We start from the raw sequence: 53958 nt of genomic DNA on the forward strand, positions 1-53958 counted from the left end.
GCGGGACATTGCTCAGCGGCACCGGGGCGAGGAGGGCACCACCCAGCAGCAGGACGACGGCGCCGACCACGCGCTTCGTCGCCTCGAAGGGCGTGGTCCAGCGCGGGCGGATGAATCGCTCCAGCCAGCGCAGCGCCGGCACGATCCGGCGGACCGTTCGGGCCAGCCGCCGTGCCTCGAAGCGTCGGGCAGCGATGCGGCGGGGGAACACCGGGCCGGGGCGCGCCAGGATCATCTGTGCCGCGGGGACCATGAGCAGCACGCCGGCGACCGCGGACACCCCGGGGAGCAGGCCGAGGAGCGCCAGGAGGAGCAGGACAAGGCCGAAGGAACGGTCGCCCAGCCTCGCCATCAGCCAGTCCAGCGTCACCTGCGCGGTCGGCGCCTCGCCGAGCAGCTCGTCCAGCACGGCGGAAGTGGGCCTGCGCGCCAGCATCTCGGGTCGGAGCATACATGCCCGCGGCCGCAACGGACCAACCTCTCCCCATCGGGTCGCAGACATGCGCGCTCCGGTCCACGACACGCGCGCCTTAATTCCGCGCCTGCCGTCCGCGCGCTGCGGCGGTCCGATGGCGTCACCATATCCCGAAGATCGTCGTCGGGGGTGGCAGGGATGGATCGAGACCAGAAAGACGACCCGCGGCTCAGCCGGCTGCCCAGGGAGCCCATCGACCGGGTCACCGGGCCGCTGGCACGGTTCCTGCGCATCGAGACCGCCGGCGGCCTGGTCCTCCTCCTGGCTGTCGCCGCGGCGCTGGCGCTCTCCAACTCGCCCTTGGCCGACGGCTTCCTCACCGCCTGGGAGACGCCCATCGGCGTCCAGCTCGGCCCACTGGCGCTCGTCCACCCGACGAGGGACTGGATCAACGACGGCCTGATGGCGCTGTTCTTCTTCGTCGTCTCGCTGGAGCTCAAGCGCGAGCTGGTCCTGGGCGAGCTCAGGAACCCGCGCGTCGCCGCGCTGTCCGTCGCAGCCGCGCTGGGCGGCATGCTGGCGCCCGCTGCGCTCTACCTTGCGCTGCAGCTGGGCCAGCCTGGCGAGCGTGGCTGGGGCACGGTGATGGCGACGGACACCGCCTTCGTCATCGGCTGCTTGGCGCTCCTGGGGCGACGCGCCCCGCAAGGGCTGCGCGTCTTCCTGCTCTCGCTCGCGGTGGTGGATGACCTCGGCGCCATCCTGGTTGTCGCGATCGGCTACAGCGGCGCGCTTGACTGGGCCGCGCTCGCGGTCGGCAGTGTCGGCCTTGCCGTGGTCCGCGGCATGGCGCTGCTCGGCGTGCGGAGCGTCCCGGTCTACGTGCTCGCTGGCGTCCTGGTCTGGCTCGCCATCGACGCGTCGGGGATTCACCCCACCGTCACCGGCTTGGCGCTCGGGCTGCTGACGCCGACCCGCGGCTGGGTGAGCGACCGGCGCCTGCGCGCCATCCTGGGACGGGTCCTCGCCCGTCCGCCGGGCGGCGACCGCTGGAGCGGCGACGCCGAGGGCCGCCGGGCGCTGCGTTCGGCCGGGAGGGCGGCACGGGAGGCGCTGTCCCCGGTCGAGCGGTTCGAGGCCGCGCTGCACCCCTGGGTCGCCTTCGGTGTCATGCCGCTGTTCGCCCTGGCCAACGCCGGGGTGCCGCTCTCCCTCGACGCGCTCACGGACCCCGTCGCCCTGGCCGTGGTGGCGGGCTTCGTGCTCGGCAAGCCGGCCGGCGTCGTGGGCTTCGCCTGGCTGGCGGTGCGCTCGGGCTTAGCGGCGCGACCGGCAGAGCTCGGCTGGGGCGCACTGGCCGGGGGCGGCATGCTCGCCGGCATCGGCTTCACCATGGCGCTGTTCATCGCCGGCCTGGCGTTCCAGGGCGCGCTGCTCGACGCCGCCAAGCTGGGCATCCTGGGCGCGTCCGTCCTCTCGGCGGCGGGCGGCCTCGCGCTGCTGGCCTGGCTGGCCCGCGGCGGCGGCGATCGTCTCGCCGTCGCAGACGGCCTGTGAGGGCATCGGACGGCCGGGGCCAGGCAGGATGGCCGCGGACAGGGGCAGATTCCGCTTGCGAAGGGGTGAAGGAAGCAGGTGGGGTGCCCGGGCGTTGGCTCCGGCATGGTCAGCCGATCCGATGACAACACCCTGGTGGAGGGGTGCATGACCCTGAGGCTCGTGTCTTCCGGCGACGGCCCGGCGTTGGCGCTCCGCGACCACCTCCTGCCGCTCGTCCGCGAACGCGGCATCCTAGAGGTCCAGAGCGGCGCAGTCAGGCTGGTCGCGCTGCGGACGGCAGCCTGGACCGTCGAGCACTGGACCCCGTTCAACGACCTGTCGCCGGGCGAGGCGTCGTCCCCGGGCTACCGGCATGCCCTCGAGCATCAGCGCACGAGGCCGGACCTGCCCTACGGGCTCGACGTGTGGCACACCGGCGCGAAGGTGCTGAGCGTCCTCTGGGCTGACGACGGGGCCTTCGAGGTGGTCCACTTCGCCCGCGGCCCCTGGGAGGCCGAGGCACTGGCGCTGTAACGGTGCCGCCGCTTCGTCGCCGCGAAAGGCCGCCGGACGGATGCAGGTCCGGCCGGGGTGCCTACCATCGTCCTTCCGTCCTTCCCGCCCTTCGGGCGGCGTGGTGCCTCCCCGAAGCGGCGCAGCCGCGCGCGGTGGCTCTCCGGCCCGGAGCCCTGGCGATCCCGTCGTCGCCGACGGCCTCCGACGGCGGGGACATGGGCTGACCCAGAGCGGGGCCGTTCCGCTGGCGCCGGTCGCGCCGCCTTCGCGCCGCGGGCCCGCCTTTCCTGCTCAGCACCATCCCGCCGATGTGCCGTGCGCGACCCGGACCAGGGTCTTCGTCTCGCCGAAGAGCGGGATCCCCACATAGATCCGCGCCACGATCAGGTCGGCGGATCGGAGTTCCGCCGAGACCCGGTACGTCTTCCCGTCGTCCGGGTTATAGAACCAGCCGCCTCCCCAGCGGTCGGGGCCGGCGGGGCGCAGGCCCCAGAGAACGGTCAGGCCGCACAGCGGGCGCTGCCGCAGCGCCGGGTCGGGGTTGTTCCTGTCGCGATTCAGCCGCCCCTGAGGATCGCGCGGCGTTAGCAGCCAGAGGATCCGGCCGCACAATTGACCGGTGCAGTCGAAGATCTGCACGGCCGCCTTCCCGTCGATGAGCCACACACCGGCGGGAACGGCTGCCGAGGCCCTGGTGCATGGGACCGCCAGGACCATGAGGATCGCGAGCAGCAAGGCAGCGCGGTGCAGCCCTTGCGGTAGGCCCGGACAGGGAGTCCGTGTCCGGCTTCGGCGGGGCTGAGCGGGAACGGAGCACGGCGGCACGGATGCCTCCTCGATGCCCCCGCCCGGCGCGGAGGACGCCGGAGAGCACGGAATGGTGCTTCCTCGCATACTGTTATTCCTGGGCCCGAATCACGATCTCATGTGGACAGGCACTTTACCCGCGACCGCTCGGACCGTTGCGTACCGCGAGCATGCGCCGGGCCGCGATCAACGCGGCCGAATGTGCCGTTTGGAAAGACAGCCGTCATGAACGCGAAGCTCAACGACGAGATCGCCGACCGCACCGCCGAGGAGCGGAGCGAGAACGAGGGCATGCCGGAGCATGCCGCCAAGGCCCGCGACCCGGTGCGATGGGCCGCGGATCGTCACGCGAGGGCGAGTCAGCTCAGGTCGGAACGCCCCTCTGGCCACATCGGTATATCCGGCATCGCCTTGATGTCGTGTGCCGCGCTGGCCGCGCTCGCGTCCGCCCGCGGTGCGGTCCGTTGGATGCGGCACAAGGGCAGCGCCCTGAGGCTTCCCCGCTGAGCGGCCCGAACGAGGCCACTGGCGCTGGCCGCGTATCCACCATGCCCCAGGGACGGCCGGCGCCGCCGTGCGCCCCGATCACAGGAGAAAGCCATGGCCAAGGGTCAGAAGCGGAGCAGCCGGGAGGCGAAGAAGCCCAAGCAGCCGAAGGCGAAGGTCATCGCCGCCGTGTCCCCCTTCGCGACCGCGCGGGCGCAGGCCGCCGCGCCCGCGCCTGCGAAGAAGCGCTAGCGGCGGAACGCAGTTCGGCGGGAGAGGCCGTTATGGGCGAGGACAGGATCAGGCCGAACATGGACGAGACGCCCGCACGGCCCGGAACGCAGGGCACGCCAGCGCAGCGGGCGGGCAACGCCACTGCCACACATGGGGTCGCGGCCCAGCCGCCGGCGGCCCAAACCGAACCCGGCCGCGGGCGGATGCAGGCCCAGGCCGGTGCCGTCGCACCACGGATCGAGGTCCGCCTCCCGCCGGAGGCCGACGGGTCGGACGAGGCGATCGCCGAACGGGCGCTGCAGGCCCTCTTCTCGGCCGCCCCGCTGCGACGCGAGCGCATCCTGATGAGGATCGCGCGGGGGCGGATCACGCTGAGCGGCTCGGTCGGCACCGACGCGGAGCGCTCCGCCGCCGAGCGGCTGGCCGCCGGCATCGAGGGCGTGGTGGAGGTCACCAACCTGGTCGCGGTGGAGCGGCATGGGCGGACCACCGAGGCCACCCAAAGCGTCGCCGAGGCCTATGGCGGCGATGCGGAGAGCGGCGACGTCGCTGGCCGGATCGAGGCGCTGTTCGTGCGCGAGGCCGGGCTGGGAGCGACCGAAGTCGTGATCAGCGCGGTCGGCGGCAAGGTCGTCCTGAGCGGGCGCGTATCCAGCTGGCGCGAGCGCGACCTGGCCGAGCGCATCGCCTGGGCGGCCCCCGGCGTCACCGAGGTGCTGGACCGCATCACGGTGGGGTCGTGACGCCGGCTCGGCAGGGCGCTCGGGGGGAGCAGTCAGGTGGAGAGTGAACGCCGCAGCACGCGGCCAAGGAGGCCAGAATGCAACCGAACCCCATGCGTCCGAACCCCGCCGGATTTCCCGGCTATGTGTCCGAGCGCCGCTTTGGCCTGATGATGCTGGCCTGCGCGCTGGCGCTCGCCGTCATGCTGGCGGTCGTCTACGGCACCGTGGGCTTTGCCCCGGTCTGGGCCGTCCACGCCGTTCCTGCGTCGCCGTAGGCGGTAGTCCCTCAGCAGTCTGCCGGTGGTTGGCCCCGAACCCGGCGCTGTGGGACGGCGGACGGCACGGTGGACGGCCGAATGGCCGGTCCGCCGCAACTGGTGGCGGTGGCGCGTGATGTCGGCGGGCGCCTCCGCCTGGAACCCACGCCGAGGAGGACGCATCCGATGAATGCCGACCAGCCGAGCGATGCCGGTGGTGCCCGGGGCGGCGGGCGGCCTGCCCAGCCCGCGGCGGCCGAGGGTTCCCGGCCTCTCTTCTCCCTGTCCCTCGACGCGATGTACGCGGCGCGGGATGAGCGGGAGCGGCGCAGTGAGGCGGCGGCGGTGGAGGCCGCGCGGCGGGAGGACGAGCATCGGGCCGGCAACCGCGGCCGCTTCGAGGCCCGCGGCCTGACCGACGCCGACCGCGTGGACATGATCTCGAAGGTCAAGGCGGCGTTCGAGGGCGGTCAGGGGGAGGTGATGCTGGTGTCGTTCCCCTCCGACTACTGCACGGACGGCGGGCGCCGGATCAACAACCGCCTTCCCGGTTGGCAGGACACGCTGCCGGCCGGCGCGCGGGTGTTCCTCGAGTTCTGGCACGACGCCCTGCGACCGGGCGGCTTCGGGCTCGGTGCCCGGATCCTGAACTTCCCGGGCGGCGTGCTCGGCGAGGTCGGCCTCTTCGTCACCTGGCCCGAAGGCAGGGGCTGATGCCGGGGGTCGCCGGCACCGACGCCAACCGTCCCCCTGCGGAGCAGACCCGTGCCGATCGGCACGAGTTGAGAACGGTCGCCCTCCGTTTCCAGGAGGCCGCACCCCGGACCGCCGCGCTGCAGCTCGCCACCACCTTCCTGCCCTTGCTGGCGCTGCTCGCGGCGACGCAGGCCGGCCTCGCCTTGGGCTGGTGGTGGGCGCTGACGCTGGGCCTGCCGGCGGCAGGGTTGACGGTGCGCGTCTTCGCTCTGCAGCATGATTGCGGGCACGGCTCCTTGTTCCGCACGCCGCGCGCCAACGACCTTGTTGGGCGGCTCTGCTCGCTGTTCACTTTCACGCCCTACGGGCACTGGCGGCGGCAGCACGCCGGGCACCACGCGGTCTGGAACGACCTCGACCGCCGCGACCGCGGCACCGACATCTACTCGACCTGCGAGACTGTTGCTGAGTACCGGGCCATGGGTCGCGCGCGGCGCCGTGCCTACCGCATCCTGCGTCATCCGCTGCTTATGCTTCTGGTATTCCCGCCCCTGGTGTTCCTCGTGCTCTACCGCGTCCCGTATGACGCGCCGGTCGGCTGGGGCCGGGAGCACCGCAGCGTGCACCTGACGAACCTTTCGTTGCTCGCCTTTTACGGCGGCTTCTCGGCGCTGCTCGGCATCGGGCCGGTGACAGCCGGCGTCCTCGCCGTGATGGTGCCGGCCAGCATCGCCGGCGTCTGGCTCTTCTCGGTGCAGCACCGCTTTGACGGGGTACATTGGGCGCGCCACGCGGCCTGGGATCGAGTGACCGCGTCACTCGCGGGCAGCTCCTACCTGCAATTGCCGGCGGTTTTGCGGTGGTTGACGGCAAGCCTCGGCTTCCATCACGTGCACCACTTCGCGCCGCGCATCCCGAATTACCTGCTGGAGGCCTGCCACGACGCGCACCCCGCCTTCGCTACTGCGCGGGTGGTCACGCTGCGTGAGGCTTTCTCGGCGCCCGGCCACCTGCTGTGGGACGAGGAGGCCGGCCGCATGGTGACCTTCAAACAGGCCGAGGAGGCGCCGCCCAATAAGGGGCTTGATGGTCTTCGCGGCGGACCAGGCTTGCCCAGCCGAAGCGCAGCCTCGGCGGCGGCCCCTCACGCTGGCCGGTTCCGACGACGCCTGGTTCTGGGCGAGACCCGCTCCGCCCTGCCGGACATACCGCCGGCTCTGAGGGAGACCAGCGCGACCGATAGGAACAGCGCGACATGAAATCGGGGGGTGATGGCTCACGGTGGGGCCAGGGTCCTTGCCCTGATGCAGTCCGGATCGGGGGAACACTGTGACGATCACAATATACCATGACCCGAACTGCGCCACGTCACGCGACGTCCTGGCGCTCATTCGCAACAGTGGCGAGGAGCCGGAGACTATCGAGTACCTGAAGGCGCCGCCCTCGCGCGAGACGCTCGTAGGCTTGCTCCGGCGCATGGACATCCCCGTGCGCGACCTGCTGCGCCAGGAAGTGCCGTCATACGAGGAGTTCGGTCTCGATGACGCCAAGTGGGCTGACGACGCGCTGATCGACCTGATGCTGCGGCACCCCGTTCTGATGGATCGCCCGATCGTGGTCAGCCCGCTTGGCGTGCGGCTGTGCCGGCCATCGGAGACGGTCCTGAACATCCTGCCCGCTCCACAGGAGGGCGCCTTCCGCAAGGAAAATGGCGCGCCTGTTATCGATGACCAGGGAAGACGCGTTGATCGGACCGCTTTGGATTGAGCGCATCCCGGACAGGGCCAGTCGCGGCGGCATGTGCACTGCCTCGGGGGCAGCGAGGATCACCCCGTCCGTGCGGGCCGCTGGGGAAACGCACCTTCATACCGGGCCGCGATGAGGTGCCGTGCCGGCGGCATCCCCAGGGCCTTGAGCAGGCATGACCGCGAGATCAAGCCGGCACGAGGCAGTGCTGGAAGCGGAGAACGCACGCCTGCGGGCTGAGCTTGCCGCCGCTGAGAGCCGTGCCGCAAAGAACGCCGAGGTGCGAACATACGAGCTCGCCGACGCGCGCACTGATCTCGCCAGTTCCGAGGCGCTGAACGCGGAGCTTCGCCGGGCTAACGCCGAACTGGCGGGGAGCGAGCGGCATCGGGACCTGCTACTGGCCGAACTGAACCACCGCGCAAAGAATATCCTTGCCACCGTGCAGGGGCTTGCCGCGCAGACGTTAAAGGGAGTCGGTGGTAATCCTCGGCGCTTCGCCCAGCACTTCGGAGCGCGGCTGCGAACCTTGGCGCGGGCGCAAGACATGTTGGCGGCGCGCGGGTGGGAGCCGGCCAGCATCGAGGACACCGCGCGGAATGCGCTGGCGCCGTGGCTGGGGACCGGCCGGGCCGTTCAGCTCAACATCTCGAGCAGTTGCCTCGGCGTGACGGTATCGCCGCGGCAGGCGCAGGCCCTGGTACTCGCCTTTCACGAGCTGGCCACCAACGCCACCAAGTACGGTGCGCTCTCCGTTTCCGAGGGGCGGGTCGAGATCCGGTGCGAGGCGGGAGCGGACGGAGCTATGGCGATCCATTGGGCAGAGGCGGAGGGCCCGCCGGTGGTAGGGCCGCCGGACCGGCGGGGCTTTGGCACCCGGCTGCTGGAGCGCGGCCTGGCAATGGACCTCGGACCCGGCAGCAGCGTCGAGCTGCACTTCGAGCCAGCCGGTTTCCAGGCGGCAATCCACTTCATCCCCGCGCAGGGACCGCACTGGCCGACCAACCGCCATCGGAGTGCCTAACGATTCGCGCGCCGGCTGCCGGTCCAGAGAATGTTAGCGCCCGGTTTCTCTCGCCACACCATTCCTGCCTGGAAACTCGCTCTCCGGCTGGGCAGGGACCACGCGGAACCGCAGGTTTCGCCAGGGTTGGCGCGTGAACCTTGGGAGTGCCGGAAGCGGAGCGGGCCGGAATTCTCTCTCCGGACGGGCGATTCTCTCCAAACCTGGGGACTTGGCCGATTTAGTCCCGAGGTTTGGATCCAGGAAAATGGCCGGTTTCCGAGCGGCAGGTCCCGCGGTGGTTGGAAACCCGAATGCCCGACCGCTTGCCTCTAGCCGAGAACTGCGAAGCGCTCTCCATTTCGAAATCCGATCCTGGTCCATAATGGACTGACGCCGCTTAGGGCCGGACCTCCGCCGTAACCCATGGAAGGGGTCTAAGCCTCGCACCCATCGGGCAGGTGGAGGATCGCGCGTCCGTTTAGCATAGACCGCTGTCCTTCCTGTTGCGCAACGCCCATTGTGGATTTATAAACGGCGCCAGATTCTCGTTGTTAACCACAGGATTTCATGGGCATCAGGACGATTCACTTCACGCAGGAGCAGGCCCGAGACGTTGTCGGCGTGTCGGCCGAGAAGCTGCGTCATTGGCGGAAGACCATCCCGTACCTCCGGCGAAAAGCGGGGAAATCGGCAAGGTTCACCTTCTCCGATCTCGTCGGCCTAGCCGTCACGCTCGAAATTGTCGATCGGCTGGGAGTCGGCATTGCCAGCATCCAGAAAGGCGTGGACGAACTCTTCGAGCTACTCGGCCAAACCGACCTCACCCGCCTCCGCCAACTAGTTGCCGTCGTCTCGCCGGATAGTGTCCGCCTCTGCTCGGCCACTGAACTTCCTTGGTCCGACCCGGGTGAGCCCATGATTGCAGTACCGTGTCGACCCCTGGTGGACAGAGTGAGTGGTCATGTCCTGCCGATCACGCCAAAGCCGCAATCAGCACTGCCGTTCCCGCCACAGGCGTTGCGAGCCCGGTCGAAATGAGCCAGAGCCCTCTAAATCGCGTTCTTGAGGCGACCGGCTACATCCAGGATGGCGCTCCCGCCCACGGGGTGCAGTTGGGCGATGATGCGCGGCGGGCTAGGCGTGGACGATGCTTTGTGCCCGATGCCCTCTGGCGCGGCGCCTCCGCGCTCACCGTTTATTTCAAGTATTGGGAAGCTCAGCCCGCCGAAGCAGCGGTCGAGGAATGGCGCCGCGAGATCTGGAATGAGGGGTTTGCCCCGCTGCTCTGGGTGATCTCCCCGCAGCGGATCGAACTCTATAATGGCTTCGGCCGCCCAGTATCGCGCGACGATGCAGGACGACACCTGCTGCGGACCTTCACAACGATCGAGCGTGAGCTCCAGGAACTGGACCAGCTCGCGGGCCGCCTAGCGATGGAGACCGGACAATTCTGGCTTCGACCGGAAGCCGTAAACCGCAAGACGAGCGTCGACGAGCAGCTCCTATCCGACTTGGCTGTGCTCGAACGTGATCTCGTGCGCGCCGATCTCAATCGCGCAACCGCTCAGGGCCTGATTGGCCGTTCGATCTTCACTCAGTACCTGATCGACCGGAAGATCGTTGGGCCTGACCGGCTCACCGCCGAATGCGGCGTGAGCAGCCTACCCTCAGCACTCCGCGACCCGGTGGCGAGCGGCCGACTGTTCACTTGGCTCGCCAATGTCTTCAATGGCGACATGTTCCCGGAGTCGGCTGCGACCGCAAACCTCTCGGAGCGGCACCTGTCGCGTGTGGCCGATTTCCTCGAGGCGATCGACCCCGAAACTCGGCAGCTGACATTCTTTCCCTACCAGTTCGACGTAATCCCCGTCGAACTCATCAGCTCTATTTACGAGCAATTCGCACACTCAAAAACCGGTGCTGCGTCAGCAGACGGCGATGCTGCCGATGAGGACGCAGGTCTGGCTGATGAGGCGGTCGCTGCCCACGCCATAACGCCCGCCGAGGCCAAGCGCCGAGGGGTTCACTACACGCGGCTTCCGGTTGTGTCGCTGATCCTCGACGAGATCATGGACGGGATCACGGGTGCCGAGACAGTCCTCGATCTTACCTGCGGCTCGGGAGTTTTTCTCGTTGAGGCGTTTCGACGGCTTGTCGCCCGCAAGGGCGGCGACGCGCCTGCCCGCGAACTAATTCGGTCAACCCTCTATAACCAGGTTTACGGCGTTGACATTAGCGACGCTGCCGTCCGGGTCGCCGCTTTCAGCCTGTACCTTGCGGCGCTCGAGCTCGACCCCGATCCGCAACCGCCCGAGGGGCTCAAGTTTGAGCGCCTGATCGGGCGAACGCTCCTTGTCGGCGACGCCCACGACGTCGAGACTACACCGGAAGGCACAGCGCTACTCGATGAGGAGGGCGAGCGGCGGCGGTTCGATATCGTTGTTGGCAATCCGCCATGGACCTTTCGAGGCAAGCAGGGGACGCAGGAGCGCCGTCATCGCTCCCGACCTGATGCGCCTCGCCAGCCGCGGGGCGAAGGTCTGGACTTCGTGCTTCGAGCAACCGAGTTCGGACACGACGGCACGCGATACGGCCTCGTGCTGAGTGCAATGCCTTTTTTTGCAGGCAGCAAGACAGGTGCCGCTGCCGCTCGCTACATTGTACAGCGACTCTCTCCCGCGACGCTCGTCAACCTCGCCTCGCACACCAAGTGGCTGTTTCCTACAGCCAAGATGCCGGCCGTAGTGCTCCTAGCACGCCACCGCCCCCAGAGCCCCGACCAGCTAACCGTTGTTAATGTCCCCTGGTCGCCTTCGGCCGAGAAATCTTACACCTTCGAAATCGCTCCGAGCGACATCACCGTCCTGTCTTTGGCAGATTGGGCGCGCGACCCAGAGCGCCTGAAGACGGCGGCGTTCGGGCGTGGGCGCGACATGCTGCTACTTGACGATCTACGGTCGCGCTTCGATGACCTTAACAGCTGGCTGACCTCCATCGGCTCGGGATGGCGCGACGGGCTGATTCTTGGCAAGTCGAAGCAGTGGACGCGGGACGCCTCACATCTCGAAGGCCTCGAGGTCCTCGGCACGAAGGATCTAACTCCATTCCAGGTTCCCTCAGGGCTGACGATCTTCAAACATGCAAAAGCACAATGGCCCCGCGCACGAGAAACCTACGGGAAACCGATTCTCCTCATTAAGGAATTCCTAAAAGCCGGACCGCGACCTGTCGCGGCTGTTGCCGACCGCGATCTCGTCTACACGGATGCGTACTTCGGAGCCTCAGTCGGGGAGGCACACCGCGAGAGCGCCCACCTAATCGCAGCAGTGCTCAATTCGGCGCTGGCATCCTGGTTCTTCTTGATGACCGCCTCCGAGTTCGGCGTGTGGAAGCGCCGGCTGCTGACTAATGATGTCGGGCTCCTGCCGTTGCCCGACCCCGCCGCCGCCGGCCGGACAAAGGCCGGCCAGCGGATTCTCACCCTTGAGGCCGGGTTCCGCACCCGTGCCGTCGACCAGGAAGGCTGGGCCGAACTCGACCGCGCCGTGTTCGACCTTTACGGCCTTGATGCCTCCGACCGCTTGGTGGTTGCAGATGGGCTCACCCGCGCGAGCTGGCAGTGGGCCGAGGGCCGCGAGTACGCAACTCAGTCCGCTCAACTGAAGCAGGATCTGTGGCCATACGCCGAGGCATTTATAAGCGGTGTCGACGCTTGGCTGCAGGCAACGAAAAAGCGGCGGATGCGCGCGGAAATCCTCGACGTCGCCGACGGTGCGCCGCTGCGCGTGATCAGGTTCCTTCTCGAAGCACGGCAGGGTCCGCCAACGGTCGAGGTCATCCCGGTCGAAGGCGAGCTGACCGACGTACTCGACCGGATCGGGCGGCGCCTCGACGTGCGCCTTGGCTCCGCCCTCGTCGGCGGGCGCGAACTACGCGTGCACGGGCCCAACGAGATCGTCGTTATTAAACCTGCTGCCCGGCGGTTTTGGATGCCAGCCGCGGCGCTGGAAGACGCTGATGCCGTCGTGGCCGAGAGCTTCGCCGGGGCGGCCGCGTGAGGATACCTTTCGGTCAGTCGGCCGCAATCGGCCGCACCTTTATCAACCTCAATACCGAGCTGACCGTAGCGATCCTTCGAACGGTTGAGGCTGGTTGGGAGCTCGCCGCTAAACGCGAGGTCGTGCATCCGGGGGCGGACGAAGTCGCGATAACCGAGACGCTGCGCGACGCGATGCGCGAAGCCCTTGCCCTGCGACGCTTGCCCTGGCGCAAGACGATGATCGTGGCTCCAGGCTCGGAGTCGCGTTCACGGCCAGGCATGACAGCGCCAGACGGTCGGACCGACATCCCGCTTTACCTCACACGGATCTTCGCCCGATCGGGCGAGCACGACCCGCATGTGATCATCGAATGCAAGCGCGTTGCCGCCGGTGACACAGATCTCGCTCGGGAGTATGTCGTCGAGGGTATCGACCGTTTTCGGAACGGAAAATACTGCGAAAATCACGCCCGCGGCTTCATGGTGGGCTATGTTCTGTCAGGCTCTCCCGCAGCTGTGGTAAATGGCATCAACAGTTATCTAACCGGCCGGAAGCGTCTGGCGGAGCTCCTCTCACTGGCTGGCGCTCCGGAGTTGGCGGGCTGGATGAGCGAGCACGACCGGGTCACGCCTAACGTTCCCATCCTGCTGCACCATTCCATGCTGGTGGTCTAAGCAGCAACGGAACACGAAGGCGCCACCGACCTCGATGCTCAAGAGTAGGCAATGGCGAACTCAACGCCTGTGTGGTGGCCGACAGGCGCGGGCAGATGATGGCCGTCGCCCAGTCAGGTCTATGAACTGCCCATGGCGCCGAGCCTGCTCAACCACCTGTCCGACCTGTCGGGCTAAGTGATCGGCAACCGCTGTTTCGCCTCCAACATCTCACGCGCCCAGGTCCGGGACATGGGTGCACCCGGCCGTCTTGCCCAAAAACAGGGGTGCACCAGCTGTGCGATCATATGATCAATGAGACGGGGTTGGCTTACGGTTCGATTGCAGCGCGCTGTTCGCTCCAGCTGCTTGGCAAGTGCTCTATCAACGCCGGTAGCATCAAATCGATTGGCTGCCGTCGGTCCAGGATCGCTTCTACGATGTCCGGCGCCAGCAGCGTGAGCCGCAGCATCTTCCCGAGATAGGACCGGTCGATCTTCTCGGTCGCGGCCAGCTCGCCGAGGGAAGCAAAGCGTCCGCTCTCCAACAGCCGCTTCCACCGGTGCGCCCGGGCCAGTGCCTTTACCAGGGCTGGGTCGGCCCGCGTGCGCGCTGGCGTGGCGCCAGGGGCGCTGCCATCTGGCGTGACCACCAGCTTCCGCCCGCCGCGGCGGCGAATCGCCAGCGGGACGCGGACCGTGATGCTGGTGGCCGCCGTCACGCCGCCCTCCGGGTCTCGGTCCCGATGCCGCCGAGGTCGCGCACCAAGCTGGCCAGCCCCTCTAGCCGCAGCCGGATGTCGGCGCCGGCGGGACCGACCTCGACCCGCTCGACCAGCAGCCGGACGATGCGGGCCTGCTCGGCCGGGAACAGCTCCTCCCAGAGCGGGTCCAGCCGCTCCAGGGCCGCCAGGGTCTCCGCCTCGGTCAGGTCGACTGCCTCGGCACGCGCCGCCCGCCAGGTGCCGACCACCACCTCGGGCTGGCGCAGCAGCGCCCGGACCTGGTCCACCACCGCGGCCTCGATCTCGGCCGCGGGGAGGCGCCGGACCGGGCAGTCGTCGGCCGTCCCCTTCAGCACGGCCTGGCTGACGTAGTAGCGGTAGAGCCGCCCCCGTCGCCGGGTGTGGGTGGGCGACATCGCCCGGCCGTCCGGCCCGAAGATCAGGCCGCGTAGCAGGGCCGGGGTCTGCCGGCGGTTCCGGTTGGCGCGCACCCGCGGGCTCTCCCGCAGGATGTCATGGACCCCGTCCCAAAGCTCCCGCGGCACGATGGCCCGGTGCTCGCCGGGATGCACCTTCCCCTTGTGCGCCACCTCGCCGAGGTAGGTTCGGTTGTTCAGCAGCCGGTAGAGCGCCCCCTTGTCGAAGGGCCGGCCGGTCTTGGTCAGCACGCCCTCGGCGCGCAGCCGCCGCACCGCCTCCACACCGGAGCCGGTTTCGGCGAAGAGCTCGAACGCCCGCCGCGCCCGCGCGGCCTCCGCCTCGTTCACCACCAGCTTGCGGTCGCGCACATCGTAGCCGAGCGGCACCGAGCCCCCCATCCACATGCCGCGGGCCTTCGAGGCGGCGATCTTGTCCCGCACCCGCTCGCCGATCACCTCGCGCTCGAACTGGGCGAAACTAAGCAGGATGTTCAGCGTCAGCCGGCCCATGCTGGTCGTGGTGTTGAAGCTCTGCGTCACCGAGACGAAGGTGACGTCGTTCGCGTCGAATACCTCGACCAGCTTGGCGAAGTGCATCAGCGAGCGGCTCAGGCGGTCGATCTTGTAGACCACCACCACGTCGACCCGGCCGGCTTCGATGTCGCGCAGCAGGCGCTGCAGTGCGGGGCGCTCCAGGGTGCCGCCGGAGACGCCGCCATCGTCGTAGTGGTCCGGCACCAGCACCCAGCCCTCGGCGCGCTGGCTGGCGATGAAGGCCTCGCAGGCGTCGCGCTGGGCATCGAGGCTGTTGAACTCCTTCTCCAGCCCTTCCTCGGTCGACTTCCGGGTGTACACGGCGCAGCGGAGCTTCTTCACCGTGGCCGGCATGGTGGCGTCGGCCGCGGCGGTCCCCTTGCGCCTCATGCCTGCCCCCGCTGGTTCTTCAGGCCGAAGAAGCTCCAGCCGTTCCAGCGCGTGCCGGTGATGGCGCGGGCGATGGCGGAGAGGGACCGGTAGGGGCGCCCCTCATATTCGAAGCCGTCCGCCAGCACGGTGACGGTGTGCTGAACGCCCTGATACTCCCGGACCAGCCGCGTGCCGGCGATCGGCCGGTCATCGCCGGCGCGGATGCGGCGGAGGACGACGTTGCCGCCGTCGAGCTGCTCGCCCAGCGCCTCGAGCCGCGCCAACGTCTCCGGCTTCAGCCCGCCATAGGCCAGCTCCTGGATGCGGTAGGCCAGGCGGCTCTCCAGGAACTTCCTGTTGTAGGGCGGCGGCTCGGTGCCGCAGAGCTCGCGCCACTGCTGCTTCAAGTCCGCGATGTCGGCGGCCTGCAGGGCCGCCAGCCGGGGCAGCACGCTGGCCGGCGGGATGCTGGCGACCACCGCGGCAGGTACGGCGGCGGGCTGGCCGGTGCGATTCGGGCGTTTCGTCATGCCTGTCTCCGACGAGTCGGATTGGCATGACGGCGCTGCCGGGGCGCGGAGTGTAGGTGAACCTCTCCCCGGTCCCGGGCCCGTTCGGCATCACGGGCCAGTTCCTCGGCAGCGCGGCTGCGCAGCCGCAGGAGACCGGCGGCCAGGAGGGCGCAGACCTCGCGGAGGTGGGGCGGCAGGTGGAGGTTCGGTGGCTGGGGCATCGCGTTTCATCGTCGTCCTGCCCCTCATCTACCGATCGTGCCGCCGATCCTTCCCGCGCCCGGCCCGCGGCGCCGCCGGGCCGGCTACGCCGTCTTCCGGCGGGCCTCCGGCGCGAACATGGCCCAGAGGTCCTTCAGCCGCTTCTGCAGCGTGCTCTCGTCCGGCACCTTCCGCCCCTTCGCCGCGAACCACGCCTGCACGTGCCGGATCAGCGCCGCCTTCGATTCCGGCACCCCCTCGAAGTAGAACAGCCGGAACACCTCCAGCTGGCAGGCGTCCCAGTCGTGCGTCGGCTGGACGCCGCGGCCCCGCGCCGCCGGCGCCGCCGGGGCCTCATCACCGCCCAGCATGGCGGTCAGGCGCTCGAGATCCTCGTGCCGGATGCCGAGGTCGTCGCGGGTCACGTCGTGGCCCGGCCGCTCCGGATGAGAGCCGATCACCCGCCGGAAGCCCGGCGACGGCGCGTCGAGCCACAGCAGTGTCCCGCTGCCATGGCGCACGATGGCCAGGGCGTCCTGCGGCCGGAGGTCGACGAGCCCGGTGAGCAGCTGCCGGTCTTCCGCCACCGCGTACTGGTCGGGCTCGCCCTCGTTCTCCCAGAGCCCGACCTCGACCGGCAGCGCCGCCACCGGGGTGCACAACCGGATGTGCCTCTCGGCGAGCAGCGCCCCGATGTCCACGAAGCCGAGGTCGAGCCGCGCCGCGATGTCGTTCAGGGTGTAGAATACCTTCTTCCTCTTGCGCGATGGCATGCGCCTCCTCCCTTCACCGGCCACCCGTCGCGCGCATGCGCCGGTAGGCGAGCACCACGCGCCCGATGTCCTTCTGCATGTCAGGCGGCAGCCGCCGCGCCTCGACGAACAGGTCGTCCAGCCGCAGCGCGAGAATCGCCGCGGCCTTCTCGATCAGCTCGTCGCGCGGCGGGCTCTCCAGGTCGCGCTCGACGCGCGACCAGTAGGCCGCCGAGATGCCAAGGCGGGCCGCCATGTCGTTGAGCCCGATGCGCATCTCGGTGCGCCGAGCGCGGATCACCTCGCCGAACGCCATCACACCCCTCCCCGGACGAGGCCGTAGCGCGCGGCGCGCACGGCGATGAACCGCTCCGTGACACCGAACTCCGCGGCGAGCGCCGCCAGGACGCCGGCCACGAGGTCGGGTGGGTTGCCCGGCGCGACGACCGGGCTCGCCGGCCGTCCCTCGTGCGGGGCGCGCGCGAGGCGGAGCCCCTCGGCGCGGGCGAGGGCCAGCAGGCGTGTGTGCAGCGGCACCGGCGGCGCCAGCAGCGCCCCCATGAACTCGTTCGCGCGCCCCTCGGCGCCGCGCCCGGCGCGCTCGAGCGCCTCAGGCGACGCGGCGACCGCGCGGTAGCGGCGGAGGCCGCCGCCGAGCGCGCCGGGCACGTCGAAAACCAGGTGCCCGAGCTCGTGGGCGGCGGTGCTCAGGGCGAGGTCAGGCCGATTCGCGGTGGCAGGCGCGTCGATGGAGACGTAGGCCCAGTCCGGCTCGTCGGGATCGACATCGCAGATTCCGAGGACCGCCCGCCCGTGCTGGTCGCAGAGCGCCCGGGTCAGGTCCCACTGCACGGAGAAGGCGCGGCCGTTGACCGTGATCTCGCGCGACTCGGCGAGCAGCCGCGGCAGCGGCACGGCGAGGGTGTCGCCGGCCGACAGCAACTGCCGGCGCACCTGCGCGGCGACCGCGCGGAGGGTGGCGAGCGGCAGCGGAAGCGCCGCGCCGGGCGATGGCTGGCAGGGGTAGCAGACGACAAGTGCCATCGGACGACGTTCCTAGACTCGGGAATGCTGTGGCGCGTGTTGTTCACTCTATGTTCGCGTTGCGCGATAAGTCCAGGGTCATCACGGCGAGGGGGTGCCGAAATCAGGGGCGCGCCGCACCCCCGCCGCCGTCCCTTCCGCCCCGAACGCGCCAACCGACTGAAAATCCACGGTGGTGCCGAAATCCGGGCGGGCATTTCGGCACCTTTCGGCACCTTTGCGCCCTGGCGGCACCCTCTGCGGTGGTGGTGCCCTGCGGCCACCGCAACCGCGAATCACCGGTGCTCCGCATTATGTCCACACTTCACGGCGGGAAGCCCCTGCCGGCCGCCCGATGGGATAACGATCACATGGGAGTGGCGCTGGCCGCCGCCCGCCACCACGCCGCCCAGTGGGCGCGCCGGCTGGGCCGCCAGCGCCCCGACGAGGAGGATCTCCGCCAGGACATCCTGCTCGCGGTCGTCGAGCGCGCTGGCCGATTCGATCCCTCCTGCGCCTGCTGGGCTACCTTCGTCGCGCTGCTCGCCCGGCACGCCGTGGCGGACCGCCGCCAAGCCGAGCGGCGCCGCCGCGCTGTCGAGATGATCCCGCTCGATCTCGACCAGGTCGACGCCGATGCCGCGGCGGCGTGGTCGGCGGCCTGGGCCGGTCGGCGCGACCCGTCCGCGGACATGGCCCTGCGCATCGACCTGCACGCGCTGGTCGGTGACCTGCCGCCGACGCAGCGGGCGACGCTCGCCTTGCTGCTGCGGACCGACGGCGAGCCGGCGGCGGCGCGGCGCGCCAGCGGCCGGTCCTCATCCGCCTTCCACCGCGACGTCCAGGAGCTGCGGCTGTGGCTGCTCGCCTCCGGGCTCGTCGAGGCGCGTCGGGCGCGTGGGAAGAAGCGCGGGGCCGATCGGTAGATGAGGGGCAGGACGAAAAGACGAGAGGACAGCCTGCCGATGACTCTCCTGTTGGGCCGCGACGGCGCCGCACCGGCCGCCGGCGCACACGCATCGATGCGGGACATCCCACGCGACACGAGCGCGCTGTGCGAGCGCGTCATGGCGGCGGCGCCCGGCGAGGCGATCGTCTACCACCTCGGCCTGCTGGCGCGCGACCGCGACCGGGTCGCGTCGGAGCTCACGGAGGCGCAGCGGTGCGAGCTGAACGCCGTCGCCGGCTACGCCTGGCGGCTGGCGGAGGCGGGCTGGTGCCACCTGCTCCAGCGGCGCGTGGCGCTGGAGTGCTTCGCCTACCTCCTCGTCGTGCGGCCTCGCCCACGGCAGCAGCGCGCCGCGGTGCCGGCGCCTCCGACCCAGAAGCGTTGGGTGACCTCTCCCGTCCCGGTTCCCGCCCTGGCGGAGGCGGCGTGATGAGGGCGCGCAGCAACCGCCCGACGCTCGACGCCGTGCGCGCCATGCCGGTCGGCGACGTCATCGCGCTCCCTGCCGAGCACCTCGCCCTCCTGCAGGCGGACGCCCGCGAGGCGGTCGAGGCCGCCAGGCGCCTGCAGGACTGGATCGAGGCCGCCGTCGCGCTGCGCTACGAGCAGCGCGCGGTCGGCGCCCGCGCCGCGGCCGGCAAGGACACCGGCACGGTCCGCTTCCAGGACGGCGCGGTCGAGATCGCCGTCGAGCTCCCGAAGCGCGTCGAGTGGGACGGAAGGCGCCTGGCCGCGCTCGCGGAGCAGATCCGCGCCGGGGGTGAGGATCCGGCGGAGTACATCGAGACGGCGCTGCGCGTCTCGGAGCGCGCCTACGCCGCCTGGCCCGAGCGCATCCGCCAGGCCTTCGAGCCGGCCCGCACGGTCCGCACGGGGAAGCCCGTCTACCGCCTGACGGTCTGCACCGACCGCGAGCTGCGGGACGGCCCGCACGGCCCTGGCATCCGGCAGTCCCGGGGAGGGTCGCGCTGATGGCGCTACGCATCGTCACGGCCGATGAGCGGCTCTCGCGCGCGGCCAACAAGACCACGGTCGCGCTGTTCGGCCCCACCGGCGTCGGCAAGACCACGCAGCTCCGCACGCTGCCCGCGGAGGAGACCATTTGCATCGACCTCGAGGCCGGCCTCAAGTCGGTGCAGGACTGGCGCGGCGACAGCATCCCGGTGCGCCGCTTCGACGACGCCATCGACATCGCCTGCCTGGTCGGCGGGGTGAACCCGGCCGCGGATCCAAACGGGTTCTTCTCGGAGGCGCACTACCGCCACCTCGCCGCGGCGCATCCGGATCTGGTCCGGCTGCTCGCCGCGAAGTCGATCGTCTTCCTCGACAGCATCACCGACCTCACCCGCCAGGCGATGGCCTGGGCCAAGACCCGGCCCGAGGCCTTCTCCGAGAAGACCGGCAAGCCCGACACGCGCGGCGCCTACGGCCTGATGGCGCGAGAGGTGATCGGGCTGCTGAAGCACCTGCAGCACGCCCCGGGCAAGACCGTGATCATGGTCGGCATCCTGGAGCGGGTCACCGACGACTTCGGGAAGGTGAGCTGGCAGCCGCAGATGGAGGGCGGCAAGGCCGCCCGCGAGCTGCCCGGCATCGTCGACCAGGTGGTGTCGATGTCGCTCTTCGCCCGCGAGGGCGAGGGCGCGTGGCGGCACGACCCCGAGCGCGGGACCGAGCGTCGGCTGGTCTGCCGCGCCGGCAACGCCTTCGGCCTGCCGGCCAAGGACCGCTCCGGCCGCCTCGACGAGACCGAGCCGCCCGACCTCCGCGCCCTGCTCCACAAGATCAACGCCCAGCCCGCCCGCGCCTGACCGCCAGCCGAGAGACCCTGCCATGTATGACATGAACGACGCCGAGCTGCCGCGCAGCTCCGACCTGATCCCCGACGGCACCTTCGCCAAGGTCACCATGGTGATCCGCCCCGGCGGCCTCGACGGCCAGGGCGAGGTGGACCGCGGCCTGCTGAAGGCCTCCCGCAGCGGCGGCGACGTGCGGATGATCGACGCCGAGTTCACGGTGATCGTCGGCCCGCACGCCAAGCGCAAGTTCTGGCAGAACTTCACCGTCGCCGGCGGCAAGGTCGACGAGCAGGGCGTGTCGATCGGCTGGAAGATCTCGAAGGGGACCTTCCGGGCGATGATCGACAGCGCCTGCGGCCTCGACCCGCAGGACATGAGCGAGGCGGCCCGGGCCAAGCGCGTGCTGCGCGGCCTCGCCGACCTCTCGGGCATCACCTTCGCCGCCAAGATCTGCGTCGAGCCGTCGAGCGACGCGCGCTACAGCGCGAGCAATCGGCTGGACCGCGTCGTCCTGCCCGGCGAGCCGGAATACGCGCGGATCATGGCCGGCGAGCCGGTGCCGGCGTCGCCTTCCGCCCCGCGCCCCGCCAAGCAGGCCGTAGCACCCGCGCCCGCACCCGCGGCCCCGGCCTGGGCGAGCGCGAGCCCGCCCGCCGCGGCGCCCGCCGCGCACCACCAGTGGGCGGCCCCGGCGGCCCAGCCGCCGCTCCCGCCATCGCCGGCCGCCCAGGCCCCGCTCGCGGGCGGCCCCGCCTGGCTGAACGGCTGATGGCGGGATGGCGCGACGTCGCTGGGGCGGCCGGCCGCGGGAGGTGCGGCCGCCCCCGGGCCGGCAGCCGCCGCCGCGCGGCTGCACGCCGGAGGACCAGGTGCGCCGCCTGGTCTGCGCGCTCTGCGGCCGCGAGGCGAAGGGCTTCGGCTACGTACACGAGATGCGGCTCGGCGAGTTCCCGCACCACCGCTTCTGCTCGATGGCCTGCTGCGACGCCGGCGGCGCGCTGGCGCGGAGATCGAGCGGCGTGATCGACAGGACGCCGATGGAGGCCCAGGCGGTCAAGGAGGCGCGCCGCCCCTTCGCCGAGGTGCTGACGGAGTTGGGCCTCATGACACCCTTCGCCGACCGCAGCGCGGCCGAGATCGACCGCCTGATCGAGGCCTGCGTGGACGGCTTCCAGGCCTCCATGCGCCGCCAGGCGGCCGAGCGCGACCCGCTCGACGACCCGATTCCGTTTTGAGGTGCCCGTGCCGCTCGACATGAACCATGGCTCCGGCGTCGTCTACGGCCGGGGTGACGCGCCGCCCGGAGATGCCGCGGAGACCACCGCGCGGGTCAACGCGCTGGTGGACGCCGCGCTGGTGGCGCGCAACCGCCGCCAGCGCCCGCGCGACTACCTCGGCGGCAGCCGCGTCGGCGAGCCCTGCGCCCGCAAGCTCGTCTACGAGGTCGCGCACGCGCCGAAGGATCCGGGACGCGACTTCGACGGCGGCATCCTGCGCGTGTTCGATGCGGGCCACCAGTTCGAGGCGCTGTCCACCCGCTGGCTGCGCGAGGCCGGCTTCGACCTGCGCGACCGCGGCGCGGACGGCGGGCAGTTCGGCTTCTCGGCGGCCAGTGGCAGGCTGCGCGGGCACGCCGACGGGGTCATCGTCGCCGGGCCCGACGTCGGCCTCCGCTGGCCGGCCCTGTGGGAGCACAAGGCGCTCGGGCAGCGGTCCTGGTCCGACCTGGTCAAGCGCGGGCTGCGCCTCTCGAAGCCGATCTACTTCGCGCAGGTGCAGCTCTACATGGCCTACCTCCAGCTCGAGGTGACGTTCTTCACGGCGCTGAACCGCGACACGCTCGCGCTGTACCACGAAGCCGTGCCCTTCGACGCTGCCGAGGCGCAGCGCCTGTCCGACCAGGCAGTCGGGATCCTGCGCGCGGTCGAGGTGGGCGAGCTGCCGCCGCGCATCGCCCAGGCCGCCGATTTCTATCTGTGCCGGCTTTGCCCTTACGCCACCCGCTGCTGGGAGGCGCCGGCATGACCGTCACGCCCTCGCCCCAGCAGGCCGCGGCTATCGCCGCCATCGTGGAGTGGTATCGCCACGGCCGCGGTCAGCAGCAGGTGTTCCGGCTCTTCGGTTTCGCCGGCACCGGCAAGAGCACCATCACCGCCGCCGCCATTCAGGCCCTCGGGCTGGATCCGATGGCGCGCGACGGCGGTGGCGCGGGCGGCGTGCTGTTCGCGGCCTTCACCGGCAAGGCGGCGCTGGTGATGACCCGCAAGGGCACGCCCGCCTCCACCATCCACTCCCTCATCTACCGTGTCTCGGAGGCGACGCCGGAAGAGATCGCCCGGGTCGAGAAGGAGCTGTTCGACCTGCAGCGCGGCCTCGGCCGGATGGCGTCCGCCGAGCGCGCCTTCGCCGAGACGCAGATCCGCCGGCTCGAACTGCGCCTCGCGGACATCCACCGCCCCACCTTCCTGCTGAACGACCAGTCGCGCGTCCGCGACGCCGACCTGATCGTGCTCGACGAGGTCTCCATGGTCGGCCCGGAGATGGCGGCCGACCTGCTGGCCTTCGGCAAGCCGATCCTAGTGCTCGGCGACCCCGGGCAGCTGCCGCCGATCAAGGGCGCCGGCGCCTTCACGCAGGCGGCGCCGGACGTGATGCTGACCGAGATCCACCGCCAGGCCGGCGAGAGCGCCATCGTCCGCCTCGCCACCCTGGCGCGGCAAGGCATCGAGATCCCGCCGGGCGCGCACGACGAGCACGTCTGGAAGCTGCCGCGGAACGCGATCGCGCCGGCGCAGATGCTGCGCGGCGGCCAGGTCATCTGCGGGCGCAACAGCACGCGACTGTGGCTGAACAGCGCCATCAAGGCCGCGGCCGGCTTCCCTGCCGTCTACCCGGAGGGCCGCGCCGAGAAGATCATCTGCCTCAAGAACCGCCACGACCTCGGCCTGGTCAACGGCATGTTCGTCTCGCTCGCCGAGGTGCGGGACGAGGGCCGGCTTGCCTTCTCGGCCACGGTCACGACCGAGGACGGCACCGCGATCGCCGGCCGGCACCGGTTCTACAAGGGCCACTACGACGACCACGTCCGGCCGGAGCCGGACCGCGCGCGGCAGGACTGGCGCGAGCTGCGCGGCCTGGTCGAGACCTCCTGGGGCTACGCCATCACCTGCCACAAGGCGCAGGGCAGCCAGTGGGAGAACGTGGTCGTCTACGACGACGGCCTCTCGCGCACCGCCGAGGACCGCGCCCGCTGGCTCTACACCGCGATCACGCGCGCCGAGCGCGGGCTGGTGCTGCTTGATTGACCTGAACGACGCCAGCACCGGGCCCGCGCGGTATGACCTCGAGGCGATCTCCGAGCGGCTGCGCGACACCGCCCATGCCTGGGTGCCGGGCCTGTTCCCGAACGGGCGCCGGCAAGGCGATGAGTGGCGGCTCGCCAACATCGCGGGTGCACCGCCACGCCGCTCCGGCTCCTGCGTCATCATGCTGCGCGGCGAGCACGCCGGCGACTGGCACGACTTCGACGGCGGCGAGGGCGGCGGGCCGCTCTCCACGCTGGCGCACGGCACGGGCCTGGCCGACCGGGCGCTGTTCGCCCACGCGGCGGGGATGACCGGCTGGAGCGGCGAAGGCCCCGCCCGCCAGGAGCCGCCGCCCGCGCCGAAGCCGGAGCGCGACGCCGCGCGCGAGATCGCCTTCATCCGCGAACACGCCCGGCCGATCCAGGGGACCGCCGCGGAGCGCTACCTCCAGGGCCGCGGCCTTGCCGTGCCGGCGGGCGCCGACCTGCTCTTCCACCCGGACCTGGCGAACTTCGAGACCCGTGCCGGCTACCCCGCGATGCTCGGGCTGGTGCGGAACCTCGCCGGCCAGGTGGTGGCGGTGCACCGGACCTACCTGTGGGAGGACGGCGAGGCGGTCCGCAAGGCGGCCATCCCGAAGCCGCGCATGGTGCTCGGCAGGACCGGCGGCGGCACGGTGCGGCTCGCCCCGCTCGGTCGGCATGGCGTGCTCGGCCTTTGCGAGGGCATCGAGACCGGCCTCGCCGCGATGCTGGCCTGCCCCGGGCTGCCGGTCTGGGCAGCGCTGTCCACGTCCGGCCTGGAGCAGGCGCTGCTGCCGCCCGAGGCGCGCCGCATCGTCATCCTCGCCGACCACGATGCGTCCGGCGCCGGGCTCCGCGCCGCCGAGGCCACGGCGGCGAAGCTCCGCCTGGAGGGACGCGAGGTCTCGATCGCACCCCCGCCCACGCAGGGTGACGACTTCAACGACATGCTGCTGCGCGACGGCGCGGAGGCGATCGCCTCCCTGGTGGACCAGGCGATGCGCGGCTCCGTCGCCGAGCCGCTGCCGCAGGAGCCCGAGACGGGCCGACACCTGCCCATCGGCTTCGTGGAGCCGGCGCAGCCGCTGCCCACGGCCCGCGCCGACGAGGGCAACCTGGACCGCGCCACCGCCCGCGCCTGGGGCCTCGTCCTCGGCGCGAACCGCTCGCCCTGGCTGTTCCGGCTTGGTGGAGAGCCATCCTGGGTCGTGCCCGACGACGAGGGCCGCCCTGTGCCGGTGACGGTCCGTGAGGAGCGCCTGCGGCACATGCTGGCGAAGCTCGCCGACTGGCGGAAGCTCAACGCCAAGGGCGACCTGGTGCCCGCACCGCCGCCGACCGGCGTGGTGAAGTCGATGGTCGCCACCCCCGACCCGGCGCTGCCTGTCCTCGCTGGCATCGTCACCGCGCCGGTGCTCGGACGCGGGGGCGTCCTGCTGACCGAGTCCGGCTACCACCCTGATGCGCGGCTCCTCTACCGGCCGCCGCCAGGCTTCGTGCTGCCGCCGGTCCCCGAACGCCCTTCCGCGGCGGACATCGCCGCCGCCAGGTCGCTGCTGCTCGACGACCTGCTCGGGGACTTCCCTTTCACCTCGGAGGCGGAGCGGGCCCACGCGCTCTGCCTCCTGCTGCTCGGCTTCGTGCGGGCGATGGTCGACGGGCCGACGCCGCTTCACCTCATCGAGAAGCCCACGCCCGGCACCGGCGCCACGCTGATGGTCGACGCCATCGCCACAATCCATACGGGCTGCGGCGCGTCGGTGATGACGGAGGGTAGCGACGACGAGGAGTGGCGCAAGCGCATCACCGCGAAGCTGCGCCAGATCCCCTCGCTCGTGCTCATCGACAACCTGCGTTCGGAGCTCGACAGCGCAGCCCTTGCCGCGGCCCTCACCGCGCCGTTCTGGGAGGACCGCATCCTTGGCGCGTCGGAAATGGCGCGCCTCCCGATCCGCTGCACCTGGGTCGCCACCGGCAACAACCCCAGTTCCTCGCACGAGATCGCCCGCCGCCTCGTGCGGATCCGCCTCGACGCGCGAACCGACCAACCGTGGCGTCGCGACGGCTTCCGCCATCCCGACCTGATGGTGTGGGTGCGTGCGAACCGCGCGAGGTTGGTCGCGGCCTGCCTGACCCTCTGCCGTGCCTGGGTCGCGGCGGGCCGTCCGCGCGGCGAGCGGAGCATCGGCAGCTACGAGGCCTGGTCGCAGGCCATGGGCGGCATCCTCGCCGTCGCCGGCGTGCCCGGCTTCCTCGGCAACCTCGAGGAGCTGATGGAGGCGTCGGACGCCGAGGGCGGCGCCTGGCGCGGCTTCGTGCAGACCTGGTGGGACCGCTTCGGCACGGCCGAGGTGAGCGTCAGCGACCTCTTCGGCCACGCGAAGCTCGCCGATCCACCGCTGCCGATCAGCGCCAAGGACGAGAACGGGCAGCGCGTGCGTCTCGGCCTCGCGCTCCGGAAGCTGCGGGACCGCGCCTTTCGGGTCGCCGACCGCCTCGTGCATGTCCGGCCCGCTGCCACGCTGCACAACGCGCAGCGGTGGCGCCTCGAGCCCTCCGCGGATCGAGACGGTGGGAGGGTTGCGGCAGGCGTGGGAGGGTTGGCGCTCAACCCTAACACCGTGCCACGCCAGGAAATCCCTGGGGTTGGGGAGGGTGGGGAGGGTTGGGAGGGTTCTTCCACCCCTCACACACACGCGCACGCGCGCACGCACATGATGCCGGAGGGGAGCGGGAAACCCTCCCAACCCTATCAACCCTCCCCGAGCCCTGCTCCGAGCACGGTTCTCGGCGGGGAGGGTTCTCGGGAGGGTTTGCACAGACCCTCCCAGGCATCCCCCGCGCCCGGCTGGCTGGACGGCGTGCCGTGATGCCTCGTCCGCGCAGCCGCGGACCGCCGGAACGCGGTCCGCCCCGGAAAGCCGGGCAGCGACGGCGAGCTCCGCCAAGAACCGCGCCGTCGCCGCCCTCACCACGACGATCCTCTCTCGGAGACCCCATGGCTCCCGCGACTCTCCCCATGCCCGCTCCCGGCGCAAGCGCTTCGCCCGCGGCGCCACTCTCGCTCGCTGTCGGACGCCCCGCCGTCCTTGCCCTCGACCTCGGCACCACCACCGGCTGGGCACTGCGCGGCCAGGACGGCGCTATCACCTCCGGCACGGTCACCTTTCGCCCCAGCCGCTTTGAGGGCGGCGGCATGCGCTACCTGCGCTTCCGCGGCTGGCTCGGCGAGCTGGCCGGGCTCACCGGCGGCCTCACGCGCATCGCCTTCGAGGAGGTGCGCTCCCATGCCGGCACCGATGCAGCTCACCTCTACGGCGGCTTCCTCGCCCACCTGTCGGCCTGGTGCGAGGAGCGGGGTGTCGCCTACGAGGGCGTGCCGGTCGGCACCATCAAGCGCTTCGCCACCGGCCGCGGCAACGCCGACAAGGCGGCGATGATCGCGGCGGTGCGGGCGCGCGGCTTCGCGCCGGCGGACGACAACGAGGCCGACGCCATCGCCCTGCTGCTCTGGGCGACAGACCCGCAGGGCGGCCGCGCATGAGGCTGCCCGGTGCGCCGCAGCCGCCCCGGTCGAGTCTGGACCTGGCACGCACCTCGACCACCGCGGTGGACCTCGACGCCATGCGCGCCGCCGCCTGGCACCGGCACGGCGTCGCCGCCCTGGCCGTGGCGGAGATCGCCGATCCCTGGCTGCGCCAGGCCGTCATCAACGAAGCCAGCCGGCGCTGGGGGCGCCGCCACGGAGGGGACCGTCATGGCCGGTAAGCGCAAGCCGAAGCGCGCAACGACGGGGCAGGAGGAGCTGTCGAAGCCGTCGAAGTGGCGGCTGCAGCACGGCGGCTTCGAGGGGCCGGTCCGCGCCGCCGATCCCGAGACGGGCAGCCCGGTTGAGCACCGCCGCGCGGTGGACACGCTCGGCATGATGCTGGCGAACGGCACGATCACGCCGCAGATGCATGAGGCGGGATGCGTCTTCCGCACGCTGTTCCGCAGCGCCGCGATCGACAGCATGTCCACCTCCCAGCTGGTCCGGCTGCCCGGCGCCACGGCCGACGGGATCTCGAACCGCCAGTTCGAGGCCCGGCGGCGCGTGGCCGACGCCCTCGACGCGCTCGGCGGCCACGGCAGTCCGGCCGGCTCCTGCGTGTGGTTCGTCGTCGGGCTCGAGTTCTCGGTCCGCGAGTGGGCGATGCGCCAGGGCTGGTCCGGGCGCCCGGTGCACGGGCCGGTGGCGCAGGGCATGCTGGTCGCGGCGCTCGGGACGCTGGCCTCCCACTTCCGCCTGACGCCGCGCTCGCAGGCGGCGTAGACCGGCAAGGGAAGACAGCGGGCCTACGCAGCGGCCACGCCGACGTTCGCGCTCTGCGGCGGCGTGGCGGCCAGGGCCGCCTTCAGTCTCGGACCGAAGACGGCCTTGAACTTCAGCAGTCGCTTGACGACCCAATCGCGGATTTCTTCCTCGTGAGTCGATGCATCGGCGATCGACGTGTTCTCACGGACGACCGAGATGCGGGACGCGCGCCTGGCGTCGAGCCGCTCCCAGGTGAGCGGCTCGGCGATCTCCTTCTCGATCTGCTGCTCCTGCGCCTTCAGCGCGTCGAAGATGGCCTTGTTCTTCGTCATGTCGCCGACGTCGATGTACAGCTCGACCCGGAGCCGATTTCCCGACGCAAACGCGGTGCTGTAGGAAATGCCCGTCGTGCCGCTCGAGAACGCGTACCAGCTCTGAGGTTGGGCGGCCTTCGCGTTGGTGAATTTGTGCTTCTCGCGAAGCTCGTCCATGAGCCCCTGGTAGAACTCCTGGTACGCGACGGTCTTGTCGGTGAGGGTCTTGCTCGCCGATGCGGCGGCCGTCTTCGCCCAGGCGTTCGGTGATGCGGCCAGCCTGAACACGACGGCGGGCGGCGAGCCGGAGATGCTGATGACCTCCAGCGCGATCATGAAGAAGTCGACCGTCTCGCGGGTGTGCCGGTTCAGGAAGTCGATGGCCTCGCGATGCTCCTCGCGGACCTTCGGCGCGATCCAGACGACCACACCGGCCTCGAGACCGGCCGCGTAGGTGATGAGCTGGCCGAGGTGCCCATGGTCGGTCTCGGACAGCTGGTTCTCGATGATCACGCGCCGCCCGCTACCCGTGTCGCGGGCCTCGATGTCGCACGCGAAGGAGCCGACCGGCGCCTCCATCCTCACCAGCTCGAGGTCGAGCCCCAGGGCCTCGCCGAGCAGCCCCAGGTTTCCGGCGAGCCACGGCGTGAAGTCCTTCGCCTCCATGGGCCATAGCTGTCGCGGGTCGATGTTCTCCAGCTTGCCCAGGGTCACCGCCACCATGCCCACTCCCCTTCCATCGGCGCGACTTTGCCGGCCCGGCGCCCGAGCGTCCATCGATGCGGGTGCCTGGCAGTCACTCGCTCCCGAGCACGTAGGCGACCGCCTCGGCGATGAGGGTCATCGGCAAGGCGGGGTGGTGCGCCAGGACGGCCTCGCGCACCGCCCTGCCGTCCCCGGCGCCGAGGCGGGGAATGGCCCCGGGCGGCCGCCGCGCCGCGCGGGCAGCGGCCAGGGCGGCGCTGCTCAGCCACGGGGGCGGAGGGCGGGACGGAGGGCCGTCGGGCATGCCCGACGATACCGCCCCCTACCGGAACAATACAAGAACATGCTACACCCCCCGGGACATCCCAGGAGCACTCGGCCCATGGCTGCTCGCAAGCCCCGGGCGGCGCGTCCCGTCGACGCCGCCCTCAAGCGCCTGCTGGCGCTCGCCGCACGCGGCGTGTCCCCGAACCGCATGGCGCGCGAGGCGGACGCCATCGTCGCCGAGTGGCGGCAGGGCGCGGCCGGCGAGGAGGGGGCCGACATCGATGAGCAGCTCGACGAGCTGTGCGAGCAGCTCACCGCCGGCGTCGCTGCGGCCGAGGAGGCCGTCTCCGACGTCGATGCGAGCGACGCGGGCGCGGTGAAGCAGGCGCGTCACATGCTGGCCGCGCTCGCCGCGACACGCGACGCCGCGCAGGAGGCAAGGGCTTCGGCCTGAACCGCGTCGCCGCTCCGGTCGCGCTGTTACAATTCACCCCGTGGCGGCGCGCAAATCGATGGGGCTAGGTTGAGGCTACGTCGAGATCGTGTAGCTCGATGCGGCGGTGGCTCCCGAGCCACGCAGCCGGTCAATCCGCAGCGTGGCTCGCGAGCCGCAGGGTCCTTCCTGGGCCCGGCGTATGCGGGGGGCGGAAGCGCGCGACTTCGCCAGCGCCAGGCCGAAAACATGGTTCGCAGTTCGCACCACACGGCCCTGATCTCAATCGTTTAGCTGCGAACCGTGCCGGCGCGCGGTTCGCGCCGGCTGCCCGCACGGTTCGCACCCACCCTGATCCCGGATGGCCCGATGACGCTCCCCTGGATGGCGGCGAAGATCCTGCTGCGCCCGGTGGCGGATCTGCGCGCCCACCCCGGCAACGCCCGCCTGCACGGCGCGGCGCAGCTCGAGCAGATCAAGGCCAGCATGCTGGCCTTCGGCTTCACGAACCCGCTGCTGGTGGACGAGGCGGGCGTGCTGATCGCCGGTCACGGCCGGCTTGAGGCGGCCGTCGCGCTCGGGATCGCGAAGGTGCCGACCATCGTGCTGCGGCACCTCTCTGCGGCGCAGAAGGAGGCGCTGCGGCTCGCCGACAACCGCATCGCCGAGAACGCGAGCTGGGACCAGGCGCTGCTGCGCGAGGCACTGGCCGCGGTGCAGGCGGAGCCCGACCTCGACCTTGCGGCGCTCGGCTTCTCGGCCGCGGAGCTCGACGACATCCTCGCGGCGGCTGGAGACGCCGTGTCCGACGGCGACGCGCCCGAGGCCCTGTCGGCGCCCGCGGTCCAGGGGGGCGGGGATGGCGCGGCGGGGACGGAGGAGGCGGCGGAGAATGATCCCGCCGACGCCGAACCGGACCCGCCGCGCCAGGCCGTCAGCCGGCCAGGCGACCTGTGGCGGCTTGGCGAGCACCGGCTGCTTTGTGGCGACAGCACCGATCCGGCCACCGTCGCCCGCGTCATGGGCGACGACCGCGCGGCGCTGCTGTTCACCTCGCCGCCCTACGGCAACCAGCGCGACTACACCACCCGCGGCGTCTCGGATTGGGACGCGCTGATGCAGGGCGTGTTCCAGCATCTCGACGCGGCAATGCGGCCGGATGGCCAGGTGCTGGTGAACCTCGGCCTGATCCACCGCGACAACGAGTGGCAGCCCTATTGGGCCGGCTGGCTCGACTGGATGCGCGCCCGCGGCTGGCGCCGCTTCGGGCTGTATGCCTGGGACCAGGGGCCCGGCCTGCCGGGCGACTGGAACGGTCGCCTCGCACCTGCCTTTGAGTTCGTCTTCCATTTCAACCGCCAGGCGCGGCAGGCGAACAAGATCGTGCCCTGCAAATGGGCCGGCACGCCGAACAAGGGCAGCGGGCTGCGCGCCGCCGACGGGAGCATCTCCGAGTACCAGCACGCCGGGCTGCCGGTGCAGGACTTCCGGATCCCCGACAACGTGCTGCGCCTGACCCGCCACAAGGGCCGCGGCATCGAGACCGAGCACCCCGCGGTATTCCCGGTGGTGCTGCCGGAATTCCTGATGCGCACCTACACGGACGAGGGGGAGGTCGTATTCGAGCCCTTCTGCGGCAGCGGCACCACCATCCTCGCCGGCCAGCGCACCGGGCGGCGCGTCCGCGCGATCGAGCTGGCGCCCGCCTATGTCGACTTGGCGATCGCTCGCTGGCGCATGCTGCACCCGGACCTGTCGGTAAATCTGGCCGATGATGGCTGCGACTACGACGCCGTGGCCACGGCGCGGCTGGAGGTCATCGCCAGTGCAGCCTGATCTCGTCGTCTCCACGCTGCCGGTCGCATCCCTCGTGCCCTATGCCGAGAACGCCCGCACGCATTCGCCGTCGCAGGTGGCGCAGATCGCCGCCTCCATCGCCGAGTTCGGCTTCGTGAACCCGGTCCTGGTCGATGCCGAAGGTGTGCTGATCGCCGGCCACGGCCGCGTCATGGCCGCGAAGCAGCTCGGTCGCCCCTCCGTGCCGGTGCTGCGGCTCGGCCATCTCTCCCCGGCGCAGGCGCGGGCGCTGCGCCTGGCCGACAACCAGATCGCGCTGAACTCGGGCTGGGACGAGGCGCTGCTCGCCGCCGAGATCGCCCGCATCCGCGACGACGCGGCGGTCGACCTCGACATCCTCGGCTTCTCGGGGATGGAGCTCGACCGGCTGCTGGCCGCCGCCGATGTCGGCCGCGAGGACGACGTCGACGACGCGCCGGAGCCGCCGGCCGTGCCCGTCACCCGCGCCGGCGACCTCTGGCGCTGCGGCGACCATCGCCTGCTGTGTGGCGACGCCACGAAGCCCGCCGATGTGCAGCGGGCGATCGGCGCCGACCGCCTGGCCGACATGGCCTTCACGGACCCGCCTTACAACGTCGCCTACCAGGGCGGGACGGCGGCGAAGATGACCATCGCCAACGACGCGCTCGGCCAGGGCTTCCTCGACTTCCTCCGCCCGGCGCTGGCCAATCTGCTCTCCGTCACCAAGGGTGCCTGCTACGTCTGCATGTCCTCGTCCGAGTGGCCGACGCTGCACCGCGCCTGGCAAGAGGCGGGCGGCAAATGGTCGAGCACCATCATCTGGGCCAAGAACACCTTCGCCCTCGGCCGCGCCGACTACCACCAGCAGTTCGAGGCGATGCTCTACGGCTGGAAGGCAGGCGCGCAGCACTACTGGTGCGGCGCCCGCGACCAGGGAAACGTCTGGCACTTCGACAAGCCGGCGCGGAACGACCTGCACCCCACCATGAAGCCCGTCGCGCTGGTGGAGCGTGCGATCCGCAACAGCAGCAAGCAGCGCGACACCGTGCTCGATCCCTTCGGCGGCTCGGGCACGACGATGATCGCGGCGGAGCGGACCGGGCGGCGCGCGGTGCTGCTCGAGCTCGATCCCGCCTATGCCGACGTCATCGTCCGGCGCTGGCAGGAGGCCACCGGGGAGGCCGCTGTCCTGGACGGCGAGGACCGCACCTTCGCCGGCGTCGCCGCAGTGCGCCGCATCGTCGATCATGATGTGATCCAGATCGCCGAATCATAGCAATTCCGCGACGCTGCATCTTGCTTGGCTCGTGAGCGGCACAGCGCGAATGGTCCGTCACGCGCAGGGGATGCCCTGCACCACACGACGGAGACCAGCATGACCGACCGTGAAGCCCGCGCCGCCCGCAACCAGCAGAAGAGCCTCGATGCCTTCCTGCAGCAGAAGGCCCGCTTCGACGCGATGGTCGCCGAACTGGAGCAGATGAGCGCGGACCACTTCGGGGCCGATCCCGAGGACGTCCTCTGGGGCAAGGCCGTGACGCTCGAACACTGGAACAGCCGGCTCGCGAGAGTGACGGATTGCTACTTCAAGCGCGGCGAATACGCCGAGTAGCGCGCCGCGCCGCGCCTCCCGCGCCGCCCCGACCGGCCCTCCCGGCGGGGCTCGGGGTGGTAGCACCCGGCTGGTCGGGTGCTGGACCGAGGACCCCGACGATGAAGCTCACCGACACTCAGCACGCGATCCTGGCCGCCGCCGCGCAGCATCCCGAGCACCTGACCTACCCGCCCGAGCGGCTGCCTGCCGCGGCGCGGCAGACGGTGGCGAAGGCGCTGCTGAAAGGGGACCTGGTGATCGCGGTGCACCGCCCCGCCTACGACGCACATGCTCTCTGGACCGTGGACGGGGACACGGTGCTGCTGAAGATCACCGACGCGGGGCTGCGTGCCATCGGCATCGACCCGAGCGACAGCACCGCCGCGGACGACGCCACGCAGCACCACCGGCCGGAGCCCGGCGAGGCGGCGCCCACGGGCGGGGAGGATCCCGCCCCGCGGGGCGAGGACGCCTTGATGCCCGAGGCGGCCGGGGCCGCGCCCACGCGCGCCCCGCGGGCGAGCCTGCGCGACGCCGCCGCAGCCCTTCTCGCCGCTTGGGACGGGGTCGCCGAGCGCGGGTTCGATGGCCTCCGGCCAGAGGGACAGGACGACGGGATGGCGGCGGCCGTTGCACAGCTCCGCGCGGCGGTCGGCACGAAGCCCGCGCGCGCCCCGCGCGAGCCCGGCGCCGGGCGCAAGCCGCGCGAGGGCACGAAGCAGGAGCAGGTGCTGGCGATGCTGCGCCGCCCCGAGGGAGCGACGGTGGCGCAGATCGCCGAGGCGACCGGTTGGGCGCCGCACACCGTGCGGGGCTTCTTCGCCGGCCTCAAGAAGCGGCAGGGCATCGCGGTCGAGGTGCTGGAGCGGGTGCGCCAGGTCGGGCCGAACAAGGAGGGCGCCCGCGGCTCCTACACGGTGTACCACATCGCCGGATAGCGCCCCGCGTTTCGAGACGCCCGATCCGCGCCGGGAAGTCGTCTTCCCGGTGCATCGCGCTCGTGACGAGAGCGCATCTCATCCGCTATGACGTATACGACAGCAGCGGGGCCGTATGGTGCGGGTTTTCCTTGACGACGGAGGCGAGAAGCGGCTGGTCGGGCGCGCCGACATCCCGGACGACGTCGGCGCGGTCTACGAGCTGCGCCTCTTCGGGCCGGCCTCGATCATCCGCGAGCAGTTCACGGTCGGGACCGTCACGCATCTCGGCCCCGGCAGGCTCGATCTCGCGGCGGAACGCGTGATTCTGCTCTCACCCGGCCAGCGCCCTGAACTGCTGCCGGGATGGCAGCCGCTCGCATCGTGAGCGCGCAGGCTCTCACGTCCGTCCGGATCGGACGCCTCGTTCGGACTGCCGCCGTTGCAGTACTTGCCGCCGGTCAGCCAGGAGCCGGTGCGGCCAGCGAGGCGGCGCTCATCCCGCCGGGCCTGCTCGCCGAGGTCCGGGGCGATGACGGCCAGGCGATTCCGCTCAATGCGGACGGTGTTCCCGCGCGATCGCTGTCTGACCCTGAGCTCTTCCGCCTGCTCCTGCACCTGTCGCGCTTCCTCGATGAGGCAAGCCTTCGCCTGGCGCTCTGCCATGCCTCGGGCGTGCCCTTTGGAGATCCCGGCTGGCGCGCCTGCGTCGAGGGGCGCTGATACGACACAGACGTGTGGCGGGAGATCGCCGCCATGCCCGAGCTGACCCCCTCGAACCGTGAGGCCGCGCGGCGCATCGGCATCAGCGAGACGGCGCTGCGGAAGGCCGAGGGGAGCGGCCGCATCGCCCGCGAGCCGGACGGCCAGTGGGACATCGACAAGACCCGCCGCCGGCTGGTCGAGACCGCCGACCCGCACCGCTCGCCGCTCGCGGCCGGCGGTGCCGGCGCCGACGGCACGCCCTATGCCCGGCTGAAGGTCGCGCAGCTGGCGCTCAAGGTCGAGGCGCAGCGCCTCGCCTTGGATGAGAACAAGCGGCGGCTGCTCGACGTCGCCGAGGCCAACGCCACGATCGACGAGATCGCCGGCGCCATGCGGGATGCACTGCTGAACTGGCCGGCCCGCGTCTCCGGCTTGATCGCCGCCGAACTCGGCGTCGACCCGCACCTGCTGCAGACGGTCCTGCAGGCGCACATCACCGACCTGCTCTCGGAGGCCGCCGATCGCTTCGATCCACCAGGCCTCGGAGATCGGGCCGCGAACCCGTGAGCATGTGCGGCGCCGGGCCGGCGCCATGCTCCGCCCGCCGCCGCAGCTCACCGTGTCGCAGTGGGCGGAGCGGCACCGGATCCTGGGCAGCCGTGCCTCCTCGGAGCCTGGCCCCTGGCGGACCAGCCGGACCCCGTACTTGCGCGACGTGATGGACGCGCTCTCGGCGGTGCATCCCGCGCGGCGGGTTGTGTTCATGAAGGGCGCCCAGGTCGGCGCCACCGAGAGCGGCAACTGCTGGCTCGGCTACATCCTGCACCACGTGCCGGCGCCGGTGCTGGCCGTGCAGCCCACCGTCGAGCTCGCGAAGCGCTTCTCCCGCCAACGCATCGACCCACTGCTTGAGGAGACCCCGGCGCTCAAGGAGCGGGTCGCCCCGGCCCGCGCCCGGGACAGCGGGAATACCCTGCTGTCGAAGGAATTCCCCGGCGGCATCCTGGTGCTGACCGGGGCGAACAGCGCGGTCGGGCTGCGCTCGATGACGGCGCGCTTCCTCTTCCTCGACGAGGTGGACGCCTATCCCGGCGACGTCGAGGGCGAAGGCGACCCGATCTCGCTGGCCGAGGCGCGGGCTCGCACCTTCGGCTGGCGGCGCAAGGCCTTCCTGGTCTCGACGCCGACCATCGCCGGGCGCAGCCGGATCGAGCGGGAATACGCCGCCTCCGACCAGCGGCGCTACTTCGTGCCCTGCCCGCACTGCGGCGAGATGCAGTGGCTGAAGTTCGAGCGGCTCCGCTGGGAGAAGGGCGACCCGCGCTCGGTCCGCTACCGCTGCGAGGGCTGCGACGAGGGCATCGAGGAGCACCACAAGACGGCGATGCTGGCCGGCGGCGAGTGGCGGGCCACGGCGGTGCCCGAGGACCCGCACACGGTCGGCTTCCACATCTCGGCGCTGTACTCGCCGGTCGGCTGGCTGTCCTGGGAGCAGATCGCCCGCGACTGGGAGGCGGCGCAAGGGAAGCCCGAGGACCTGAAGACCTTCCGGAACACCGTCCTCGGCGAGACCTGGCAGGAGCAGGGCGAGGCGCCGGACTGGGAGCGGCTGGTCGAGCGGCGGGAGGCCTTCCGGATGGGCGTGGTGCCCACCGGCGCCCTCTGCCTTACCGCGGGCGTGGACGTGCAGGACGACCGCCTCGAGTGCGACGTTTGGGGCTGGGCGGAGGGGTTCTCCTCCTGGCTGGTGGACCACATCGTCATCCCCGGCAGCCCGCGCGAGCGCGAGCCCTGGGACGCGCTGGCGAGGCTGCTGGCGCGGGACTGGCCGCGAATGGGTGGAGGGACGATGCGCATCGCCAAGGCCTGCGTCGACACCGGCGGGCGCGACACGGCGGCGGTCTATGGTCACCTCCGGCGGCTGCACGATCCGCGGATCGCGCCCACCAAGGGCGTGGACGGCTGGAACCGCGCGCAGCCGGTGCAGGGCCCGACGCCGGTGGATGCGTTGGTCGATGGCCGGAAGCTCCGGCGAGGCCTGAAGCTCTGGACCGTCTCAGTCTCGACCTGGAAGGCCGACCTCTATCGCCGGCTCTGGCTCGGGCGCGGCGATGCCAAAGAGTTCCCGCCCGGCTGGGTGCATCTGCCACGGGCGGTCGAGGTGGAATGGATCAAGCAGCTGGTCGCCGAGCAGCTGCGCACGACGAAGGACCGGCGCGGCTTCGCCCGGCAGGAATGGGCGAAGCTCAGGGAACGGAATGAAGCGCTGGACTGCGCCGTACTGGCGCGTGCGGCGCTCTGGCTGCTCGGTGCCGACCGCTATGGCGAGCGCTTCTGGCAGCAGCTGCGCGAGCAAGTCGCCAACGCTCCACTGCAACCGAGCGAGCTTCCCACCGGCGGGAATGTCGCTCCGCCACCGCCGGTCGCGCCCGACACCCATCGCCCGCGTGGCTGGCTCGCACCGCGCAGTGGCTGGCTGCGCTGAACCTGGAGAACCCCATGACCACCATCGTCCCGGTGCGCACCAGCATCGCCGCCGGCCAGGCGCTGAGCGGGCCCGTCGCCAGCGTCGGCTACGGCGTCTGCCTGCTGCTGCTGCCCGCCGCCTGGACCGACGCCCCGCTCACCCTGCAGGGCTCGCTCGACGAGGGGGAGCCCGCGGCCTGGGCCGACCTCCACGACCACCTCGGCAACGAGGTGGTGCTGACCGTCGCCGCCGGCCGCGCGCTCACCCTGCCGCCGACCCTGCTGCTCGGCTGGCGCTGGCTCAGGCTGCGCTCCGGCCTCGCCGCGGCGCCGGTGAATCAAGCGGCGGAGCGCCTCCTCACCCTCGGCATCCGGCCCCTCGCATGACCGCTCTGTTCCAGCACTACCTGCCGCCCGCGCCGGCGATGCTGCCCTACGTCTCAGGGCGCTTTTACGCCTCGCAGCATGCGCGCGCGGTCGGCGGCGCGGTGGCGATGGTGGCCAACCGCCTCTACTGCGTGCCCTATGTCCTCGCCCGGCCCGGGCTGTTCTCGGCCATGGCGGTGAGCGTGACGACCGGCGCCGCCGGCCTCCTGCGCATGGCGCTAGCGGGCGACGATAGCGCTGGGCGTCCAGGGCGCCTGATTGAAGAGCCCGTGGTGGACGCCGACACCGCGGCCACCGGTAACGCGCTATGCCCCTTCGCGCAGCCACGCTGGATCCCGGCGGGGATCTGGTGGCTGCTGCTGTGCTTTTCCGGCGCGCCCACGGTGCGCGGCACCAGTACCCAGGCCTTCAGCGGGGGGAATGCGCTGCTGCTCGGTTCGGCCGCGGCGGATGGCGGCGCCGGTGGCGGCACCGGCAGCGAGAACGGGTTCTTCGCGGCGCTGACCCACCAGGCCGACGTGCCGATCATGCCCAGCGCGCCGAGCGGGCTGTCCTATCTGGCCAACGCGGCGACGCCGCTGCCGACGCTGCGGGCCGCGTGATGGATCCCGCTGTCCTCGCATGGGCGCTGGCGCAGCCGATCGGCAGCCGTGCGGCGGGGCTGGCCGCGGCCTATACCGGCGGCACCACGCGCGTCACCTTCGACGGCCGCACCGTGGAGTACCGTAGCCTCGATGAGCTCGGCCGCGCGCTCGCGGCGCTGCATGGCGCGGAGAACAGCGCTGCGCGGCGGCCTTCGATGACGCTGGCCAGCTTCACCCGTGGAGGTGGCGCGTGATCGATCGCATGACACGGCGCCTTCGTGATGCCTTGAATGTGCTGCGTGGCTATGCCGCCGCCCAAGACCATCGCACTTCGACCTGGGCGCCCTCGGGTGGCAGCGCTAATACCGAAGTCGGCATGGCCGCGGCGACGGTGGCGCGCCGTGCCCGCGATGCGGTGCGCAACGACCCCTACGCCAGCCGCATCGTCGACCTCTGGACCGGCAATGCGGTCGGCGCCGGCATCACCACCCGCTGGCCCGACGACGCGCATGGCCGGGCCTGGCAGCGCTGGGCCGAGAGCACCGCCTGCGATGTCGAGGGCCGGCTCGACCTCTACGGCCTGCAGGCGCTGGTGATGCGAGCTGTCGTCGAGAGCGGCGAGTGCTTCGTGCGCTTCCTGATGACTGCGCCGTCGCCTGCGAACCCGATCGGCCTGCGCCTGCAGGTGCTGGAGGCGGATCATCTCGACACCGCGCGGAACGGCATGGTCGACGGCGCGCCGACCATCCAGGGCATCGCGCTTGGCGAGGCCGGCGCACCGATTGGCTATTGGCTGCATCGCATGCATCCGGGCGCCGCCTGGATCCTGCCGGGTTCGGCCTGGCAGAGCAGCCAGCGCATCCCGGCATCGGAGGTCCTGCACATCTACCGCAAGCGCCGGCCCGGCCAGTTGCGCGACGTCTCCTGGCTGGCCCCGGTGCTGCTGCGGCTGCGCGACCTCGGCGACTACGAGGCCGCGCTGCTCATGAAGGCCAAGATCGAGGCGTGCCTGGCGGCGGTGGTCACCGAGGAGGGCGACGAGGCGCTCACGGGTACCGCGGCCGGCCTGCTCCGTGACGCCCAGGGCCGGACGGTCGAGAGCTTCGAGCCGGGGATGATCCTCTATCGGCGCGGCATGGGATCCGTGGAGGTGGTGAACCCGAGCGGCGGCGGCAGCCACGCCGCCTTCGCCCGCCGCGCGCTCGAGGCTGCGGCGGTGGGCGCGGGCCTGACCTACGACCAGGTCTCGGGCGACCTGACGCAGGCGAACTACTCCTCGCTGCGGGCGGGCAAGATCGAGTTCCGCCGCCTCTGCGAGCAGATGCAGTACGGCATGCTGATCCCGATGCTGGTCCGACCCATCGCGGAGCGGTTCCACCGGCAGGGCGCGCTGCTCGGGCTGTGGGACGCCGACATGCCGGACGGCGTCAGCCACGTCCCGCCGGCACATGAGATGATCGATCCGCTGAAGGACACCACCGCGCTGATCGCGCAGGTGCGCGCCGGCTTCGTGCCGCAGCCGGAGGCGGCGGGCGCCTTCGGCTACGACTTCCGCGCCGCGGTGGAGATGATCCGCGAGGCCAACGCCCTGCTCGACGACGCCGGCCTAGCGCTCGACACGGATCCGCGCCGGGTCGCGAAGTCCGGCGCCGCGCAGGACGCCGCGCAGATGGCCGCGGTGGAGATCGCCGCCACCGGCGCCGCGGCGCCACCACGAGAACCTGCACCCCAGGGCTGAACATGACCGAGCCGATCGAACCGGGCGGCAACAATGCCGCGCCGGAGCCTGCTGCTGCGCCGACGGCCGGGGACCTTCCCCTGATGGCGCAGCGCGCCATCACCGCGCCCGCTACCGTCGACCGCGCCGCGCGCACGGTCGAGGTCGTGTGGAGCACTGGCGCTCGTGCCCGCAACTTCGTGCCCGCCCTCGGCCTGATCACCGAGGAGCTGGAGATGTCGCCGAACGCGGTGCGGATGGAGGCACTGCGCTCTGGCCGCGCCCCGGTGCTCGACACCCATCGCCGCGGGGGTGCGCGCGACGTGCTCGGCCGCGTCACCGCCGCCCGGCTCGATCGTGGCCGCGGCTACGCCACGCTGCAGTTCAGCACGGCCGCCGATGTCGAGCCGATCTGGCAGCGCATCGCCGACGGCACGCTGCGCGCGGTGAGCGTCGGCTATCGCGTGCACCGCTACGAGCCGCGGCCCGATGCCGCCACCGGCGAGACCGTCCACCGCGCAGTGGATTGGGAGCCCTTCGAGATCTCCGTCGTGCCGGTCCCTGTCGACCGGGACGCATCCGTGCGTGGCGAGGCGCCTCAGGGCGCGCCCGCCATCGCGATCGAGCCTGCCCTGCCTGACGAGGACCCACCCATGCCCGAGACGACGCCGGAAGCCCCGGCCACGCCGGCCGCCCGGGACGTTCCCGCGCCGTCCGCGCCGCCCACCCCGCCCCAGGAGACCACCGTGACCACCAGCCTCGCACCGGCCGCGCCCGCCACGCCGCCCGAGCCGACCCGCGCCGCGCCGCCCGATCTCGATGCGGTCCGGGTCGAAGCAAGCCGCGCCGAGCGCGAGCGCATCGCCGGCATCGACACCGCGGTGGAGGCCGCCCGTGCCCTGCTGCCGGCAGAGCGCATCACCCCGATCCGCGCCGAGGCCATCGCCCACGGCTGGACCGGCGACCAGGCCCGCCGCGCTCTGTTCGATGCCCTGGTGGCGCAGGGCCCGCGGCCGTCCATCCCCGCCCGCCCCGAGACCGGCCCCGGCCACGACGACCCGGCACAGATCCGCGACGCCATGGCCGAGGCGCTCGCCGCCCGTGCCATGCCCGGCTACCAGCCCCAGGGCGCAGGTCGCCACGCGGAGTTCATGGGTTGGCGCCCGTCCGACATGATCGGCGAGCTGCTCCGCGCCCGCGGCGAGCGGAGCGTGCCCCGCAATCCGACCCTGCTCGCCGAGCGCGCCTTCCACACCAGCTCGGACTTCCCGCTGCTGCTGGCCGCCGCGGCCAACAAGATGCTGCTCGCCGCCTACCAGCCGGCGGAGCCGACCTACCGGCAGATCTTCCTCCGGCGCGACTTCCGTGACTTCAAGCCGCACCGGCACCTCCGCATCGGTGACTTCCCGACCCTGCTGCCGCTCGCCGAGAACGGCGAGATCCAGGTCGGCACCATGTCCGAGAGCCAGGAGATCGTGCTCCTGCAGACCTTCGCGCGGCGCATCCGCGTCACGCGACCGATGCTGGTGAACGACGATCTGGGGGCCTTCACGGACTTCGCCGCCGCCATCGGCCGGCGCGTCGCCGAGTTCGAGAACGCCACCGCCTACAACCTGCTGAACTCGGCCAATGGCGATGGCCCGACGCTCACCACCGGCAGCGCGCCCGTATTCGCCACCGGTGCGGCGCGCTCCAACAAGGCCAGCACTGGCACGGTGCTCGACACCGCGACCATCGGCGCCGGCCGCACCGCCATTATGAAGCAGCGCACGCTGGATGGCCTGCCGATCTCGATGGGCCAGACCATGCGGCTGCTGGTCGGGCCCAACCTCGAGCTCGCCGCGCGCCAGGCGACGGTGGTGGTGCAGGCAGCCGAGATCGGCAAGGCGAACGTCTTTGCCGGCTTCGTGCAGCCGGTGATCGAGCCGCTGATCCAGGCCAACCGCTGGTACCTGTTCTCCGACCCGGTCGCGGCGCCGGTCTACGTCTATGGCTATCTCAACGGCGCCGAGGGGCCGCAGGTCACCACCGGCCCGGTGCAGGGCGCGGACGGCGTCGAGGTCAGCGTGATCTTCGACTTCGGTGTCGGCGCCATCGACTGGCGCGGCGCCTGGTTCAACCCGGGCACCTGATCTCTTCCACCAACTCAGCAGCTTCGTCGAGGGCGCCCGTCCCCCGGGTCCCCAGCCAAGCATTTGCTTGGCTGGGCGGGGTGGGGCGCCTTCGGCGTTTCAGGAGACCCTTCCATGCGCAACTGCATCCGTCCCGACGCGCGCTCCGTCCCGATGCTGGTGCCCTACACGGGCGGCATCCTCTCCGGCCAGGGCATGCTGGTCGGCGCCTTCTTCGGGGTGGCGGCGTCCGACGCCGCCCAAAGCGCCAGCGTCGAGTGCGAAACCCGCGGCGAGTTCGAGCTTGCCAAGGAGCCCTCGCTCGCCATCAGCCAGGGCGCGCGGGTGTTCTGGGACAACACCAACCGCCGCATCACCACCACCGCCACCGGCAACTACCAGGTCGGCCTCTGCACGGTCGCGGCCCTTGCGGCCGATGCCACGGTCCGGGTGATGCTGGCCCGCGTGCCGGCCTCGGGGGCGTGATGCTGCTGCCGCGCGACCGCGTGCGCCTCGAGGGCGTACACCGCGATCTGGTGCGCGTCGTCGAACGGGCCCGCCAGGCGGTGCCCTTCATCGTGACGGAGGGGCTGCGCTCGCGCGAGCGCCAGGCCCGCCTCGTCGCGATCGGCGCCTCGCGCACCATGAACAGCCGGCACCTTACCGGCCACGCCGTCGATCTGGCCTACTGGCTGGACGACGGCGACGGCGCGGTGGAGCAGGGCGAGATCCGCTGGGACTGGCCTCTGTATGAGCAGATCGGCGCGGCGATGAAGGCTACGGCCGGGGAGCTCGGCGTGCCGATCGACTGGGGCGGCGATTGGACCTCCTTTCGCGACGGCCCGCATTTCGAGCTCGACAGCAAGGCGTATCCTTGATGGGCGCAGCGATCCTCGCGCTGCTCAGCCGGCATGCGCTGGCGATCGGTCTGGCAGCAACTGTCGCCATGACGGCGCTGAGCGCCTGGCACCTCCGATCGCAGCGCGACGCGGCGCGTGCTGAGGCCGCTGTGGCCAGCCGCACAGCGGAGGCCAATGCGGCCGCGCTCACGCAGGCCACGGCCGAGCACGCGCGCCACATCGCCGCGCTCACCGCCGAGGCCGAGCGCGCCCGCGCCCAGGCGGCGCGCCTTGGTGCCAATCTGGAGGCTCTCCGCCGTGACCCGAGCCACGCGACGGGCGCTGCCCCTGTGCTGCGCGATGCTGTCGAGCGCCTGCGCGCCGGCCGCACCGCCGGAGATCCGGCTGCTGCCGCTCCGTCTCCCTGACGCGCTGCTGGTCTGCGCGGAAGCGCCAGCGCTGCCTGTTTCGGATCGCCTGACCCAGGGACAGGTGGCGGAGCTGCTCCTGGCCTACGACGCGGCGCACGCCGACTGCGCGGGGCGGCTTACCGCGGTGCGGCGGCTCAACCCCGCCGACGGGGGCGAGCGATGAACGCCTTCGCCGACGCGATGGCGGCGCTGGTCGCCGATCCAAACCTGGGCACCGAGGCAATCTACCGAAAGGGCGGCAGCGGCCCGGCAGTTCCGGTCCGCGTCCTGCGCTCCTCGCCCGATCGCGTCGGAGACGCCTTCGGCACCGAGATCCTCTCGGCCACCGACATCCTCTCGGTCGCCATCGCCGCCCTGCCCGACCTCGCCGCCGGCGACAGCTTCGCCCTCGGGCCCGACCTGCTCACCGTCACCCATGCCGAGCGCGACGCCTCCGGCACCGCCTGGCGCGTGCTCTGCCAGCGATAGGAGCGTGCCATGCCGCAGACCACCCTCACCCTGCTGGAGATGCTGCGCGACCTGCTGCTGGGTGCCGCCGCCGGCCTCGCCGGTGGCTTCGTGCGCTGGAACAATCCCGAGCGTCGGCGCTTCGGCTGGTGCCTCGCCTGGGAGGTGCCCTCCGCCGCCCTGGTCGGCAGCGCCGGCTATGCGCTCGGCGGCTTCCTCGAGTTCAACGAATACGGCCGGTTCCTGTTCGCCTTCGTGTTCGGCTACCTCGGCCAGGCGGCACTGCACGACCTCGCGGTCGCCATCATCCGCCATCGCACCGGCCTGCCGCCGGGCGGTGGCACGCCGTGAGGCTCGCCGCTCGCATCGTTGGCGACCTGCGCCAGTTGCTGGCGGCCGAGGTGCGCGCAGGCGAGCGCGCGGCGATGACGGCGATCCGCGCCGAGACCGAGCAGGTGAAGGCCGAGTTGCGCCGGCAGGTGACCAGCAGCTTTGGGGGCAACGCGCGGGGGATCGCCAATGCCTGGCGTTCGCTGGTGTTTCCCCGCTCAGGCCAGTCGCTGCGGCCGGCTGGGCTGATCTGGACCAAGGTGCCGAACGTCATCGACGCCTTCGAGCGCGGCGCACTGATCCGCGCCAAAGGCGGCCGCAAATATCTCGCCATCCCGACCGGCTTCAACGCAGCGCGGGGACGCCGAGGACGCGGTGAGAAGGGCCTGCGGGTGACGCCGGCGCAGATGGTCGCCTCTGGCCAGGGTTTCCTCCGGCCGTTCCAGTCGGGCCGGGGCTTCGTCTGGTGCCTGCCGCTGCGCCAGGGGACACAGACCGGACGGCAGCGTCGCACCCGGCTCATCGCCGGCGGCCTCACCGAAATCGGCACCGGCAACCGCAAGGGCCGCGAGGCCTGGGCGCGTGGCATGCTCGCCCGCGGGATGGTGCCGATGTTCCTGCTGCTGCCGCAGGTGAAGCTGGCCAAGCGGCTGGACGTGAAGGGCGCCGCCGAGCGCGGGCTGCGCCGGCTGCCGGGGCGCTTCGTCGCGGCCTGGGAGCGCGAGAGCGGGAGGACGGCACCGTGAGCATGCGCGAGGCCGCGATCGCGGCGTTGCATAGCCGGCTGCAGACCGCGCTCGCCACCCACAATCCCGCGCCCCTGGTCCTGCGCGGCGAGACCGCGCCGCAGCGCCTGCCACCGGGCGGCCTGGTGGTCATCCGCGACGGCGAGACGGTGGAGGAGACGGCGATCCTCTCACCGCTCGCCTGGGCGATCGAGCATCGCGCTGAGGTCGAGGTCACCGTCGGCGGCGCGACGCCGGCGGCGCGCACCATCCTTCTCGACGCCCTGCTGGTGGACATCGCCGTCGCGATCATCGCCGACCGCACGCTCAGTGGCGCGGTGGAGTGGGCGCAGCCCGGCGCGCCGGAGTTCGAGGATGTCGAGGTCGAGGGCGCCGCCGCGGCCCGCGCCGCCTCGGTCCCCGTCACGCTGTTCTTCACCGTCGTCGGCTCGCCGCTGGCCTGACGCTCCCCTCCTGCTGATCCCGGAGATCTCCGATGCCCCGTGCCATCGGCGCCAATTGCCGTCTGCTCATGATCCCCGAGGCGACCTACGGCACCGCGCCCGCGGGCGACTGGCTGCGCCTGCCGTTCCTGTCCTGCGACCTCGGCGCCGAGCAGCCGTTGCTCGATGCCGATGTCATCGGCGTCGGCAGCAGCCGCGATCCCGCCGCCCCCTTCCTCGACACCGTCACCGTGCAGGGCCAGGCGGTGGTGCCGGTGGACCTCATCAACATCGGCCACTGGCTGCGCCTGTTGCTCGGCCCGCCGACCACCACCGGCACCAGCCCGAACTTCATCCACAGCTTCGGATCCGGCGCGGCCGCGCTGCCGTCCAACAGCATCGAGATCGGCTATCCGGACGTGCCGAACTACGATCTCTGCACTGGCGTGCGCGCCGACACCCTGGAGATCGATTTCTCGCCGACCGGCCCCGCCACCGCGACCTTCGGGCTGATGGGGCAGGGTTCGACGCGCGGCGCCTCAAGCTCCGGCGGCACCCCGACCAGCGCCGCCTACACGGCCTTCCACAAGGCGCAGGGGGCGATCAGCCGCAACGGCGCGGCGCTGGCGCAGGTGACCGGCGCGCGGCTGACCTACGCGAATGGGATGGAGATGGTTCGCACCATCCGCGCCGATCGGAAGGTGGAGGGCGTCGATCCCGGCATCGCGCGCGCCACCGGCCAGATCACCGCGCGCTTCGCCGACACCACGCTGCTGACCCAGGCGCAGAACAACGCGCCGGCGGAGTTCGCCTTCAGCTACACTATCGACGCGAGCCGTAGCCTCAGCTTCACGCTGCACGAGGTCTACCTGGCGCTCGCCAAGACGCCGATCGAGGGGCCGGGCGGCGTCGAGGCGAGCTTCGAGTTCCGCGCCGCCTACAACGCGACCGTCACCCGCATGATGACGGCGGTGCTGAAGAACCAGCAGGCGGGGACGGAGTACGCGTGAACTGCCGCACGCGCGTCACTCGCCCTGCAAGCCAAGCGCGTTACGTGTCGCGGCGGCGAGTTCCTCCAAGCGGTACGGCTTCGGGAGCACGACAATGCCCTCAGCCTCGGCATCGTACCTGGATGCCTCGACATGAGCCGTCGTCAGCAGGATCGGCAGCTCGGGGCGACGCCGCTTCACTTCGCGGGCAAGATCCACACCGCTCATGCCGCCTGGCATCATCACATCGGAGAAGACCAGATCGACTGCGCGGCCGTTTGCCAAGGCGCCCAGCGCCGCCGCCGCGCTTGACGCCCGCGTCGACTCCAGACCGAGTTGCCCGAGCATCTCGATGACGAGCGCTGCGACCTCATCATCATCCTCGACGAGGAGGACATGGCCGCTCCGCGCATCGGCATGGCCTTCCACTCCGGCATCGACGACGGAGCGCCTACTCGCAACAGGTGCCGCGCCAACCGATCGCTGGAGAAGCAATGCGATCCTCGTGCCACGTCCGACGGCGGTCTCAATCCGGACGCCCCCACCGGATTGCCTCGCGAAGCCATACACCTGGGCAAGGCCCAAGCCGGAACCCTTGCCGATATCCTTTGTCGTGAAGAAGGGCTCGAAGGCACGTGAGACGACCTCGGGTGGCATCCCGGTTCCAGAGTCGATAACGGACAGCCGCACGAAGTCACCCCGAAGATCATCGTCGATCAGGCCAGGAAGGTTCTCGGCCCGGATGGTGATGGTGCCACCCGCGGGCATCGCGTCCCGGGCATTCACGGACAGGTTCAGGATGGCCAGCTCGAGCTCGCCAGGATCGACGGCGACCGGCCATAGGTCCCTGGCAAAGTCGAGCGTCACGTCGACGTCGCCCCGCAGGCTGCGGTCCAACAGCTCGCGCATGTCCCCAACCTGCCGCGCGAGGTCAAGGGGCTCGGGCCGAAGCGGTTGGCGACGCGAGAAGGCGAGGAGCTGGCGCGTCAGCGTCGCACCGCGTCCGGCCGCCTGCCGCATGCCATCCAGAAGACGTTGGCGCCGCACCGGATCGGTCTGGCGATCGAGCATGTCGAGACCACCGGCAATCACCATCAAGAGATTGTTGAAGTCATGCGCCACGCCGCCGGTCAGCTGCCCGACGGCTTCGAGCTTCTGCGCGTGCCGAAGCGATTCCTCCACGCGCGCACGCTCGGCCATCTGCGCCTGCAGTTCGCGGTTTGCCACCTCCAGCTCGCGTGTACGCGCGGCCACCAGATCCTCAAGCTCGCGTGCGGCCCGGTCCCGCTCGGCGAGATGCTCACGGACCTCGTATTGCCTCCGTCGCGCGCGCAGCGCGGCCTGGACGGTGCTTGTCAGCGTGATGGCCTGCACCGGGCGCTCAAGGAGCGAGACATTCCTGAGGGCTGCAACCAGCTTTCCACGCCACGCCATGACCACGGGATGCTCGCGACGGCCGGTCAACATCACAAACGGCATGTCCGACCAGGGCGGCTGTCCCTCAACCCAGCCTACCAGGGGTTCGATAGGCTGGTTGAGCAACGCCTCCTCGGCGATGAAGGCGGCGTCGGCCCCAGCCTCAAGCCCGGCGACAAGCTCCGTCAGATCGGCGCAGATGCGGGCCGATACGGCCGAACGGCGCAGCAGTTCAGCCGAGGCCGGGCCGTCCCGGCCCGTTGGCGCGAGAACGAGGACCTCGGCCCATCCTGGGTTAGTTCTCGCCGGAGTCATCGTCGGCCAGGAGCGGGGAGCTGGTGCCTGTGTACTGCGGCGTGCCGGTGAAGACGCCGCTGAAGTCCTTCAATGGCGGTCCGATTGCCAAGCCACGCGGACTGAGTCGAAATTCGCGGATGGTCTGCTCGTGGCCGCCGCTGCGCTTCTTCACCACGGAGAGGGCACGACGCACCGTGCCCTCGAATTCGAAGTAGCGCAGCATCAGGACCGAGTCGCTGAGATAGCTGAGGTCGATCGGTGTCTGCATCGGCCCGACCAGACCGTGCTGGGCCAGCACAAGGATCGACAGCACGCCCAACTGGTTCAGGTAACTCAGGAGCTCGTGCATCTGCAGGACGAGGAAGCGCTCGTCAGGCATCGCACTGAGATAGCCGTTGAGGCTGTCGATGATGACGACCCGGGCGTCATCCACCTCGACGGCGTTCCTGACCAGGCTGGTAAACTCGCCCGGCGAGAGCTCGGCGGGATCGACCTGCTGTATCCGGATGAGTCCAGCGTCCATTGCGGGTTGAAGCTGCAGCCCCAACGAGGCGGCACGGGCGGAGATGGTGCCCTGCCCCTCGTCGAAGGCGTAGATGACCGAGCGCTCGCCACGCTCCGCGGCAGCGATGGCGTAGCTCAGCGCGAGCGAGGACTTGCCGACGCCGGCCGCGCCAAGCAGGAGGGCACTGGTCCCCCGCTCGAGGCCACCGCCGACCATGGCGTCGAGCCCTTCGTGGCCGCTCGACACCACACCGCCGTCGAAGCTGCGGTGATGTTCGGATGCGACCAGCCGCGGGTAGATCTCGATGCCACCGGTCTTGATGGTGAAATCGTGGTAGCCGCCGCGGAACGGCATGCCGCGCATCTTGACGACACGAAGCCGCCGGCGCTCTCCGCCATAGTCCACGGCGATCTGCTCCAGGTGGATGACTCCATGCGCGATCGAGTGCAGCTGGAGGTCGTCGCCCTGTGACGACATGTCGTCGAGCATCAGGACTGTGCAGGCGCGGCTGGTGAAGAAGTGCTTCAGCGCCAGGATCTGACGACGGTAGCGTAGCGAGTTCTGCGCCAGCAGCCGCATCTCGGAGAGGCTGTCGAAGACGATCCGCGACGGGTTCAGGGCGGTCACCCGGTCGAAGACCATCTGCGTCGTCTCGCTGAGCTCCATCTCGGCGGGGTGAAAGACCGTCAGCTCGCGGCTGGGGTCGAGACTGGCTTCCGGCGGCACGAGTTCGAATACCGCGATGCCGTCGAGCGACCAGCCATGCCGCTTCGCGACGAGGCGCAGCTCGCGTTCCGTCTCCGACAGGGAGATATAGAGCGTGGTCTCGCCCCGGCGGGCGCCCTCTAGCAGGAACTGGAGGGCGAGCGTCGTCTTGCCGGTGCCGGGCCGCCCCTCGCAGAGGTAAAGCCGGTCTGCATCGAGGCCGCCGCCAAGGATGTTGTCAAGGCCCTCGCTGCCGGTGGAGATCCGCGGGGGATCCACATCCTCCGCCTTTGGGTCTTTGCTCGGCTCTCCCACGCCTTCCCTCTCATCTCAAGAACATTGGTCAACGCCGTCGCGAGCGGCCGAACGGGCGCGCACGACCGCAGCCTGAGTTTCCGCAAAGGCTTCCCGACCTCGAAACGCTATCGCTGGCCAGGGTTTCCGGTGAAGCAATCACAGGTTGAGGCACGCGCGGAGCAGCGCTCAGTCGTAGCGCGACAGATAACGTCCTCCAGTCGCGCCGGCTGCGCCGATCTTTTCGAGCGTCGGCCGTTCGTACCCCCACCCTCTCACATGAGGCTTGCATGCTCACCCTCGACCTCCCGGCCGAGCCGTACTGGCTCGACCTGCCGCGCGGCGTGCGCGTCGAAATTCGCCCGGTGACGACGGCGGTGATGGCCGCGGCGCAGGCCGCCGCCGCGCGCCGCCTCGCCGCCATCCGGATTGCGGATCCTGATCTCGACCCTGACATGTTGCGCGGCCTGTCCTTCGCCTTCCTGGTCAAGGCGCTCGCCCGCCACGCCGTCACCGCCTGGGAGGGCGTCGGCGATGCCGCCGGCAAGCCGCTGCCGCTATCGCCTGAGGCGGTCGAGTGGCTGATGGATCTCGACGATATCGCCGCCGCCTTCTGGGATCGTGCGACGGCGCCGGTTGCCGCGGTGGCCGCCGAGGGAAACGGCTGAGGGCCCGCGCCGCCTGGCACTTTGGCCGCGGGCCCGAGTACTGCCGTGGCTGCGCTGCCCTCGGCCGCGATTGCACCGCCGCCTGCCCCTACGCCGCGCACGCCCCCACCAGCCTTGAGGGCCACGCTTGCTGGTCCGCCGGCACGGCCTGCGCCGAGGCGAGCATGGCTGGTCTGACGCTCGACATCGCTGGCGCGCTCGCCGCGGCGCGCGAGTTCAGTGCCACGGGCTGGGCTGCCGCCGAGTTGCTGCTCGCCATCCGCATCGGCATGACCGAGGGCGCCACCGCCCGCCGCGAGGGGGAGACGACCTGACATGGCCGACGCCACCCGCCGCGTCTCGGTCCGCCTCTCGCTGGACGATGCCGCCCGGGTCAAGGCCGGCCTGCGCGAGGTCGGCGAGGCCGGCCAGCGCTCGCTGGACCAGATCAAGGGCGGAGCCGAGCGCGCCTCCCGCTCGCTCGAGCTGCTCGACTTCGCCACGCGCGGCCTGCAGGTGGCTGGCGTCGCGGTCGCCGCGCGCGCCCTGCTGCAGGCGGGCGACGCGCTCACGCAGGGCCTGTCGCGCCTGCAGAACGCCACCGGCTCGGTCGAGCGGGCCGGCCAGGTCTACGAGGCGCTCTATCGCAACGCGCTTTCCACCGGCGTCGCCGTCTCCGAGAGCGTCGACGCCTTCCAGCGCTTTGCGATCGCCGCCCGCGAGATCGGCGCCACCTCCGACCAGGTGGTCCGCCTGGTCGGCGGCCTGCAGCGCGTCGCCATCGTCTCCGGCGCTTCGACCCAGGAAATCTCTTCCGCCACGCTCCAGCTGGCCCAGGCACTGGCCTCGGGCGTGCTGCAGGGTGACGAGCTGCGCTCCATCCTGGAGGCCATGCCGCTGCTGGCCGAGGGGCTGGCCAAGGAACTCGGCGTCTCCATCGGCGAGCTGCGGCAGATGGGCTCCGAGGGCAAGCTCACCGCGGAGCGCGTCTTCCCCGCGCTGCTGCGCGCCACCGAACGGCTCGGCGCCGAGCTCGACCGCGCGCCGCTCTCCCTCGGCCGCGCCTTCGGTCAGCTGACGGCGGCCACCGAGAACTTCCTCGGCCAGCTCGACCGCGCCATCGGCCTCTCCAACGCGCTGGCCCGCGCGCTCTCGGCCGCGGCGCGCGCGGTGGACAGCGTCCGCCAGGGTGCCGGCCTGCGCAGCGAGGAGGAGCGCCTCGCCGGCCTCCGCCGCCAGGCCGAGGCGCTGTCAGCCCAGATCGGCCGGCTGGAGAGCGAGCAGGACGGCCGCGACAGCCTGCGCGCGCCGGTCCGCCGCGGCAGCATCCGTCCCGGCCTGGTCGGCGCCGCCGAGCGGCAGGCCGGCGTCGACAGCCGGGCGCGGCTGGAGGAGCTGCGGCGGGACTACTTCGCCACCCTTGCCGAGATCGACACCGCCGAGCGGGAGTCGCTCAACCGCCGCCTCGAGGAGCAGGAGCGCGCCGGCCAGGCCGCGGCCGACGCCCGCCGGCGCCGCGCCACGCAGGACGTCCAGGAGCTCACCCGGGACCTCGACGACCGCTTCCGGATCAACCGCGACTACGAGGAGCGCGTCCGGCGGCTCCGCGAGGCAGAGGCGGCCGGCGCCGTCACCGCCGCGGAGCGCACCCGCCTCGAGACCCTGGCGCTGCAGGAGCGCGACGCGGCGCTGCGCCGGCTGGAGCCGCGCATCGCCGCCGCGCGCCGCGCCAGCACCGAGGGGGCGCGGGAGGCACGCGACGCCGAGCGGCAGCTCAACGACCTGCTGCGCGAGCGCGAGCGGCTGATCCAGGACAACGAGACCGCCTACGAGCGCTACCAGCGCCGGATGGAGCGGCTGTCCGACCTGGTGCAGCGGTCGGAGCGGATCGGCCGGCCGGTGCCGGACGCCACTGTGCAGCGCGAGGCCGAGCGCGCCATGGAGGATTTGGAGAAGGCGGAGGAACGGCTGCAGCGCGGCGCCGAGCGGACCTCGGACACCGTGCGCGAACTCGGGCTCAGCTTCAGCAGCGCCTTCGAGGACGCGATCGTGCGTGGTGAGAAGCTGTCGAAGGTGATGCAGGGCCTGCTGCAGGACATCGCGCGGGTCATCGCCCGCCGAACCATCACCGAGCCGCTCGGCAACGCGATGTCCTCGGCCCTGTCCGGCGTCTCGTTCGACGGCATGTTCAGCGGCATCGGCTCCTGGCTCGGCGGGCTGTTCCGCGCCGACGGCGGGCCGGTCGCGGCCGGGCAGCCCTACATCGTCGGCGAGCGCGGCCCCGAGTGGTTCGTGCCCGACCGGGCCGGCACCGTGCTGCCGAACGGCGTGGCGCCGGGCGGGCCGGTCATCCAGCAGACCATCAACATCGATGCGCGCGGGGCGGACGCCGGCGTCGAGGCGCGGCTGAGGCTGCTCGCCGGGCAGATCGCCCGCCAGGCCTCGGCGATGACGCTGGACGCCATCCGCCGCGGTGGGTCGGCCTACGAGACGGTGCGGGGGTAGCGGCGATGGTCGAATACGCCTGGCCGGAGGCGCTGCGGCCCTCGCGGCTGAGCTTCTACCTGCAGCACAACACGCTCCGCTTCGTCTCGCCGGTCACCCGCGCCACCCAGGTGATGCGGCGCGAGGGCGCGCGCTGGGTGGCGGAGGCGAGCTTCGACCCGCTGAGCCCAGCCCGCGCCGGCCTGCTGGAGGGGCTGCTGGCGGCGCTCGCCGGCTCGCTGAACACGGTGCGCATCTGGGACTGGCGGCGCGAGTACCGCACCGGCGATCCCCGCAGCCAGGGCCAGGTGCCCGCAGGCCCGTACAGCTTCTCGGACGCCACGCTCTTCACCGACGGCACCGGCCTGGTGGTGGGCAGTGGTAGCCCGGCGCTGGCGGCCGGGGCGCCGCGCGGGGCGCTGTCGATCCAGACCGCGGGCTGGTGGCCCGGCGCGGTCGCGGTCGGGGCCGGCGACTACCTCGGCCTCGGCGGCCGGCTCTACATGGCGACCGAGGCGGTGACCGCCTCCGGCGCCGGCACCGCCACCATCCCGATCGGCCCGCCGCTGCGCGCCGCGGCCTCCATCGCCGAGCCCCTGGTGCTCACCCGGCCCACCGTCGCCATGCGCCTGGTGTCCGACGACGAGGCGGCCAATCCCACGCGGCCCGGCCGCTTCACCGCGATCACGATCCGCCTCGAGGAGGCGCTGTAGTGTCCGACACGCACGGCACGCCGCGGCTGTCGCCGCACGCGGCCGCCTCCGCCACCTCGCCGGTCGCGGCGCCCGTCGTGCTGGTCGAGCTCGACTTCGCCTCCGGCGCCTTCCGCGCCTGGACCGGGCTCGGCCCGCTGCACTGGGCCAGCATAGTCTTCGAGGGGGTGGGCTCGATCGGCGCCATCTCCGAGGTGGAGGAGACGGTCGAGCTGCGTGCTGTGCGCCTGACCCTGGTGCTCTCGCCGGTGCCGCAGGAGGTGGTCGACATCGCCCTGGCCGAGCGCAGCTTCCGCCTCCGACCGGCTCGGCTCTGGGGGGCGCTGCTGGACGATCAGGGCGCCTTCGTCGCCGATCCCTTTCCGCTCTGGGCCGGGCTGATGGACACCATGGAGGTGGTGGACGGGGCCGAGCCGCGGGTCTCGCTCACCTGCGAGAGCCGGCTCGTGGACCTCGAGCGCGCCGAGGTGCGCCGCTACACCGACGCCGACCAGCAGGCCGAATACCCGGGCGACCGCTTTTTCGAGTTCGTCCCGGCGCTGCAGGAGGCCGAGATCAAGCTGCCGGCGCGGTGACGCGGCGTCCGGACTGGGCGGCGCGGCTGGCGGCCCTGCTGGCGGCGGCCGAGGCGCGCCCCTTCGACGCGCG

At 71.4% G+C, this 53958-nt stretch carries 65 protein-coding genes (1 of these 65 only partly in view); 53 read left to right on the plus strand and 12 right to left on the minus strand.

Translation table 11 applies throughout. The features are described from left to right. On the minus strand, positions 1–451 hold a 451-nt coding region (locus E5N76_RS20845; protein WP_149539258.1), incomplete at its 3' end, for an exopolysaccharide biosynthesis protein. A 162-nt stretch (positions 452–613) separates the two neighbouring features. Here E5N76_RS20845 and nhaA point away from each other — a divergent pair. Next, positions 614–1972, plus strand: a complete 1359-nt coding sequence (gene nhaA / locus E5N76_RS20850) for a Na+/H+ antiporter NhaA (protein ID WP_149539259.1) — start codon at positions 614–616, stop codon at positions 1970–1972. Positions 1973–2119: 147 nt separating this feature from the next. Next, entirely contained in the window at positions 2120–2488 is a 369-nt protein-coding gene (locus E5N76_RS20855; RefSeq protein ID WP_149539260.1) for a hypothetical protein, read from the plus strand. Positions 2489–2761: 273 nt separating this feature from the next. Here the strand turns inward: E5N76_RS20855 and E5N76_RS20860 are convergent, their stop codons facing one another. Next, positions 2762–3205, minus strand: coding sequence for a DUF2147 domain-containing protein (locus E5N76_RS20860; RefSeq protein WP_187830302.1), 444 nt, complete (start codon positions 3203–3205; stop codon positions 2762–2764). Between the two features lie 297 nt (positions 3206–3502). Here E5N76_RS20860 and E5N76_RS20865 point away from each other — a divergent pair, with 297 nt between their 5' ends. From E5N76_RS20865 to E5N76_RS20910, 11 genes are all read left to right on the plus strand, one after another. Continuing rightward, positions 3503–3784: a hypothetical protein gene (locus E5N76_RS20865; RefSeq protein ID WP_141563182.1), complete on the plus strand. Its 282-nt coding sequence runs from the start codon at positions 3503–3505 to the stop codon at positions 3782–3784. Between the two features lie 93 nt (positions 3785–3877). Continuing rightward, positions 3878–4015, plus strand: a complete 138-nt coding sequence (locus E5N76_RS29685) for a hypothetical protein (protein ID WP_187830303.1) — start codon at positions 3878–3880, stop codon at positions 4013–4015. Positions 4016–4074: 59 nt separating this feature from the next. Beyond that, on the plus strand, positions 4075–4740 hold the full coding sequence (locus tag E5N76_RS20870; RefSeq protein ID WP_187830304.1) for a BON domain-containing protein: 666 nt from the start codon (positions 4075–4077) through the stop codon (positions 4738–4740). A 77-nt stretch (positions 4741–4817) separates the two neighbouring features. Further along, positions 4818–4997 (plus strand): hypothetical protein, encoded by a 180-nt coding sequence (locus E5N76_RS20875; RefSeq protein ID WP_149539263.1) that lies wholly within the window; start codon positions 4818–4820, stop codon positions 4995–4997. A gap of 168 nt (positions 4998–5165) precedes the next feature. Then, positions 5166–5693 (plus strand): hypothetical protein, encoded by a 528-nt coding sequence (locus E5N76_RS20880; RefSeq protein WP_149539264.1) that lies wholly within the window; start codon positions 5166–5168, stop codon positions 5691–5693. Beyond that, complete coding sequence (locus E5N76_RS20885; RefSeq protein WP_149539265.1) at positions 5693–6934, plus strand: fatty acid desaturase family protein; 1242 nt, start codon at positions 5693–5695, stop codon at positions 6932–6934. Before E5N76_RS20880 ends, E5N76_RS20885 begins: the two co-directional genes overlap by 1 nt. A 70-nt stretch (positions 6935–7004) precedes the next feature. Then, positions 7005–7442 (plus strand): arsenate reductase (glutaredoxin), encoded by a 438-nt coding sequence (gene arsC / locus E5N76_RS20890; protein ID WP_099096577.1) that lies wholly within the window; start codon positions 7005–7007, stop codon positions 7440–7442. A 184-nt stretch (positions 7443–7626) separates the two neighbouring features. Then, entirely contained in the window at positions 7627–8445 is an 819-nt protein-coding gene (locus tag E5N76_RS20895; RefSeq protein ID WP_187830305.1) for a sensor histidine kinase, read from the plus strand. A gap of 549 nt (positions 8446–8994) precedes the next feature. Next, entirely contained in the window at positions 8995–9465 is a 471-nt protein-coding gene (locus E5N76_RS20900; protein WP_149539267.1) for a hypothetical protein, read from the plus strand. 116 nt (positions 9466–9581) lie between these two features. Next, a complete protein-coding gene (locus tag E5N76_RS20905; protein ID WP_235907799.1) occupies positions 9582–12485 on the plus strand; it encodes an N-6 DNA methylase in 2904 nt (967 codons plus the stop codon). Continuing rightward, a complete protein-coding gene (locus tag E5N76_RS20910) occupies positions 12482–13141 on the plus strand; it encodes a hypothetical protein (RefSeq protein ID WP_149539269.1) in 660 nt (219 codons plus the stop codon). The genes E5N76_RS20905 and E5N76_RS20910 overlap by 4 nt, the downstream gene beginning before the upstream one ends. 310 nt (positions 13142–13451) lie before the next feature. On the opposite strand, the gene E5N76_RS20915 is transcribed toward E5N76_RS20910, so the two are convergent. From E5N76_RS20915 to E5N76_RS20945, 6 genes are all read right to left on the minus strand, one after another. Further along, positions 13452–13841: a hypothetical protein gene (locus E5N76_RS20915; protein WP_149539270.1), complete on the minus strand. Its 390-nt coding sequence runs from the start codon at positions 13839–13841 to the stop codon at positions 13452–13454. Further along, positions 13838–15187 (minus strand): recombinase family protein, encoded by a 1350-nt coding sequence (locus E5N76_RS20920; protein WP_187830306.1) that lies wholly within the window; start codon positions 15185–15187, stop codon positions 13838–13840. Before E5N76_RS20920 ends, E5N76_RS20915 begins: the two co-directional genes overlap by 4 nt. Next, the gene (locus tag E5N76_RS20925; protein WP_149539271.1) at positions 15184–15699 is read right to left on the minus strand and encodes a DUF2924 domain-containing protein; all 516 of its coding nucleotides are present in this window, start codon (positions 15697–15699) and stop codon (positions 15184–15186) included. Before E5N76_RS20925 ends, E5N76_RS20920 begins: the two co-directional genes overlap by 4 nt. 287 nt (positions 15700–15986) lie before the next feature. Then, positions 15987–16655, minus strand: coding sequence for a hypothetical protein (locus E5N76_RS20935; RefSeq protein WP_149539273.1), 669 nt, complete (start codon positions 16653–16655; stop codon positions 15987–15989). A 13-nt stretch (positions 16656–16668) separates the two neighbouring features. Beyond that, on the minus strand, positions 16669–16950 hold the full coding sequence (locus E5N76_RS20940; protein WP_149539274.1) for a helix-turn-helix domain-containing protein: 282 nt from the start codon (positions 16948–16950) through the stop codon (positions 16669–16671). Continuing rightward, on the minus strand, positions 16950–17678 hold the full coding sequence (locus E5N76_RS20945) for an ImmA/IrrE family metallo-endopeptidase (RefSeq protein WP_149539275.1): 729 nt from the start codon (positions 17676–17678) through the stop codon (positions 16950–16952). Before E5N76_RS20945 ends, E5N76_RS20940 begins: the two co-directional genes overlap by 1 nt. A gap of 350 nt (positions 17679–18028) precedes the next feature. Here E5N76_RS20945 and E5N76_RS20950 point away from each other — a divergent pair, with 350 nt between their 5' ends. The 12 genes from E5N76_RS20950 (at position 18029) to E5N76_RS21005 (ending at position 28045) form a co-directional block, all read left to right on the plus strand. Continuing rightward, complete coding sequence (locus E5N76_RS20950; protein ID WP_149539276.1) at positions 18029–18583, plus strand: hypothetical protein; 555 nt, start codon at positions 18029–18031, stop codon at positions 18581–18583. 39 nt (positions 18584–18622) lie between these two features. Beyond that, positions 18623–19036 (plus strand): hypothetical protein, encoded by a 414-nt coding sequence (locus E5N76_RS20955; protein WP_149539277.1) that lies wholly within the window; start codon positions 18623–18625, stop codon positions 19034–19036. Beyond that, positions 19036–19578, plus strand: coding sequence for a hypothetical protein (locus E5N76_RS20960; RefSeq protein WP_149539278.1), 543 nt, complete (start codon positions 19036–19038; stop codon positions 19576–19578). Before E5N76_RS20955 ends, E5N76_RS20960 begins: the two co-directional genes overlap by 1 nt. Continuing rightward, positions 19578–20417, plus strand: coding sequence for an ATP-binding protein (locus tag E5N76_RS20965; protein WP_149539279.1), 840 nt, complete (start codon positions 19578–19580; stop codon positions 20415–20417). Before E5N76_RS20960 ends, E5N76_RS20965 begins: the two co-directional genes overlap by 1 nt. Before the next feature lie 31 nt (positions 20418–20448). Then, positions 20449–21174 carry a hypothetical protein gene (locus E5N76_RS20970; RefSeq protein ID WP_235907800.1) on the plus strand — a complete coding sequence of 242 codons (726 nt, stop codon included), beginning with the start codon at positions 20449–20451 and terminating at the stop codon, positions 21172–21174. A 7-nt stretch (positions 21175–21181) separates the two neighbouring features. Further along, a complete protein-coding gene (locus tag E5N76_RS20975) occupies positions 21182–21640 on the plus strand; it encodes a DUF6511 domain-containing protein (protein WP_235907801.1) in 459 nt (152 codons plus the stop codon). Between the two features lie 7 nt (positions 21641–21647). Further along, positions 21648–22430, plus strand: coding sequence for a hypothetical protein (locus E5N76_RS20980; RefSeq protein WP_149539281.1), 783 nt, complete (start codon positions 21648–21650; stop codon positions 22428–22430). Next, positions 22427–23710, plus strand: coding sequence for an ATP-dependent DNA helicase (locus E5N76_RS20985; RefSeq protein ID WP_149539282.1), 1284 nt, complete (start codon positions 22427–22429; stop codon positions 23708–23710). Before E5N76_RS20980 ends, E5N76_RS20985 begins: the two co-directional genes overlap by 4 nt. Next, on the plus strand, positions 23703–26603 hold the full coding sequence (locus E5N76_RS20990) for a DUF7146 domain-containing protein (RefSeq protein WP_149539283.1): 2901 nt from the start codon (positions 23703–23705) through the stop codon (positions 26601–26603). Before E5N76_RS20985 ends, E5N76_RS20990 begins: the two co-directional genes overlap by 8 nt. Before the next feature lie 149 nt (positions 26604–26752). Next, positions 26753–27277 carry a crossover junction endodeoxyribonuclease RuvC gene (locus E5N76_RS20995; RefSeq protein WP_235907802.1) on the plus strand — a complete coding sequence of 175 codons (525 nt, stop codon included), beginning with the start codon at positions 26753–26755 and terminating at the stop codon, positions 27275–27277. Continuing rightward, positions 27274–27501 (plus strand): hypothetical protein, encoded by a 228-nt coding sequence (locus E5N76_RS21000; protein WP_149539285.1) that lies wholly within the window; start codon positions 27274–27276, stop codon positions 27499–27501. Before E5N76_RS20995 ends, E5N76_RS21000 begins: the two co-directional genes overlap by 4 nt. Further along, positions 27491–28045, plus strand: a complete 555-nt coding sequence (locus E5N76_RS21005; RefSeq protein WP_149539286.1) for a DUF6456 domain-containing protein — start codon at positions 27491–27493, stop codon at positions 28043–28045. The genes E5N76_RS21000 and E5N76_RS21005 overlap by 11 nt, the downstream gene beginning before the upstream one ends. Before the next feature lie 23 nt (positions 28046–28068). On the opposite strand, the gene E5N76_RS21010 is transcribed toward E5N76_RS21005, so the two are convergent. Together E5N76_RS21010 and E5N76_RS21015 are read right to left on the minus strand one after the other, a co-directional pair. Next, positions 28069–29064, minus strand: a complete 996-nt coding sequence (locus tag E5N76_RS21010; protein ID WP_187830307.1) for a DUF4268 domain-containing protein — start codon at positions 29062–29064, stop codon at positions 28069–28071. A gap of 73 nt (positions 29065–29137) precedes the next feature. Then, complete coding sequence (locus E5N76_RS21015) at positions 29138–29350, minus strand: hypothetical protein (protein ID WP_149539288.1); 213 nt, start codon at positions 29348–29350, stop codon at positions 29138–29140. A 78-nt stretch (positions 29351–29428) separates the two neighbouring features. On the opposite strand from E5N76_RS21015, the gene E5N76_RS21020 reads away from it, so the two are divergent. The 22 genes from E5N76_RS21020 to E5N76_RS21125 all read left to right on the plus strand — a co-directional run bounded on the left by E5N76_RS21020 (position 29429) and on the right by E5N76_RS21125 (position 46270). Then, on the plus strand, positions 29429–29767 hold the full coding sequence (locus E5N76_RS21020; protein WP_149539289.1) for a hypothetical protein: 339 nt from the start codon (positions 29429–29431) through the stop codon (positions 29765–29767). A 348-nt stretch (positions 29768–30115) separates the two neighbouring features. Then, positions 30116–31582 carry a site-specific DNA-methyltransferase gene (locus tag E5N76_RS21025; RefSeq protein ID WP_149539290.1) on the plus strand — a complete coding sequence of 489 codons (1467 nt, stop codon included), beginning with the start codon at positions 30116–30118 and terminating at the stop codon, positions 31580–31582. After that, positions 31572–32840: a site-specific DNA-methyltransferase gene (locus tag E5N76_RS21030; protein WP_149539291.1), complete on the plus strand. Its 1269-nt coding sequence runs from the start codon at positions 31572–31574 to the stop codon at positions 32838–32840. Before E5N76_RS21025 ends, E5N76_RS21030 begins: the two co-directional genes overlap by 11 nt. 99 nt (positions 32841–32939) lie before the next feature. Beyond that, positions 32940–33176, plus strand: a complete 237-nt coding sequence (locus E5N76_RS21035) for a hypothetical protein (RefSeq protein WP_149539292.1) — start codon at positions 32940–32942, stop codon at positions 33174–33176. A gap of 101 nt (positions 33177–33277) precedes the next feature. Beyond that, the gene (locus tag E5N76_RS30650; RefSeq protein ID WP_235907803.1) at positions 33278–34096 is read left to right on the plus strand and encodes a DUF3489 domain-containing protein; all 819 of its coding nucleotides are present in this window, start codon (positions 33278–33280) and stop codon (positions 34094–34096) included. A 115-nt stretch (positions 34097–34211) separates the two neighbouring features. Next, positions 34212–34463, plus strand: a complete 252-nt coding sequence (locus E5N76_RS21045) for a hypothetical protein (protein ID WP_149539293.1) — start codon at positions 34212–34214, stop codon at positions 34461–34463. Further along, the gene (locus E5N76_RS21050) at positions 34442–34798 is read left to right on the plus strand and encodes a hypothetical protein (RefSeq protein WP_149539294.1); all 357 of its coding nucleotides are present in this window, start codon (positions 34442–34444) and stop codon (positions 34796–34798) included. The genes E5N76_RS21045 and E5N76_RS21050 overlap by 22 nt, the downstream gene beginning before the upstream one ends. 33 nt (positions 34799–34831) lie before the next feature. Continuing rightward, the gene (locus E5N76_RS21055) at positions 34832–35347 is read left to right on the plus strand and encodes a hypothetical protein (protein WP_149539295.1); all 516 of its coding nucleotides are present in this window, start codon (positions 34832–34834) and stop codon (positions 35345–35347) included. A 25-nt stretch (positions 35348–35372) separates the two neighbouring features. Then, positions 35373–37265 carry a phage terminase large subunit family protein gene (locus E5N76_RS21060; RefSeq protein ID WP_149539296.1) on the plus strand — a complete coding sequence of 631 codons (1893 nt, stop codon included), beginning with the start codon at positions 35373–35375 and terminating at the stop codon, positions 37263–37265. 14 nt (positions 37266–37279) lie between these two features. Then, a complete protein-coding gene (locus tag E5N76_RS21065; protein ID WP_149539297.1) occupies positions 37280–37633 on the plus strand; it encodes a hypothetical protein in 354 nt (117 codons plus the stop codon). Further along, entirely contained in the window at positions 37630–38235 is a 606-nt protein-coding gene (locus E5N76_RS21070) for a hypothetical protein (RefSeq protein ID WP_149539298.1), read from the plus strand. Before E5N76_RS21065 ends, E5N76_RS21070 begins: the two co-directional genes overlap by 4 nt. Beyond that, positions 38235–38471 carry a phage head-tail joining protein gene (locus E5N76_RS21075; RefSeq protein WP_149539299.1) on the plus strand — a complete coding sequence of 79 codons (237 nt, stop codon included), beginning with the start codon at positions 38235–38237 and terminating at the stop codon, positions 38469–38471. Before E5N76_RS21070 ends, E5N76_RS21075 begins: the two co-directional genes overlap by 1 nt. 8 nt (positions 38472–38479) lie before the next feature. Then, the gene (locus tag E5N76_RS21080) at positions 38480–39955 is read left to right on the plus strand and encodes a phage portal protein (protein WP_149539300.1); all 1476 of its coding nucleotides are present in this window, start codon (positions 38480–38482) and stop codon (positions 39953–39955) included. 2 nt (positions 39956–39957) lie between these two features. After that, positions 39958–42066 (plus strand): prohead protease/major capsid protein fusion protein, encoded by a 2109-nt coding sequence (locus E5N76_RS21085; protein WP_149539301.1) that lies wholly within the window; start codon positions 39958–39960, stop codon positions 42064–42066. Between the two features lie 114 nt (positions 42067–42180). After that, positions 42181–42531 carry a DUF2190 family protein gene (locus E5N76_RS21090; protein WP_149539302.1) on the plus strand — a complete coding sequence of 117 codons (351 nt, stop codon included), beginning with the start codon at positions 42181–42183 and terminating at the stop codon, positions 42529–42531. Continuing rightward, entirely contained in the window at positions 42531–42923 is a 393-nt protein-coding gene (locus E5N76_RS21095) for a M15 family metallopeptidase (RefSeq protein ID WP_149539379.1), read from the plus strand. Before E5N76_RS21090 ends, E5N76_RS21095 begins: the two co-directional genes overlap by 1 nt. Next, entirely contained in the window at positions 42923–43312 is a 390-nt protein-coding gene (locus E5N76_RS21100) for a hypothetical protein (RefSeq protein ID WP_149539303.1), read from the plus strand. The genes E5N76_RS21095 and E5N76_RS21100 overlap by 1 nt, the downstream gene beginning before the upstream one ends. Positions 43313–43474: 162 nt before the next feature. Continuing rightward, entirely contained in the window at positions 43475–43783 is a 309-nt protein-coding gene (locus E5N76_RS21105) for a head-tail joining protein (protein ID WP_149539304.1), read from the plus strand. Positions 43784–43792: 9 nt separating this feature from the next. Then, positions 43793–44113, plus strand: a complete 321-nt coding sequence (locus E5N76_RS21110) for a phage holin family protein (protein WP_149539305.1) — start codon at positions 43793–43795, stop codon at positions 44111–44113. Next, positions 44110–44838 carry a DUF6441 family protein gene (locus E5N76_RS21115; protein ID WP_149539306.1) on the plus strand — a complete coding sequence of 243 codons (729 nt, stop codon included), beginning with the start codon at positions 44110–44112 and terminating at the stop codon, positions 44836–44838. Before E5N76_RS21110 ends, E5N76_RS21115 begins: the two co-directional genes overlap by 4 nt. 2 nt (positions 44839–44840) lie before the next feature. Continuing rightward, positions 44841–45281 (plus strand): hypothetical protein, encoded by a 441-nt coding sequence (locus E5N76_RS21120; RefSeq protein ID WP_235907811.1) that lies wholly within the window; start codon positions 44841–44843, stop codon positions 45279–45281. Between the two features lie 32 nt (positions 45282–45313). Beyond that, positions 45314–46270 carry a phage tail tube protein gene (locus E5N76_RS21125; RefSeq protein ID WP_149539308.1) on the plus strand — a complete coding sequence of 319 codons (957 nt, stop codon included), beginning with the start codon at positions 45314–45316 and terminating at the stop codon, positions 46268–46270. Between the two features lie 15 nt (positions 46271–46285). On the opposite strand, the gene E5N76_RS21130 is transcribed toward E5N76_RS21125, so the two are convergent. Together E5N76_RS21130 and E5N76_RS21135 are read right to left on the minus strand one after the other, a co-directional pair. After that, positions 46286–47980 carry an ATP-binding protein gene (locus tag E5N76_RS21130; RefSeq protein WP_149539309.1) on the minus strand — a complete coding sequence of 565 codons (1695 nt, stop codon included), beginning with the start codon at positions 47978–47980 and terminating at the stop codon, positions 46286–46288. Further along, positions 47961–49487 carry an ATPase domain-containing protein gene (locus E5N76_RS21135; RefSeq protein WP_149539310.1) on the minus strand — a complete coding sequence of 509 codons (1527 nt, stop codon included), beginning with the start codon at positions 49485–49487 and terminating at the stop codon, positions 47961–47963. Before E5N76_RS21135 ends, E5N76_RS21130 begins: the two co-directional genes overlap by 20 nt. 269 nt (positions 49488–49756) lie before the next feature. Here E5N76_RS21135 and E5N76_RS21140 point away from each other — a divergent pair, with 269 nt between their 5' ends. The 6 genes from E5N76_RS21140 to E5N76_RS21160 form a co-directional block, all read left to right on the plus strand. Beyond that, positions 49757–50134, plus strand: coding sequence for a hypothetical protein (locus tag E5N76_RS21140; RefSeq protein ID WP_149539311.1), 378 nt, complete (start codon positions 49757–49759; stop codon positions 50132–50134). 164 nt (positions 50135–50298) lie between these two features. Beyond that, positions 50299–50448 carry a hypothetical protein gene (locus E5N76_RS29690; protein WP_187830308.1) on the plus strand — a complete coding sequence of 50 codons (150 nt, stop codon included), beginning with the start codon at positions 50299–50301 and terminating at the stop codon, positions 50446–50448. Position 50449: 1 nt separating this feature from the next. Beyond that, positions 50450–52618, plus strand: coding sequence for a tape measure protein (locus E5N76_RS21145; RefSeq protein WP_149539312.1), 2169 nt, complete (start codon positions 50450–50452; stop codon positions 52616–52618). A gap of 5 nt (positions 52619–52623) precedes the next feature. Further along, entirely contained in the window at positions 52624–53310 is a 687-nt protein-coding gene (locus E5N76_RS21150; protein WP_149539313.1) for a hypothetical protein, read from the plus strand. Next, entirely contained in the window at positions 53310–53885 is a 576-nt protein-coding gene (locus tag E5N76_RS21155) for a hypothetical protein (protein WP_149539314.1), read from the plus strand. Before E5N76_RS21150 ends, E5N76_RS21155 begins: the two co-directional genes overlap by 1 nt. Further along, positions 53882–53958: the 5' end (the start) of a DUF6950 family protein gene (locus E5N76_RS21160; protein WP_149539315.1), read on the plus strand. 298 nt of this gene lie beyond the right edge of the window; only the first 77 of its 375 coding nucleotides appear in the window; the start codon lies at positions 53882–53884; its stop codon lies off the right edge, out of view. Before E5N76_RS21155 ends, E5N76_RS21160 begins: the two co-directional genes overlap by 4 nt.

The organism is Siccirubricoccus phaeus (assembly GCF_008360935.1).
Lineage (GTDB): Bacteria > Pseudomonadota > Alphaproteobacteria > Acetobacterales > Acetobacteraceae > Siccirubricoccus > Siccirubricoccus phaeus.

What these genes read in the sequence shown, in the direction of transcription:
- E5N76_RS20880 (WP_149539264.1), top strand. Translation starts at nt 5,166, where the DNA reads ATGAATGCCGACCAGCCGAGCGATGCCGGTGGTGCCCGGGGCGGCGGG.
- E5N76_RS20975 (WP_235907801.1), top strand. Translation starts at nt 21,182, where the DNA reads ATGGCGCGACGTCGCTGGGGCGGCCGGCCGCGGGAGGTGCGGCCGCCC.
- E5N76_RS21060 (WP_149539296.1), top strand. Translation starts at nt 35,373, where the DNA reads ATGCTCCGCCCGCCGCCGCAGCTCACCGTGTCGCAGTGGGCGGAGCGG.
- E5N76_RS21020 (WP_149539289.1), top strand. Translation starts at nt 29,429, where the DNA reads ATGGCTGCTCGCAAGCCCCGGGCGGCGCGTCCCGTCGACGCCGCCCTC.
- E5N76_RS20865 (WP_141563182.1), top strand. Translation starts at nt 3,503, where the DNA reads ATGAACGCGAAGCTCAACGACGAGATCGCCGACCGCACCGCCGAGGAG.
- E5N76_RS29685 (WP_187830303.1), top strand. Translation starts at nt 3,878, where the DNA reads ATGGCCAAGGGTCAGAAGCGGAGCAGCCGGGAGGCGAAGAAGCCCAAG.
- E5N76_RS20960 (WP_149539278.1), top strand. Translation starts at nt 19,036, where the DNA reads ATGAGGGCGCGCAGCAACCGCCCGACGCTCGACGCCGTGCGCGCCATG.
- E5N76_RS21150 (WP_149539313.1), top strand. Translation starts at nt 52,624, where the DNA reads ATGGTCGAATACGCCTGGCCGGAGGCGCTGCGGCCCTCGCGGCTGAGC.
- E5N76_RS21120 (WP_235907811.1), top strand. Translation starts at nt 44,841, where the DNA reads ATGCGCGAGGCCGCGATCGCGGCGTTGCATAGCCGGCTGCAGACCGCG.
- E5N76_RS20965 (WP_149539279.1), top strand. Translation starts at nt 19,578, where the DNA reads ATGGCGCTACGCATCGTCACGGCCGATGAGCGGCTCTCGCGCGCGGCC.
- E5N76_RS21090 (WP_149539302.1), top strand. Translation starts at nt 42,181, where the DNA reads ATGCGCAACTGCATCCGTCCCGACGCGCGCTCCGTCCCGATGCTGGTG.
- E5N76_RS21070 (WP_149539298.1), top strand. Translation starts at nt 37,630, where the DNA reads ATGACCGCTCTGTTCCAGCACTACCTGCCGCCCGCGCCGGCGATGCTG.
- E5N76_RS21145 (WP_149539312.1), top strand. Translation starts at nt 50,450, where the DNA reads ATGGCCGACGCCACCCGCCGCGTCTCGGTCCGCCTCTCGCTGGACGAT.
- E5N76_RS21050 (WP_149539294.1), top strand. Translation starts at nt 34,442, where the DNA reads ATGGCAGCCGCTCGCATCGTGAGCGCGCAGGCTCTCACGTCCGTCCGG.
- E5N76_RS21095 (WP_149539379.1), top strand. Translation starts at nt 42,531, where the DNA reads ATGCTGCTGCCGCGCGACCGCGTGCGCCTCGAGGGCGTACACCGCGAT.
- E5N76_RS29690 (WP_187830308.1), top strand. Translation starts at nt 50,299, where the DNA reads ATGGCTGGTCTGACGCTCGACATCGCTGGCGCGCTCGCCGCGGCGCGC.
- E5N76_RS21065 (WP_149539297.1), top strand. Translation starts at nt 37,280, where the DNA reads ATGACCACCATCGTCCCGGTGCGCACCAGCATCGCCGCCGGCCAGGCG.
- E5N76_RS20985 (WP_149539282.1), top strand. Translation starts at nt 22,427, where the DNA reads ATGACCGTCACGCCCTCGCCCCAGCAGGCCGCGGCTATCGCCGCCATC.
- E5N76_RS21110 (WP_149539305.1), top strand. Translation starts at nt 43,793, where the DNA reads ATGCCGCAGACCACCCTCACCCTGCTGGAGATGCTGCGCGACCTGCTG.
- E5N76_RS20955 (WP_149539277.1), top strand. Translation starts at nt 18,623, where the DNA reads ATGACTCTCCTGTTGGGCCGCGACGGCGCCGCACCGGCCGCCGGCGCA.
- E5N76_RS21105 (WP_149539304.1), top strand. Translation starts at nt 43,475, where the DNA reads ATGAACGCCTTCGCCGACGCGATGGCGGCGCTGGTCGCCGATCCAAAC.
- E5N76_RS21010 (WP_187830307.1), bottom strand. Translation starts at nt 29,064, where the DNA reads ATGGTGGCGGTGACCCTGGGCAAGCTGGAGAACATCGACCCGCGACAG.
- E5N76_RS21025 (WP_149539290.1), top strand. Translation starts at nt 30,116, where the DNA reads ATGACGCTCCCCTGGATGGCGGCGAAGATCCTGCTGCGCCCGGTGGCG.
- E5N76_RS20870 (WP_187830304.1), top strand. Translation starts at nt 4,075, where the DNA reads ATGGACGAGACGCCCGCACGGCCCGGAACGCAGGGCACGCCAGCGCAG.
- E5N76_RS21085 (WP_149539301.1), top strand. Translation starts at nt 39,958, where the DNA reads ATGACCGAGCCGATCGAACCGGGCGGCAACAATGCCGCGCCGGAGCCT.
- E5N76_RS20945 (WP_149539275.1), bottom strand. Translation starts at nt 17,678, where the DNA reads ATGGCACTTGTCGTCTGCTACCCCTGCCAGCCATCGCCCGGCGCGGCG.
- E5N76_RS21080 (WP_149539300.1), top strand. Translation starts at nt 38,480, where the DNA reads ATGACACGGCGCCTTCGTGATGCCTTGAATGTGCTGCGTGGCTATGCC.
- E5N76_RS21125 (WP_149539308.1), top strand. Translation starts at nt 45,314, where the DNA reads ATGCCCCGTGCCATCGGCGCCAATTGCCGTCTGCTCATGATCCCCGAG.
- E5N76_RS20950 (WP_149539276.1), top strand. Translation starts at nt 18,029, where the DNA reads ATGGGAGTGGCGCTGGCCGCCGCCCGCCACCACGCCGCCCAGTGGGCG.
- E5N76_RS20925 (WP_149539271.1), bottom strand. Translation starts at nt 15,699, where the DNA reads ATGACGAAACGCCCGAATCGCACCGGCCAGCCCGCCGCCGTACCTGCC.
- E5N76_RS30650 (WP_235907803.1), top strand. Translation starts at nt 33,278, where the DNA reads ATGAAGCTCACCGACACTCAGCACGCGATCCTGGCCGCCGCCGCGCAG.
- E5N76_RS21130 (WP_149539309.1), bottom strand. Translation starts at nt 47,980, where the DNA reads ATGACTCCGGCGAGAACTAACCCAGGATGGGCCGAGGTCCTCGTTCTC.
- E5N76_RS20855 (WP_149539260.1), top strand. Translation starts at nt 2,120, where the DNA reads ATGACCCTGAGGCTCGTGTCTTCCGGCGACGGCCCGGCGTTGGCGCTC.
- E5N76_RS20935 (WP_149539273.1), bottom strand. Translation starts at nt 16,655, where the DNA reads ATGCCATCGCGCAAGAGGAAGAAGGTATTCTACACCCTGAACGACATC.
- E5N76_RS20920 (WP_187830306.1), bottom strand. Translation starts at nt 15,187, where the DNA reads ATGAGGCGCAAGGGGACCGCCGCGGCCGACGCCACCATGCCGGCCACG.
- E5N76_RS20885 (WP_149539265.1), top strand. Translation starts at nt 5,693, where the DNA reads ATGCCGGGGGTCGCCGGCACCGACGCCAACCGTCCCCCTGCGGAGCAG.
- E5N76_RS21140 (WP_149539311.1), top strand. Translation starts at nt 49,757, where the DNA reads ATGCTCACCCTCGACCTCCCGGCCGAGCCGTACTGGCTCGACCTGCCG.
- E5N76_RS21045 (WP_149539293.1), top strand. Translation starts at nt 34,212, where the DNA reads ATGGTGCGGGTTTTCCTTGACGACGGAGGCGAGAAGCGGCTGGTCGGG.
- E5N76_RS21035 (WP_149539292.1), top strand. Translation starts at nt 32,940, where the DNA reads ATGACCGACCGTGAAGCCCGCGCCGCCCGCAACCAGCAGAAGAGCCTC.
- nhaA (WP_149539259.1), top strand. Translation starts at nt 614, where the DNA reads ATGGATCGAGACCAGAAAGACGACCCGCGGCTCAGCCGGCTGCCCAGG.
- E5N76_RS20940 (WP_149539274.1), bottom strand. Translation starts at nt 16,950, where the DNA reads ATGGCGTTCGGCGAGGTGATCCGCGCTCGGCGCACCGAGATGCGCATC.
- E5N76_RS21015 (WP_149539288.1), bottom strand. Translation starts at nt 29,350, where the DNA reads ATGCCCGACGGCCCTCCGTCCCGCCCTCCGCCCCCGTGGCTGAGCAGC.
- E5N76_RS20875 (WP_149539263.1), top strand. Translation starts at nt 4,818, where the DNA reads ATGCAACCGAACCCCATGCGTCCGAACCCCGCCGGATTTCCCGGCTAT.
- E5N76_RS20900 (WP_149539267.1), top strand. Translation starts at nt 8,995, where the DNA reads ATGGGCATCAGGACGATTCACTTCACGCAGGAGCAGGCCCGAGACGTT.
- E5N76_RS21075 (WP_149539299.1), top strand. Translation starts at nt 38,235, where the DNA reads ATGGATCCCGCTGTCCTCGCATGGGCGCTGGCGCAGCCGATCGGCAGC.
- E5N76_RS21100 (WP_149539303.1), top strand. Translation starts at nt 42,923, where the DNA reads ATGGGCGCAGCGATCCTCGCGCTGCTCAGCCGGCATGCGCTGGCGATC.
- E5N76_RS21005 (WP_149539286.1), top strand. Translation starts at nt 27,491, where the DNA reads ATGGCCGGTAAGCGCAAGCCGAAGCGCGCAACGACGGGGCAGGAGGAG.
- E5N76_RS20995 (WP_235907802.1), top strand. Translation starts at nt 26,753, where the DNA reads ATGCCCGCTCCCGGCGCAAGCGCTTCGCCCGCGGCGCCACTCTCGCTC.
- E5N76_RS21055 (WP_149539295.1), top strand. Translation starts at nt 34,832, where the DNA reads ATGCCCGAGCTGACCCCCTCGAACCGTGAGGCCGCGCGGCGCATCGGC.
- E5N76_RS21000 (WP_149539285.1), top strand. Translation starts at nt 27,274, where the DNA reads ATGAGGCTGCCCGGTGCGCCGCAGCCGCCCCGGTCGAGTCTGGACCTG.
- E5N76_RS20970 (WP_235907800.1), top strand. Translation starts at nt 20,449, where the DNA reads ATGAACGACGCCGAGCTGCCGCGCAGCTCCGACCTGATCCCCGACGGC.